Below are 56,439 nucleotides of genomic sequence, written 5' to 3'. Positions count from 1 at the left end.
GGACGGCGGCCGCGATGCTGGTTGCGATCGGATCTGTCCCGGACACTCGGCTCGCCGAGGCTGCCGGACTGGCGGTGGGTGACGGAATCCGGGTGGACGAGCACTATCGGACGTCCGCGCCCGGGGTCTACGCGGCCGGTGACGCGGTGACCCGATTCGATCCCGTGTCGGGTGGGTATCGGCGCGAGGAGCATTGGAACAGCGCCCAGTCCCAGGGTGCCGCGGCGGCCCGATCGATGCTCGGATTGCCCGCCGCGGCCGCCCAGGTCCCCTGGGGCTGGTCGATGCAATATGGCCGGAACGTGCAGTTCGCGGGCGTAATCCGCGCCGGTGACGAGCTGGTGGTGCGGGGTCGGGTCGAGGCCGGGGACGCTACGGTGCTCGCGCTGCGCGCGGGCCGCGCGACCGGTGCGGTGGCCATTGCCCGTCCGGCGGAGTTCCGGGCGGCAAAGGAACTGATCGGCCGGGGCGCGGTGCTGGATCCCGGTGTCTGCATGGACGAATCCCGGCCGCTGGCCGAGGCGGTCGAACTGTCCGGACAGTCGTGAGGGCATGCGCCCGCAGTTGAGCTAACCGCCCGCAAAATCCGAATGCCGCTGGACCAGTCGAATGGTTCAGCGGCATTTCGGATTTGCCGACTCATTGCTGAAATATGCTGGTAGGGCACGCTATTCGCGCGGCGCGCGCATCATTCCCCGGCCGGTGGGCCCCTGTCAAGCCCGCGAATATTTCCGTGAAGACTGACACGTCAGTCCGAAATCTGTATTACTGTCTCGGTCAGTTCGAACCGGTCAGCAGAGGGATCGGTCGGCATCGACCAACAGTGGGGCTGTGGGGTGGTGAACATTGGTCGACAAAGCTGTTCGGGGGCCGGAACCGTTGGTACGGCAGGCAATCGAATTCGTTCTCTCGGGGTTGCGGACATTCGGACGCACCATTCAGCTGGCGATCGCGGCGTTCCGATTCCTGGTCGTCGACATCGTCACACTGCGCCATCCGTGGCGTGACACGCTACAGCAGGGCTGGTTCATCGTCAGCGTGACCGCGATTCCCGCTGTGCTGGTGTCGGTTCCGTTCGGCGTCATCGTGGCGGTGCAGGTGGGGAGCCTGACCCAGCAGGTGGGCGCGAGTTCGGTGTCCGGCGCGGCCGGCGGGCTGGGCGTGATCAGGCAGGGCGCGCCCATGGTGACCGCGCTGCTGCTGGGCGGCGCGGCCGGGTCGGCCATCGCCTCGGATCTGGGTGCGCGCACCATTCGCGACGAAGTGGATGCCTTGCGCGTCATGGGAATCGACCCGGTGCGCCGGCTGGTCGCGCCGCGGCTGGCGGCCATGATCGCGCTCACGCCGCTGCTGTGCATGCTGATCATCTTCATGGGCGTGTTCACCGGCTATGTGATCGCGGTCGGCTTCCAGGGCGTGACGCCCGGCTCCTACCTGTCCGCGTTCGCGGCCTTCGCCAAGCTGACCGACCTGTGGGTGGCCATCGCGAAGTCGATCGTCTTCGGGGTGATCGTGCTGGTGGTGTCCTGCCAGCGCGGACTCGAGGCCACGGCCGGCCCGCGCGGGGTGGCCAATGCCGTGAACGCCGCGGTGGTGATCGGCGTGATCGCCGCCTTCGGCGTGAATCTGGTGATCACCCAGCTGGTTTCGATGTTCATCCCGACGCAGGTGGGCTGATGACGCAGGTACCAGCCAGATACGCGCCGCTCGGGACGGCGGGCCGGGTCATCGGCGCGACCGCGCAGGCGCCCGTGTCCGTCTTCGAATCCCTGGGCCACCAGGCGACTTTCGTTTACGAGGTGCTCGCCGCCATCCCGCACACGCTGCGGATCTACCGGCGCCAGACCATGCTCATCCTCTCCGATATCACCTGGGGCTCCGGGGCGATCATCGTCGGCGGCGGCACCGTCGCGGTGCTGGCGTTCCTGGGCATCGCGGTCGGCGGCTCCATCGGCGTGGAGGGTTTCACCGCGCTGAACATGGTCGGCATGGGCCCGCTCACCGGGTTCGTCTCGGCCTACGCCAATACCCGCGAGATGGCGCCCATGGTGGCAGCCATCGGCTTTGCGGCCCAGGCGGGTTGCCGCATGACGGCCGAGATCGGGGCCATGCGTATCTCCGAGGAGATCGACGCGCTGGAGGCCATCGGCATCCGGCCCATGCCCTTCGTGGTGACCACCCGCGTGATCGCGGGCGTGATCACCATCGTGCCGCTGCACCTGCTCACACTGATCCTGTCGTACCTGTCGTGCGCGACCGTGGTGAACGTGCTGCACGGGCAGTCCTCGGGCACCTACTACCACTATTTCGACGCCTTCCTGCAGCCCGGCGATGTACTGGCCTCGCTGGTCAAGGCGACGATCTTCGTGGTCGTCATCATTCTCATCCACGGCTACCAGGGCTTCTACGCCTCGGGCGGCCCGGAGGGCGTGGGCCGGGCCTCGGGCCGCGCGATTCGGGCCAGCCTGGTGCTGGTGGTCATCCTGGACATGATCCTCACGATCGTGATCTGGGGCCTGGATGTCGGCATCCGGATCTCGGGGTGAAACATGGCCGTGTTCAAGGACTATTCCGGCCGCAGCGCCGGTCCCTGGATGTTGCGGGCGCGCGGCCTGGCGGTCGCCATCGTGCTCGTCACTGTGACGATTGTCGTGAGTTCCTATGCACGGGGCGGCTTCTCGGACCGGTTCGAGGTCACCGTCGATGCCGCGACGCTGGGTGAGGGCCTGGCCCCGGGCGCGGAGGTGAAGTTCCGCGGCTACGCCATCGGCACCGTCGAGAAGGTCGAGACCGTCGGCTACGGGCATCAGCGCATCGATCTCGCGATCGAGCGCCGCCAGGCCGGCGCCCTCACCGACGACGTCAGCGCACGCTTCACCTCCTCGAACGTGTTCGGGTCCAGCGCAATCGAATTGGTGCCGGGCACCGACGGCAGGAAGCTGCGTGAGCATACGGTGCTCCAGATCGGGACGAACGCCACCAATGCCACCGTGGCCGGGGTCTTCCGGCGCGCCGCGCGCCTGACCCAGGTGCTGGATTCGGCGGCGGTGCACCGGCTGTTCGACCTGCTGCTCGACAATGCCTCGAGCATGGGCCCGATACTGCAGTCGTTCTTCGCGACCGCGAAGCTGCTGGCCGACGGGCAGCAGAGCACCCTGGCCCACTACCTGCGCATCGGCGGGGACATGACCGGGGCGTTCCGGGACCTGACCCCCTCGGCCGGGCACGCCATCCTGGCCGTGCTCGAGCAGAGCGCCTACTTCGGCGATCCGGAGAACCGGGCGCGCACCAACAAATCCACCAATGGCGTGAACGACGCCGTGCTGGTGGGGCTTTCGAACCTGCTGCAGCAGAACAACCCGGATCTGGAGAAGATCCTCGACAGCATTCTGGACCTGGCGGTGCCGATCAGCGTGTCGGTGGGGTCGGTGGCCCCGGCCTACAACCGAGTGTCGAATCTGCTGCAGGCCATGGACGGCGCCTTCCCGGTGGTGGACGGCCGGGTCCGGCTGCAACTCGAGCTGATCGCGAAAACCATGCCGTACCTGGCCGATTCGCTGGCGGGAGGGGCAAAGTGAGCGACACCACCAAATCCGCCCTCAAGCTCATCGTCTTCCTGGTGATCGTGGCCGCCTGCACCACCTTCATCGTGACGGCGCTGCGCACTCCGATTCCCGGGGACAAGGTCACCTACGATGCCGTGTTCACCGATGTCTCCGGGCTTTTCGCCGGCGACTCGGTGCGCATGTCCGGCGTCGCCGTCGGCAAGGTGGAGTCGGTGTCGCTGGACGGCACTCGGGCGCGAGTGCATTTCACGGTGGATCGGACGCGCCCGGTGTACGACAACACCAAGGCCGCGGTGCGCTACCAGAACCTCATCGGACAGCGGTACGTCGAATTGCTCACCGAGGGGCAGCCTGGCGTGAAACTCGCTGCCGGAGCCACGATTCCGGTGGAGCGGACGATCCCGAGCTTCGATGTGTCCAAGCTGTTCAACGGCTTCAAGCCGATGTTCGACACCTTGGATCCGGCGCAGCTCAACCAGTTCGGAACCAACCTGCTGCGGGTCATCCAGGGCGACGGCTCGGGCATCGGGCCGGTACTGGCGGATCTGGACACGCTCACCGAGCACGCCCGCAACAGCGAGGCCGTGATCGTGCTGCTCATCCGGAATCTGGGTGTGGTCGCCGATTCCCTCGGCGGCAAATCCAAGGCGGTCGGTGATCTGGTGCAGCAACTCTCGGGCATCCTGCACCAGTTCACGGCCAAGACCCAGACCATGCTGAGCGCGGTCGACACCGCGAAAGGCGTATTGGGGCCGATGATTCCGATCCTGGAGGAGGGCCGCGCCGCCTACGACACCGCCTACGGCCCGGTCGACGGGCTGCTGCGGCGGCTGGTGCCGCAGACCGATCAGCTCACCCGAATCCTGGCCCTCACACCGCAATTGGTGACCGGGCTCAATCAGTCGGTGCCGGGTCAGGGGTACCAGCCGCGCATCACCTGCTCGCACGGTGAAGCCGCGCTCCCGGCCGTGGTCGGCGTCATCCTATCCAACCAGAAACTGGTGGTGTGCAACTGATGAGAGCACTGATCGCCTATGCGGGTGAGCTGATTCGGGACGTGCTCACCGGTCGCGGGGACGAGAACACCCAATTGCGCTGGGGGATGGCCGGTGTCGTGGTATGCGTGATCGCGCTCGCCATCGCCGGGGCGCTGTATGTGATCCCGTTCGGGCAGCGCACCTACGTGGCCGACTTCAAGATCTCCGGTGGTGCGCGCTCGGGTGACGAGGTGCGAGTCGCCGGCATCAATGTCGGCAAGATCCGCGCGGTGGACCTCGTCGGCGACCACGTCGAGGTCAGCTTCACGGTGAATCACGCTGTGCGTGTGGGGGATCGGTCCGCGGTCGAGGTCAAGATGCTGACCCCGATCGGCGGCCACTACCTGGCGCTGTCCCCGGCCGGGGACAAGGAACTCGCCGCGAAGCACATTCCGCCGGAGCGGACCGCCACCCCGTTCGAGCTGAGCGACATCCTCGACAAGGGCACCCCGATCTTCGGCAAGGTCGACGCCGCCACCATGCGCGGCACCATCGGGCAGCTGAATTCGGCGCTGGCGCAACAGCCCGACGCGCTGCGCGGGGTCATCGGCAATGCCGACGAACTGACCGGGCTGCTCGCCGAGCGCACCGACCAGCTGAACAGCGCGCTGAACGTCTCCGACGAGTACATCGCCGCCATCGCCGACGACAAGGCGCTGCTCGCGGATTTCGTGAAACAGCTGGGCGCCGTCGCCGACCAGCTGGGCAATCGCAAGGACGACATCGTGGGCATGTTCAACCTGCTCAAAAGGCTGCTGGTCATCCTGCACCGGCCGATCATGGCCTACGGCGACAGCATCGAGCCGTCCGTGACGCAATTCGAGCAGCTGGTCTCCAAGGTGACCGCGGACCCGGATCGGATCGACACCGTCATCAACGGGATGCGCGATGTCATCAACCGGCTCAACGGGATGCTGGGCACTCAGCTGAAAGTGGATCAGCCGGCCGCCGGAGTCCAGCTGTGCATTCCCTACGAAGGCAAGGCGTGCTGAATGAAATGGGGCAGAGCAGCACTCGCCGCCGGGGTCGCCGTCGCGGTCGTGGCCGCCGGGGTGACCGGGGTGTCGTGGGCGAACTCGAAACGCGATCCGAGACAGAGCGTATGCGCGGAATTCACCGATACCGTCGGCCTGTATCAGGGCAACAGTGTGACCATGCTCGGTGTCGAGGTCGGCACCGTCTCCAAGATCGAGGTCTTGGGCGACCGCATGCGGGTCACCATGAGCGTCGAGGATTCGGTGAAACTCCCGGCCGATATCCAGGCCGTCACCATGTCGAGTTCCATTGTGACGGACCGGCATGTGGAACTCACCAAGCCGTACACCGGCGGCACCCGATTCGACACCTCGCAATGCATTCCGCTGGAGCGGACCAGGACGCCGATCGGCATCAGCGAGGCGCTCGACGCCATGGGCAAACTGGCCGGTGATCTGACCGGAGGCGGCAGCACCGGCGGCAAACCCGACACGCTGCTCGACGACACCCTCACCGCGGCGAACAATGCCATCGACGGCACCGGGCGGCAGTGGAATCAATTGCTGCAGCGGCTGTCCGCGGTGATCGGCGATCCCACCCAGAAGGATGCCGTCTTCCGGCGGCTGGTCGACAATCTGGACCAGCTCACCACCATGTTCGTGACCAACTGGCCGGATATGGCCGAGGTGCTGAACAATCTGCGCGCCGGGCTCCAGCTGATCGGGCAGTTCTCGGCCGAATTCTCCGGCGCGGTGGATATCGCGGTGGAATTCCTGCCGGTGATCGCCCGCAATGTGGGCAAATACGATCAGCAGATCTACGGGCTGCTGGATACGGTACTGCCGCAGGCACACACCTTCGTCCAGCAGCACGAGGGCGACATCAATTCGCTGCTGGCCGCCCTGCCGCCACTGGCGGCCCAGCTCCCGCAGGTGGGTGCGAAATGAGGCGCGCACCGGTTCTGAGACACACCGCGATCCGGCTGGCGCCGGTCATCATGGCGGCCACGCTCGTCCTGACCGGCTGCGGGGTGAAAGCCACCGACATCCCGATTCCGGGCACCTATCCCTCCGGCGACACCTACACCGTCCGAATCGAATTCGGCTCGGTGCTGAACCTGCCGGACCGCGCCAAGGTGATCGCCGACGGTGTCGAGGTCGGCATGCTCGACCACATCGATCTGATCGGTACGACCGCGGTGGCGACGGTGAAACTACACACCGACGCCAAACTGCCGAAGAACACGACCGCGGAATTGCGGCAGTCCACGATTCTGGGCGATATCCACATCGCGCTGGAAGCGCCCCAGCACGCGGACACCACGTTCCTCGCCAACGGTGATGTGATCCCGATGTCGCAGACGATTCCCGCCACGAATGTGGAGGACATTCTGCGGGCACTATCCAACATCATCACCGGTGGACGCTGGTCCGATATCCAGAAGCTGGTCACCGACGTGAACGCGGCGTTCCCGTCGGATCCGGCCGAGCTGGACCGGATCAATGCGGCGGGCCGCGCGGCGCTGCACGACATCGCCTCGCACACCGACGATCTGAATCGCATCCTCACCTCGGCTCAGCAGATCACCGCCAAGCTGGAATCCGGTCGCGGCGCGGTGGATCAGATCCTCACGCTCGGGCCCGACCGGGCCGCCGGTCTGTCGGATGTGCTGCTGGCGGTGGTCAACCTGATCATCAGCGGCGGCCCGCTGGCCAAGAACGCCGGCGACCTGCTGCTGCCGCACGTCGGCGATTTCCGGTCGATCGTGTCGGTCCTCGCGCCTACCGCGGTCACGGCCGGATACGCCGACCTGACCCTGGCGGCCGACCTCGACACCTTCCATACCCTGCTGAAGGAGAAGATCATTCCCTTCCTCAGCGCCCCGGACGTGAAGGTGCAGCAGGTGTCCGCCGATGCGCAGGCCGACCAGCTGATCACCACACTGCGCTCGATCGGGATGGTGCCCTAGATGAAACTCTCACTCTCCGGGCCGGTTTCGCTGGTCATGCTGCTGGTGCTCACCCTGGTCTGCGGCAGCTACATGGCCGTCGGCGTGCTGAATCTGGACCCGCGCCGCCAGAACAACACCGTCACCGTGCTGCTGGACAGTTCCGGCGGCTTGATGAAGACCTCCGAGGTGACGCTGCGCGGCCTGCCCATCGGCAAGGTCCGTGATATCGGGGCCACCGGGCGTGGACTGGCCGTCACCCTCGAATACGACTCGAAATACCGGATTCCCGTGGACAGCGTGGTGCAGATCGCCAACCTGTCGGCGGCGGGGGAACAGTTCCTCGACTTCCGGCCGAGCGGCACCCAGGGGCCGTTCCTGCACGACGGCAGCGTGGTGCCGAACCGGCAGGTCGAGATCGCTACCACGGTCGGTGACGCGCTCGCCAAGCTGGACGCGCTGACCGCGCAACTGGATCCGGCCAAGCTGCAGAGCCTGGCCACCACGGTGGCATCCGGATTCGAGGGCCGCGACGCCGATGTCGCCAACCTGACCAAGGCGCTGGCCGGCACCGCGAACCTGTTGCGGGACAAGCGCGATGCCATCGCACGGCTGTACGCGAACGTCCAGAACCTCGGTGACAAATTCGACGGGCGCGCCCCCACCCTGAGTGCGGCGGCCGGGGACATCGACACCGCGCTGCCGGAGCTGCTGCACATTATCGCCGCCTTCCAGAACTACTCCTACATCGGCGAGAAGATCTATGACGATCCGATCGGGCCGCTGGTCACCAAGATCAATGACTATCTGCAGCTGATCGGGCCCGACCTGAGTCATCTCGCCACCGTCCTGAAACCCGCGACCAGCGCGATCAAACCGCTGCGCGTCGCCGCCGGCTCGATCGTGGACCTGCTGTCCACGGTGTTCCCCGGCGACGGCGCCGCCCATGTGGCCATCGACATTCCTCGGTAGAGAGAAGGCAATTCGTGAGTGAGAACGAGAACACCGCGCACAACGACGAGACCGAGCAGACCGGCGAGACCGAGCAGACCGGCACACCCGAGCAGACCGGCGAGGTGGAACCGATTTCGATTCCGGTCCCGGAGCCATCGAAAGCCGTGCCCGCCAAGAGTTTCGGCGAACGCGCCTACCCGGTGGTCACCGTCGCCGCCGCCGTGCTCGCGGTGGTGGCCGTGGTCCTCGGCGTGCTCTGGCACAACTCGTCCGGCGACTACCACGCGCTGAAGAACGGCCAGGCCGATCGCGACCGCGCCGCGCAGGTGGCCAAGGACTACACCCTGCGCTCGCTGACCTACGACTACCGCAACCTGCCCGCCTTCTTCGACGGCGTGGAGCGCGGCACCTCGGATGCGCTGCGCGACAGGTACACCCAGGTTCACGACACCTTGGCGAAGATCATGACCGACGCCCAGGTGGTGGCGACCGGCGACGTGGTCGGCAGTTCGGTGGAGGCCAGGGGTAACGACCAGTACACCGTCACCGTCTACGCCACCCAGAAGACCCAGAACGTACAGCAGACCGACCCGGCGACCGTGCCGAACCTGCTGGTGCTGACCGTGGCCAAGAGCGGTGGCGACTGGCTGGTCACCGATTACGGCCCCAAGGACCTCGGCCAGAAGGGCGGGGCCGCGAAATAGCCGCGCGACACATCGGGCGGCCGCCGCAGCCCGAACTCCCGTCGCGGCGCCGCCGGCAGATCGTCGAGGCCGCCTTCGAGGTCTTCACCGCCGACGGCTACGAGGCCACCGCCATCTCCGAGGTCGCCGCCCGCGCCGGCATCGGGCAGGGCACTGTCTACCGCTACTTCGGCAGTAAGCGCGAAATCCTGGACCACGTCATCGATCTCGGCGTCGAGAAGGTGACCGACGCCATGGAACTAGACACCGTCCTGGGCGCCGCCGGCGAGGTCGGCGAGCTGGTGGCGGCGGTGCGGGCGGCCCTGGACCGGCTCTGGGATCTGCTCGAACGGGAACCACAGATGCTGCGGCTGCTGGTGGTGGAGGCCGGGGCCATCGATCCGGAGCTGGCGCACCGGCTGCTCGGGCTGGAGGCGCTGACCGCCTCGCTCATCGCCGGGGAACTGACACGCGGCAGGGAGGAAGGGTGGATTCGTCCCGATATCGACCCGGACGTGCTGGGGCACACCATCCTCACCATGGTCGGGCCGTGGATCATGCGGGAACTGCTGGGCGCGGGCAATCCGGGCATCCGCGAGCGCAGCATGACCGCGGTGTTCGACGTCCTCGACAAGACCCTGCGCCCCCGGAGCGCCCCGCCGTGACAGCCGGCCGGGCAGAGCGCGCCCACCACCCGCGCGCCGCGCAGCGCCGGGCCGAATTGGTCGGCGCGGCCTACGAATTGGTGGTTATGCGCGGCTTCCGCGGCATCGGCGTGGACGACATCGCCACGGCCGCCGGGGTCAGCCACGGCACCTTCTACAACTACTTCGCCAACAAGCGCGACATCCTCGACGCCGTCATCGACCACTGCTTCACTCTCATCCGCGCCCGCCTGCTGGGGCCCGAGGGGGACGACATCCCCGCCACCCTCGACGCCTTCTGCGCGCGCTACGCCCGCGTCGTCGACCGCTGCTACGACCTGGTCGAGACCGAACCTGGGCTGGTGAATTTCTTTCTGCTGGAGGCCTCTTCGATCGACGATCGAGTCCTGGACCGCTGCCTGCGCCATGCCCGCGCCTATGGGGCGCAATCGGTGGAGGTCGTTCAGCGCGGGATCGCCCACGGGTACCTGGACCCGTCGCTCGATCCGGAGATCGCGGGGGAGGTCCTGCTCTCGATCCTGGTCTCGGCGCTGCTGTCGGCCCTACGCGCCGGATCCGACGGGCTCACCCAGGACCGCGTTCGCAACCAACTGGTCTCCTTCCTCCGGATTGCACTCGCCGGCGACCCGGAATGACCTCGCCCGCACCGGCCCAACCCGCCGCCCTCGGTCCGATCGCACTGTGCCGAACCGACCACCTCCAGGCCAGGCGGCCCGTCGTGCGCGGCTGCCCAGGGCCGTCCGGGGGCGATGCTATGTTCGCCGGGTGGGGAGGAGACCAACTGTGGGCTTCGAGGCGACCGAGCTGTTCCACGATCCGAAGCTGCTGGCGGAACTCGGCTTTCGATACCGAGTCGGGTGGGCGCGGGCCGGGGACGTGCGGGGGAGACGGCCCGCGCCGGTGCGGGAGCTGCTCACGGCGGAGCGAGTCGCGTGAAGGCCCGGCTCGAACGGGCGGCGGAGGAGCGGGCGGCGCGCATCGCCGAGCGGATCGCACCGTACCTGCCTGCGGCCGGACGGGTGCTCGATGTCGGCTCCGGGACCGGGCACAATGCAGACCTCCTGCGCAAGATCACCGGGCTCGACGTGATCGAAACCGATGTCGTGGACATGCATGTCGTGGGGCACGGGCCGGTGCTGTGCGCGGACGGCGTGCTGCCGTTTCCCAGTGATGCCTTCGAGACAGCGCTGGTCCTGCACGTCCTGCAGTTCCCCGCCGATCCCGCGGCCGTGCTCGGTGAGACGGCCCGAGTAGCGGCGCGCGTGATCGTGCTCCAGTCCACCTCCGGCGGCCGGCTGGGCCGCGCGTCGCTGCTGGTGCGCGGATTCCTCTTCGGCCGCTTGGCCTTTCAGCTCTCCCGGCTGGTCGGCTTCGTGGATTCCGGCATGGCGGCCGGTATCGCCCTCCAGGTACGGCGCGTGCTGTCCCGCGACGACGTCCGGACCGCGGCGCGAGCGGGCGGGCTACGCGAGATCGCCTTCGAACCGGACCGCCGGCCGGTGCCCTTCGGCGGGTGCGACCTATTCGTCTTCGACAGGGCCCGATGAGGCTGTCGGTCATCGCTACCGGCTGAGCTACGTTGGAGGCCGCTCGAGCGGGTGGCGGTTTCGTGGCTGCCCGGGGATGGAATGGAGACGGTATGGCGGGCAATGGTGCCGGGCGGTTCGAGGGCCGGGTCGCGGTGGTGACGGGGGCATCCTCCGGATTGGGGCGGGCCGTGGCGCAGTCGCTGCGTGACGGCGGAGCCCGGGTGTTCGGTGTGGGGCGCGACGAGGAACGGTTGAAGGCGGCGCTCGACGGAGGTGAAACGGCCTGGCTGGCAGCGGATCTCACTGATCCGGGCGCGTCCGCGGAGGTGGTGCGGGCGTGTGTGGAACGGTTCGGCGGGATCGACATTCTGGTCAATGCGGCAGGGGCGCACGCCATGCGGCATACCGCTGAGGTCAGTGACGAGGAGTGGCAGTACGACCTGGCCGTCAACCTGAGTGCGCCGTTCTTCCTCTCCCGCGCCGCGCTCCCGCAGCTGCTCGAGCGCGGCGGCTGCATCGTCAACGTCGCCTCGATCGCGGGCCTCGAGGGCCAGGCCTACTCGGCCGGCTACTGTGCCGCCAAACACGGCCTCATCGGCCTCACCCGGGCCATGGCCCTCGAATTCGACAGCAGCGCAATCCGGATCAACGCCGTCTGCCCGGGCGGCATGACCACGCCCCTCCTGGAGAACTTCACCTTCCCGGCGGACCCCGACTACACCCTCATCATGAAAACCGCGTCCGCCCGCGGCCTCATGGACCCGGCCCAGGTGTCCAACGTCATCACCTTCCTCTGCTCCGAGGAAGCCTCCGCGGTCCACGGCGCCATCTACACCGTCGACAACGGCAAGATGTCCCTCTGACCCCACCCCGCCGCCGAGGAATCACCGCCGCAAGCCGTCCTCGAGCGAAACGAGTACGGCCGCGGCGGGTGACGCCGCGGCCGCACACCGGCTCGAGTGGCTCAGATTCCGTTGGGGAAGGTGAGGGTCATCAGGCTCGGCCAAACCTGGGACCAGGGCTGCAGGGGGTCGTGGCAGACGTAGACGGTGACCAGGCGTTCCAGGCCGGGGAGGCCGTTGGGGTCGTCGAGGCGGGTGACCTGGGTGGTGGAGGCGAACTTGGAGAGGAACTCCTTGTCGCCCACGCCGTCCACGGCGAGGTAGACGATGGTGCGGGCCGAGTCCGGCGGCGGGCCGAAGTAGCCGAAGCCGCGGTTGGGGCTGTACACCGGCGGCAGGTTGTACGGGCGGCCGAATTCCTCCAGCGCGCTGGCCTGGACGTACGCTGTCGCCACCACTGCGGTGTCGCGGCGCTCGGATTCGGGCAGTCCGGCCACCGCGTCGGCGACCACCTTGGTGAACGTTTTGTAGCCGGCCGGGCCGGTCAGCGACTCGCGCTGCCAGTACTGGGCCTGGTCGGTGATCGGGCGATCGATCCCGGTGAAGTCCCGGGCCCACGCCCAGCTGTACGGCACCGGGATCGTGCACATCCACGCCGTGAACAGGACGGCCGACACCACCGCCACGGCGTTCACCACCTTGCGCACCTGACGCCGCGCCTCGACCGTGCTCAGCGTGAACGCGCCCGCACCGATCAGTGCAGGCCAGAAGCCCGCGACATAGTAGGAGCGGCCGTTCTCGACCAGGACGATCACCAGCAGTCCCATGCCCGCTATCAGGGCGAAACGGTAGGGCCGCAACGACTCCAGCCGCACCAGGCCCCACAGGCCCAGGATGCTCAGCAGGCCGCCGAGCAGGCCGCACTGGAGGGCGATCTCCACCGCGCAGATCAGCGGTCCGGTGTGGGCGGCGTACTGCTCCTGGGCGATGATCTCGGTCATCTGCGATTCCACCCAGCCGTGCTGCACCTGCCACACGATGCCGGGAATCATCGAGACCGCGAGGATCAGCGTGCCGACGTACAGCGCCGGGCGGCGCAGCAACTCGCGCGGTCCGGCGATCAGCACGCCGAGACCCAGCAGCGCCCACACACCCGGCATCATCCATTTGGCCTGGAACGCCACCGCCGCGAGCACGCCCGCGACGATCAGCAGTCGGTCCTGCCGGGTCCGCACCCAGCGAATCAGCAGCCAGACGATCGCCGCCTGCAGGGGAATGTCGAAGGTCAGCGTGATCAGCTGCATCTGATTGAACGCGAGCGGCGAGACCGCGTAGGCCGCTGCGGCGAGCACCTGATACCGCGCCCCCGCCCCCAGTTCGCGCGCGGTAGCAGCCGCGACCACCGCGGCGGCCGCCATCAGCAACAGCGCAGGAATCCGCAGCGCCAGCACCGAACCCGGCGCGATCACATCCATGATGTGCGCGACGAACGGCGCCAGCGGCCCCTGATCCGGATAGGCCCACGCCAGCCGCCGGCCGGCCGCCACGAAGTACAGCTCATCGCCGAAGTAGTTGATGCGCGCCGCGGGCACGCCGAGCACAATGGCGAAGCCCACGGACACGGCGAGCACGCCGCGCCAGGCAAACGGCACCGGCTCGGCGGCCGGCTCGGCGGCACCCACCTCGGGCGCCGCGTCGATCGTTGACATCCATCCCTCCCGGGCCACGAAAAGACGCCCGGCAAAAACCGAATTTCGGCGATGCCGGGCGTCGATCAGGCTGCAGAATAACTGGTCTCGGGCCGATCGTCGCCCCGGTCTTTTCCGGGGCTTGTCCGAGGGCAGCCGGTCGCCGACGATGTGCACGCCGAAACCCAGGGTCAGGGCCTCGGGCATCACCCACTCCGGGCCCCGGGAATCAGGTCGGCGCGGGTGCCGTCGCCAGCCGTTGCCGGGGAGGAGACTGAGGAGATGGCGACGATGAGAGCCTGGCGGGTCGAGCGCCCGGGGCCGATCGATGAACGGCCCGTGATCTTCGATGAGCTCCCGGTGCCCGAACCGGCAGCGGGAGAGTTGCTCGTGCGGGTGCTGGCGTGCGGTGTGTGCCGCACCGACCTGCACGTCGCGGAGGGCGATCTGGCGGTGCACCGGCGGGGTGTGGTCCCCGGGCACGAGGTCGTCGGTGAGGTCGTCGAGGCGGGGGAAGGGGTGGACGGCGAGATCCTGGTGGGCGACCGGGTCGGGATCGCCTGGCTGCGCCACACCTGCGGCGTGTGCCGATTCTGCCGCCGGGGTGCCGAGAATCTGTGCCCCGAGTCGCGCTACACCGGCTGGGACGCCGACGGCGGATACGCCGAATTCGCCACTGTACCAGCGGATTACGCGCTACCCCTGCCCGGCGGGTACGCCGATGCCGAGCTCGCACCGCTACTGTGTGCGGGCATCATCGGGTACCGAGCGTTGCGACGGGCGGCGGTACCACAGGGTGGACGTCTCGGTATCTACGGCTTCGGCGGGAGCGCCCATCTGGCTGCGCAGGTGGCGCTGGCGCAGGGTGCGGAAGTCCATGTGATGACCCGTGACAAGGAGGCCCAGGAGCTCGCGCTGGAGCTGGGCGCGGCCTCGGCGCAGGGTGCCGCCGACGCACCCCCCGAACCGCTCGATTCGGCGATTCTCTTTGCGCCCGTGGGCGATCTGGTGCTGCCCGCCCTGGCGGCGCTGGATCGCGGTGGGGTGCTGTCGATCGCCGGAATCCACCTCAGCGACATTCCGCCGCTGAGTTACCAGCGACATCTGTTCCAGGAGCGGGAGATTCGATCGGTCACCGCCAATACTCGGCAGGACGCGTGGGATTTCCTCGCTTTCGCGGGCGAGCATCGCCTCGAGGTGACCGTTCATCCCTACCCGCTCGAGGCCGCCGACCGGGCCCTCGGGGATCTGGCCCACGGGCGATTCGCGGGCGCAGCGGTCCTGGTGCCTACTTCTGGAGGGTGAACTGCATGACGTCCAGGTGGCCCGCCCGGAAGTAGTGCGCACTCCCGGTCAGGTACCGGATATACCGCTGGTAGACCTCCTCGGAGGTGATCCGGGCCGCCTCGTCGTGGTGCGACTCCAGCGCCGCTGCCCACAGGTCGAGGGTCTTGGCATAGTGCGGCCGCAGCGACTGGATCCGCGAGGTCCGGAAGCCTACCGCCTCCGCCTCCCGTGGGACCGTATCGGGTTGCGGCAGTTGGCCTCCGGGGAAGATCTCCCGCTTGACGAAGATGTGGAACAGCGCATCCTCGCGGGTGACCGGAATCTCGGCGGACCGCAGCTCGGCCACGGTACGTCCGATGATGGTGTGCAGCAGCATGCGTCCGTCCGCGGGCAGCATCCGATGGCACCGCGTGAAGAATTCCGCATACCGCTCCTTGCGGAAGTGCTCGAAGGCACCGATGCTGACGATCCGATCGGCGGTGCCCTCGTATTCCTCCCAGCCCTGCAGCCGCACTTCGGCTTCGGAGATGCCGAGTTCCCGCAGCTGGGCCTGGACCGACTCGAATTGGTTGCGGCTCAGGGTCAATCCGATCACCCGCACCCCGTAGGTCAGCACCGCACGGATCATGGTCGACCCCCACCCGCAGCCGACGTCGAGCAGTGTCATGCCGGGCTCGAGTCCCAGCTTCCCCAGGGTCAGATCGATCTTGGCCAGTTGGGCCTCCTCCAGGCTCATGCCCGCGCGGTCGAAGTAGGCGCAGCTGTAGGTCATGGTCGGGTCGAGGAACAGTGCGTAGAAGGCGTCCGATAGGTCGTAGTGGGACTGGACCTGCCGGTAGAAGGGCGCGAGCTCGGCCATGGCGGCGGTCTCCTGAGGCGATCGGGCATCCGGAGATGCGGGATACACGGACATACGAAGCGCCCTGGACTGCGGTTCTAACTCCAGGACACACCGGCAACACGCCGCCTATTTCACTCTGACTTTCCGATTCGAGCCCGGTGAAACGGCGTTGGCTGCTTTCCTGGGGAGGAGTGCAGCATCGATTCAGCAAATATAATACGGAGGGTTGGGGATCGGCCATGCACCGCACCGGAAACGAACAGGTTCATTCTGGCAGGCCATGGTTGTGGACAATTCTGGTGGGATCGGTGGTGGTAGGTCTGGCCACGTGGTGGATAAGACCGCAGTCGCTCAGTTGTACGACGGCCTTGCCCGCCACAACCGACATCACGCTTCCCGCCGCTGCTGCGCTGAGTTCGGTTACTCCCCAGCAGATTCAAATCCAGGAGTCGCAACCGGCCCCGGAACGGGGCGAGGCCCTGTTTTACGCCTTCGATCAGGGCGTGGCATGCTCGCTGCCCGATCTGCCGCTGGACGGCTACTACGTCGGGGTCCCGACCGGTCAGTACGACGGTTCCGCCCCCTGCGGCTCCTACGTCGATATCGACGGCCCGCTCGGCAGCGTCCGCGCCCAGGTCGTGGACCGCTGTCCCGGTTGCGGCCCGGATCAATATGATTTGAGCCGTTCGGCTTTCGAGGCCATCGCCAAGGCCGACGACGGTGTCGCGCAGATCCGGGTCAGCCAGGTGCGCGACCCCGATCCGGCTCCCGAACTCTTCTACCGCGTGCAGCCGGGCTCCTCGCCCAGCTGGATCGGAATCCTGTTCTCCGGCACCGGAAATCCCATCCAGCAGGTCGCGCTGCGTCCCGCCTCGAGCGGTGACTACCGGCCCCTGCGGCGTGGCAGCGATAACTACTGGAACCTCTCCGGTCTGGGTCCGGGCCCCTTCACGGCCGAGGTGACCGATATCTACGGTCACGCCGCCTTCGTCTCGGGCGTCGCCCTGGATCCGGGGCAGGTGCGCCGTACCGGAATTCACCTCTACGAGATCCCCGCCGACCCGCCCGTCACCGCGCCCCCGTCGACCGCTCCGGTGGTCGTGACCACAGTCGTCGCCCCGGACGCCTGCAAACCGTAACCCGCAGGTCCGGCCCCGGTATGGCATCATCAAGTGAAACGTGTTCCATTTCGACCGCCGAAGCGGTGCGCCGGGAGGCCTTCGATGACGAACCCCAGCTCGGACCTGACCATGCCCGCCGCCGCGCCCCGCCGTGGCCGGCGGCTCTCGCCGCGCATCTCCCGGCTGACCGAGGTGCCGCAGGGTGCGATGGTGGAGCTGCCCGGCCGCGGCTCGACCTACGTGGTCGACCTGCCGGGTCCGGCCGCGGACTCGCCGACCGTGCTGCTGCTGCACGGCATGGCCACCACCGCCATGCTCAACTGGTTCCCGTGCCTGCGTGAACTCAACGAGCGCTACCGCGTGGTTCTGTTCGATCAGCGCTGGCACGGTCACGGAATCCGTTCCGAGCGTTTCGATCTCGACGATCTGGCCGATGACGTCGTCGCCGTCGCCGATGCGGTCGGCGTCGAACGCCCTGTTCTCGCAGGCTATTCCATGGGCGGCGTGATCGCCCAGCTGACCGCGCACCGGCACCCGGATCGCGTGGGCGGGCTGGTGCTGGCCGCCACCACGTACCGTTTCCAAGAGAAGTGGCGCGAGCGCGCCTTCCATCGCGGCTGGTCGGCCACTGCCACGCTGTTCTCCGAATGGTCCTTCCGCCGCGCCGAACTGCGCCGCGACAAACTGCCCACGCTGCCGGAATCCTCGTGGCCGGTGGGCCGGATGGATCGCTGGGCCATGACGGAACTGCGGGCCACCAGCGGCTGGGCGCTCGCACAGGCGCTCGCGGTGCTGGGGCGTTTCGATGCATCGGACTGGCTACCGACCCTGAAAGTGCCGACGGCGGTGGTGATCACCACGCGGGATCGGGCGCTGCCCGTCTTCCGTCAGCTGGAGATGGCGAAGGCGATTCCGGGGGCGGAGATCTTCCTCGCCAAGGCCGGTCACGCGGCCTGCGCACTCGAGGCGGACGTCTTTGTCCCGGTGTTCCTCGAGGCCGTTCAATCGGTGGTGGATCGGGTGTAGCGGATTCGGGCCCGGGTCAGGCCTTTTCGCGCGCGGCCTTGAGCAGCGCGGTGATCACCTCGGGGACGGCGTCGGCGATGGTGCCCACATCCGGCACCAGTTCCTTGCAGGCGATGAACCCGAAATCCAGGTGCCCGTTGTTGGAGATCACGGTGGCGGTGAGTCCCGCGCCGTGGAACACCGGCCCGAAGGGATACATCGACGCCACCCGGACCCCCAGGAAGTACATGGGGAAGTTGGGCCCGGGCACATTCGACACCACCAGGTTGTACACCACCGGGTGATGCTCGGCCAGCTTGAGCGAGGAGTACGCCCGCGCGGCCAGCTGGAAGGTGTTGGGCGGCGCGTACTTCGCCCAGTCCTGGAGGAAGTCTGCGCCGATCAGATTGTGCTCCTCCTTGGCCCCGCGGTTGTCCTCGGCGATGGCCAGCACCCGCGCCACTGGATCCTCGATCTCGGTGTAGAGCCGCGCGAAGATGGTCGACACCTTGTTGGTGCCCTCCTCGTGGCGTGAGGTCTCGTGCGTGGACACCGGAACCGAGGCCATGAGCGAGGTTTCGGGCAGTTCGTCGTGCACCTCGAGGTAGCTGCGCAGCGCGCCGCCGACCACCGCCAGCACCACGTCGTTGACCTTCACCCCGAAGGCGGTCTTTATCTCCTTGATATCCGACAGCTCGGTCTGCACGAAGGAGATGGCGCGATGCGGGGTGATTGCCCGATTGAACGGCGTGCGCGGCGCGGTGAAGGGCAAGGGCATGCCGCGGCTGCCGTTGCCTCGCCGCCGCTGCACCAGACCACCCAGAATGCCGACGGTCCTGGGCACCATGCCGACCATCCCGAGCCGGCCGGGGAGCTTCAGCAGCGCCTCCCCGGCCAGCTGCAGATCATTGGGTTCCGTTTCGGCCGGGGCGATCTCGGCGGGCGGGGTGTAGGACACACCCGGCTGCACATCGCACAGGTGCATCATCATGTTGGTGCCGGTGATGCCGTCCACGATGGCGTGGTGGTACTTCGAGATGACCGCCACCTTGCCGTGCGGCAGGCCCTCGACCACCCACATCTCCCACAGCGGCCGGCCGCGGTCTAGGGGCCGTCCGGCGATGTCGGCGGCCAGTTCGGCCAGTCCCCGGTCCCCGGCACCGGCCGGCAGCGCGAGCCGGCGCACGTGGTAGTCCAGGTCGAAGTTCGAATCCCGCACCCAGACCGGATGATCGAGGTTGAGCGGCACCGCGTGCAGCCGCCGGGTCATGGCCGGGATGAGGTGCAGCCGCCGTCCGAGTTCGGCCTTGAAGGCCTCGTGCTCGTAGCTCGCCCCGTCGGCGGCGGGGTCGAGTATCAGCATTGCGCAGACGTGCAGGAGTTGGGTGTCCGTTTCGAGATAGAGGAAGCTCGCGTCGAGTCCGGTAAGTCGTTCCATACCAACACACTATGAGAACTAGTTTCATTTTGCGTGTGGTTCGCGGTGTGGTTCGGATTCCGTACGTGGCCGATTCGTAGCCCCAAAGTAGCACGTAGATAACAAGTTTCATGATGAAACGTTTGGGTACCAATCAGGTGTCTCTCCAGTAGAATTCGTTGCCGCCCTCCTGGACCCTTCCTACCTTGGGTCACATGGCCCGGTGATCGGTCTCTAGTCAATGACAAGAGTCACTGGGCTTCTCACAACGACGTGAGAGGTGAGGACAATGGGCGACCGGAAGGTATTGCTGCCTGGAAAATGGCGTACGGCTCGGGGTCTCGCGATCATGCTGACGATCGCGACCGTGTTCGTTCCACCAGCGAGAGCCCATGCGGACGAGGGATGCGCCGCCGTGGACGTCGTAGTGGCAAGGGGCACAGGCGAACCCGGTTGGCTCGGCGTCGAGATCGGCGATCCGCTCTACGGCATGCTGCAGGATCGGTTGCCCGTTTCGACAAGTTCCTATCGCGTGAACTACCCCGCCGACTATTCGTTCGATGTGGGCGCGGGGAGCGCGGATCTGGTGGGGCACTTGGCCGCTGCGGCCGCGGCCTGCCCGGGCCAGGAGTTCGTCCTGATCGGCTACTCGCAGGGTGCGGCGGTCGTGCACGCGGCACTGGGCACCGGCGTGGTGTCCTGGTATCCGGGCCGCGTGCAGCTGCCGGACTACCTCGGCGAGCGCGTCGCCGCGGTGCTGCTGTTCGGTGACCCCATGCGCGGCCTGGGCTGGAATGTGCCCGGCGCGTACCAGTTCCGCACCGGGGACTGGTGCACCCGCGGCGATCCCATCTGCGGCTCCGGCGTCGACGCCAACGCGCACGTCGCCTACGGCAGCGATCTGGTGGACGCGGCGAACTTCGCCGCGGACCGCATCTGACCCCGGGGAGGGGAAAGGGCCCGGCTCCCGGGCGGTCTCGTGGACTTGCTGACGAGACCCCGGAGCGGGTCCGGGTATCCGCGGTTCCGGGGGGCGTCAGGTGTCACGGCACTTGGGGCCTCGACCACCACCGGACCGCGGATACCGAACAACGGCCGGCCCGGTGTGCTGTTCCACACCGGGGCCGAACCGTGTCGGCGGACGGGCTGATTACCAGTTCAGACCCGGAATGCGGTTGGTGATGCGTGCGGCCGGGGCGGGCAGGCCCATGAGCGGCTGCACGATCGGCGCCAGCGCCAGCAGCGGGCTGCGCGATTCCGGCTTCTCCGTGGCGGTTTCGGCGTTCTCCGTGCCGGTTTCGGTACTCGCCGGGGCGAGCGGCGCCGGCGTGCGCGCGGCCTTGGACTCGCCGAACATCCGGAAGCCCTGGTGCAGAATGGCGCGCTTCACCGAGGGCATGACCGTGTCGACGAACTGGGCGAAGGTGCCGATGGGGGTGTCGATGCGGCTGGGCCGGTGCTCGAGCGCGCGCACCACGATGTCGGCCGCCTGATCCGGGCTGTGCACCGGGATGGACTTGTACAGGTCGGTCGGCGCGATCATGGCCGTGCGCACCAACGGCATGCGCACCGAGGTGAAGGTGATTCCGGCGTCGGCGTTCTCGACCGCCGCGATCTCGCTGAAGTTGTCCAGCGCCGACTTGCTGGCCACGTACGCCGCGAACCGCGGCACCTTGGTCTGCACCGCGATCGAGGAGATGTTCACGAAGTGCCCGAAGCGGCGTTCCCGCATGGACGGCAGCAGCGCCAGGATGAGCCGCACCGCGCCGAAGTAGTTGACCGCCATGGTCCGCTCGAAGTCGTGCATGCGATCGGTGGAGTTGAGCACCGAGCGGCGGATCGAGCGGCCCGCGTTGTTCACCACGTAGTCGACGTGCCCGTGATCGGCCAGCACCTGCTTGACCAGCAGCTCCACCGACTTCTCGTCGGTGATGTCGCAGATGTACGCCTGCGCCGCACCGCTTTCCGCCCGCACCTCGGCGGCCGCGGCGTTCAGGTCCTCCTCGGTGCGCGCCACCATGAGCACGGTCGCGCCGCGCTTGGCCACCGCGTGCGCGGTCGCCAGGCCGATGCCGGTGGACGCGCCGGTGATCAGCACGATGCGGCCCGCGAGGCGATCGCCCTCGATGCGGCGGGCACGATCCGGATCCAGGTTGGCGCGCCAGTACTTCCACAGGGTGGCGGCATAGTCCTCGAACGCCGGCACCTCGATGCCGCTGCCACGCAGCTGCGCCCGGGTGGATTCGGAGACGAAGGTCGACTCGAAGGAGGTGTGCGGGGCCACCTCGGCGGGAATGCCGAAGCGCTCCAGCAGGAAGTCCCGCACCGCGGGGACGCCCGGCAACCCGCCGAGGGCGTTGAGCGCGGTGTGCGAGCCCGGCACGGTGCCGATGGCGGTCGGCGCGCCGGCCGCGCGGGCGAGCGCGTTGTAGATCTCGGTGAACGGCTGCGGTTCCGGATTGGTGAGGTGGAAGGTGCGGCCGATGAGCCCGGGCTTGCCGATCAGCTCGACCATGGCGTCGACCACGTAGTCCACCGGAACGATATTGGTGGCGCCCAGGTCGGGGATCGGCAGGGGCAGCTCCGAGGGCAGCGCCGCCAGCCCCGCGATGGCGGGGAAGAAGTAGTACGGCCCGTCGATCTTGTCCATCTCGCCGGTGCGGGAGTCGCCGGCCACGATGGCCGGGCGGTACACCCGCCAGCGCAGGCCCGCGGCCTCCCGGACCATCTTCTCGGCCTCGAACTTGGTGCGGTGATAGGGGGAGTGCAGGCCCTGACCGAGGTCGAAATCGTCCTCGAAGAACTTGCCCTTGTGATCGCCCGCGACCGCGACCGACGAGACGTGGTGCAGGACCGCGCCGAGTTCCAGGGCCAGGTCGATGACCGAGCGGGTGCCCTGCACATTGGCGGCGTAGGTGACCTCGGCGTCGGCGGTCATGTCGTAGACCGCGCCGAGATGGATGATGTGATCGGCCCGGGGGGCCTCCGCGAAACGGCCGCCGGCGCCCGCCGGCAGGCCCAGTCCCGGCGCGGCCAGGTCTCCGACCAGTGGGAACACCCGATCCTCGGCGCCCCAGCCGGCCGCCAGCTCGCGCAGTTTGGCCACCGAGGCCTCACGCGTCAGTGCGTGGACCACGGCCTCCGGGTCGCGCTCCAGCAGCGCGGCGACAACGCGCCGGCCCAGGAATCCGGTTCCGCCCGTGACGATGTAGGAAACCATCGTCCCCTCCTTAAATACGAACCTGTTGGTATCCAACGGTGTTCGTCCGACATGCGTCGGTGGATGCGGACGGTATGTGATTGGCCCCCTAGCAGAATGTCGGGCCGAGGTAGGAACACCTTCGTGCCTAACTAGTGAGTAACTTTACGGATTCCAGGTTGGGCGTTCAACCGGAATCGCCGTTTCGGTGCTGTGGGGATGGTCACCTCGGAGCTATTCGAGTTGATATGTGTAACAAAGGGTTTGATGTAACGTATCGGCCCTCTTGGCAATTCATAGGCAACTGGTCAAATGTCCTGAGCGTGCGCTCACTTGTTGGATCTCCAGGAGTTTGCCCGATCAGCGCCCGGTTTCGGCGGTCGGAATTGCCCGCTGTCGCCACCTCACGCGCCAAACCGTCGATGCCCAGCTCGCGGTGCAATTCACGGGCGGCACCCTGCTCGCACCTGCGCCCACCGAGTGGGCGGATTCGCCGGGTATTCCCCGAAATGTGCGGGCCTGGAATGCCGCGTGGTCGGAATGATCGGGACGATGTGGTGCGGTGGGAGAGCGGTGGCGGATGCAGGTCGATCGGGCGGTCGATATCGAGGTGATCTCCGCCCTCGTCACCGGCGTCCCGGGCGATGACATCGTGCTGGTGCTCAACGGTGAGGCCGGGGTCGGCAAGACCGTGCTGCTGGACGCGGCCGCCGAGATCGCGGCCTGGAACGGTACCCGGGTGCTGCCTGCGGCCGCCCTGGAATTCGAGGCGGGCCTACGGTTCGGCGCCTCGAGCCAACTACTGCAACCGATGGCCGGATACCTCGACCGGCTCGAGGTGTCGCACCGGGATGCCATGCGCGTGATCATGAGGCCGGAGCCGGGCAGTCTGCCCACGACCCTGCTCGCCGGCTCGGCAACCCTTGCGCTGCTGCGGGTCTGGGCCGGCACCGAGGGCGGTCCGGTGCTGCTGATGGTCGACGACGTGCAATGGCTGGGTCTGGCCGGCAGCATGGTGCTGATCTACGCCCTGCGCCGCCTGGGAGACATATCCGGCTGCTGGCGGCGGTGCGCTCCGATGCCGGTGATGCGTTCACGCGCAGCGGGTTTCGGATCCGGGAGGTCGAGCCGCTGGACGATCACAGCTCGGGATCACCCGCCGCGGTGCGCTGCGTGATGCCCTGCAACGGCATACGTACGTCATCTGACGGATTCCCGGCGCTCGCCCGGCTCCTGGTTTCGGTCCTGTCCGATCAGTGTCGAAGAGAAGGCGACCGGCGCCCAGCTCTCGACGGCCGAGCGCACGGGCGCGAAGAAGATCCACGAAACACCCGGCAGTCACGCCATCCACCAGTCCGGCCCGGCCGTAGTCACCGAGATCATCAGCGCCGCAGCACAATAGCGGCGTACCGCCCCCGCCCGGCACGGCGGCGGGGCCTTGCCAGTCGAATGCCAGTGTCGTCGTACAGGCTCGATGGTCGGAACGACGACGAGAGGACTATCGAGCAGTGAGCACCATCGTGGTCTCGCACGGACTGCAAGCCCGCGCGGACAGCGTCTGGTTTCCCCCCTTCCGCGCCGAACTGACCGGCCGGGGGCATCGGGTAGTCATCCCCGACCTGCCGGATACGGATGCGCCGCAGCGTGATCCGTGGCGCGAGGCGTTGGCGTCGGCCGCTGCCGCGAGCCGGCCCGAGGACACCGTGCTGGTCGGTCACAGCATCGGTGCGGTCAATGTGTTGCGCGTGCTCGAGGCGTACGATCCGGCCGCGGGGGTCTTCGCCGGTGTCGTCCTGGTCTCGGCCTCGGTCCACGAGGTCGGCTACGACCTGCTCGCGAGCTTCTTCGCGGGTGACTTCGACTGGACGCGAATCCGTGCCGCCGCCAAGCAGTTCCGGGTGCTCCAGGCCATCGACGACCCGGTCAACGCGCCCGACCCGCTCGAACACGTGGCCGTTCTGATCCGCGAGCTGGGCTCGGTCGCCACCATCCTCCCCGACGGCGGCCATCTCGGGGCCTACCCGGAAGACCACATCGAGCTGCCCGACGCGGTCCGGCTCGTCGAGGAATGCCTGGCCGCGCCCCGGGTGGTCCCCGCCGGCTAGCGCCCGTCAGGTGTGCGCGGGGCCGGAGACCGATCCCCAGAACCTGTGTGCCGCAGGCGCGAACGTCACTCGTTCACGCAGCGGATGTCGCCGTCCACGGTCTGATCGACGATCGTGAACGGCGGGCACCGCCGCACATTGCCCCACTCGCCCGCGATGCACGAGTCGTATTCGTGGGGGTCCGAGGTGGGAACCCGGGTACCGCTATGGCACCCCTCGGCCACCGGCGCCGCCCCGGCCGAGCCGGCGCCCCCGGCCACGGCGGGAGCACTCAATGCGAGACCGGTGACAACAATCCCGATTGCCACTCGACGGCGATCCATCAACCCTCCTGATCTCCAGAACTGCCGGGAACCCCTAACCGCACCCCTGGGCGGTCCCAGCATCCGACTGCGACGGCGAGCAACAACCGCTCGCCACGAAAACAGCATCAAGTATGACGATCGGTCTACCGCCGAGGGAATCCGACAAGCATCACACTTGCCGCGACCGGGGACTCGGCCCCGCGCCGGCATGAGCCTGGTCACACCGCGGCCGCCAACGACTTCCGGATCGACGAACGCTCGCTGCCTCGGTCCGTGCGTTCCTGATCTTCGGGACCCGTTCTCGATCGGTTACACGCCGCTCCGCAGGAGGGCGGGGGCGATCTCCCTGGCCACGCAATGGCGGACCAGCCGTGTGCCGCGTCTCGGAGAGCCGGGACGCGGCACGCGGCCGCGTGGATCAGCTGGTCAGGTCGGAGATGGTGGGGGATTCGTTGTGGGTGAGGGTGATTCCGAGATTGGTGGCGGCGCGGTCGAAGTCGTCGTCGGGTTGCTGGAGTTCGATGGCGGAGCCTGCGGAGAGGACTTCGACATTGAGACAGAGAGATTGGAGTTCTTTGAGCAGGACCTTGAAGGATTCGGGAACGCCCGGTTCGGGGATGTTCTCGCCCTTGACGATCGCCTCGTACACCTTCACGCGGCCGACCACGTCGTCCGACTTGATGGTGAGCAGTTCCTGCAGGGTGTAGGCCGCGCCGTACGCCTGCATGGCCCAACATTCCATTTCACCGAAGCGCTGACCACCGAACTGCGCCTTACCGCCCAGCGGCTGCTGCGTGATCATCGAGTACGGACCGGTCGAACGCGCGTGGATCTTGTCGTCGACCAGGTGGTGCAGCTTCAGGATGTACATGTAGCCGACGGCGATGGGGTAGGGGAACGGCTCGCCGGTGCGACCGTCGAAGAGGGTGGCCTTGCCGTCCTCGCCGACCATGACCTCGCCGTCGCGGTTGGGGAGGGTCGAGCCGAGCAGACCGGTCAGCTCCTCCGTGCGGGCGCCGTCGAAGACCGGGGTGGCGAGGTTGGTATCCGGTTGTGCGGAAAGCAGTTCCGCGGGCAGACGCTGCGCCCAGTCGGGGCGGATGCCGTCGGTGAGCCGAATGTTCCAGCCCGCCTTGCCGATCCAGCCGAGGTGGGTTTCGAGGATCTGGCCGATGTTCATACGACGCGGCACACCGTGGGTGTTCAGGATGATGTCGACCGGCGTGCCGTCCGGCAGGAACGGCATGTCCTCCTGCGGCAGGATCTTGCCGATGACACCCTTGTTGCCGTGACGGCCGGCCAGCTTGTCGCCGTCCTGGATCTTGCGCTTCTGCGCAACGTAAACGCGCACCAGCTCGTTCACACCCGGGGGCAGATCGTCATCGTCGTCACGCGAGAACACGCGCACGCCGATGACCTTGCCCGACTCACCGTGGGGCACCTTCAGCGAGGTGTCACGCACCTCACGCGCCTTCTCACCGAAGATCGCGCGCAGCAACCGCTCCTCCGGCGTCAGCTCGGTCTCACCCTTCGGGGTGACCTTGCCGACCAGGATGTCGCCGTCACGAACCTCCGCACCGATACGCACGATGCCACGCTCGTCGAGGTCGGCCAGGACCTCATCGGAGACATTCGGGATGTCGCGGGTGATCTCCTCGGCACCGAGCTTGGTGTCACGAGCATCGATCTCGTGCTCCTCGATGTGGATCGAGGTCAGCACGTCGTCCTCCACGAGGCGCTGCGACAGGATGATCGCGTCCTCGTAGTTGTGGCCCTCCCACGGCATGATCGCCACGAGCAGGTTCTTACCCAGCGCCATCTCACCGTTCTCGGTGCACGGACCGTCGGCGAGCACATGCCCGGCCTCCACCCGCATGCCCTCGTCCACGATCGGACGCTGGTTGGCGCAGGTGCCCTGGTTCGAACGCTCGAACTTACGCAGGCGGTACGAACGGCGGGTGCCATCGTCGTGCATGACGGTGATGAAGTCGGCCGAAACCTCCTCCACCACACCGGGTTTCTCGTTCAGTACGACATCGCCGGAATCGATCGCCACCCGCATTTCCATGCCGGTGCCCACCAGTGGCGCCTCCGAGCGGATCAGCGGCACCGACTGCTTCTGCATGTTCGCGCCCATGAGGGCACGGTTGGCGTCGTCGTGCTCGAGGAACGGGATCATGGCGGTGGCCACCGACACCATCTGGCGCGGCGACACGTCCATGTAGTCGACGGCGGCGGCATGAACCAGTTCGACTTCGGAGTTCTTGCGCCGCACCGCGATTCGATCGGACACGAAGCGCCCCGCCGCATCCAGCGGTTCGTTGGCCTGCGCCACCACGTGCAGGTCCTCTTCGTCGGCGGACAGGTAGTCGATCTCGTCGGTCACCCGGCCCTCGGTCACCCGCCGGTACGGAGTCTCGATGAACCCGAACGGATTGACCCGCGCGTACACCGACAGATACCCCATCAGGCCGATATTCGGCCCCTCCGGCGTCTCGATCGGGCACATCCGGCCGTAGTGGCTGTAGTGCACATCGCGGACCTCGAGGCTGGCGCGTTCCCGGTTGAGCCCGCCGGGCCCGAGCGCCGAGAGCCGCCGCTTGTGGGTGAGGCTCGCCAGCGGATTGCGGTGATCCATGAACTGCGAGAACTGGGAGGTGCCGAAGAACTCCCGCAGCGCCGCCACGACCGGCCGGATGTTCAGCAGCGACTGCGGGGTCACGGCCTCGATGTCCTGGGTCGTCATGCGTTCGCGCACCACGCGTTCCATGCGTGACAGGCCCAGCCGCAGCTGGTTCTGGATGAGTTCGCCGACGGTGCGGACCCGGCGATTGCCGAAGTGGTCGATATCGTCGACCTCGACCGGGACCTCGATGCCGCCGGGCGCGGTCATCACCTTCTCGCCCGCGTGCAGGCGCAGCAGGTAGTCGATGATCGTGACGAGGTCCTCCTCGGTGAGTACCGGGGAGCCGACCGCCTCGGTCGTGTGGATGCCGAGTTTCTTGTTCACCTTGTAGCGGCCGACGCGGGCCAGGTCGTAGCGCTTCTCCTTGAAGAACAGATTCTCCAGCAGCATCTGCGCGGACTCCTTGGTCGGCGGCTCGCCGGGGCGCAGCTTGCGGTGGATGTCCAGCAACGCCTCGTCGGCGCCGGGCGTGTTGTCCTTCTCCAGCGAGGTCAGCATGATGCCGGAGTGGCCGAAGCGCTCGGCGATCTGCTCGCTGGTCCAGCCGAGCGCCTTGAGCAGGACCGTCACCGGCTGCCGGCGCTTGCGATCGATGCGGACGCCGACGGTGTCGCGCTTGTCCACGTCGAACTCGAGCCACGCACCACGGGAGGGGATGACGCGCGCGGAATACAGCGTCTTCTCGGTGGATTTGTCGATGCTCTCGTCGAAATAGACGCCGGGAGAGCGGATCAGCTGCGAGATGACCACGCGTTCGGTGCCATTGATGACGAAGGTGCCCGTGCCGGTCATCATCGGGAAATCGCCCAGGAATACCGTCTGGGATTTGATCTCTCCGGTGTTGTGGTTGATGAACTCCGCCGTCACGAAAAGTGGTGCCGCGTAGGTCAGATCCCGGTCCTTGCACTCCTCGATCGAGGTCTTGACGTCCTCGAAGCGGGGTTCGGACAGGGTCAGCGACATGGTTCCCGCGAAGTCCTCGATGGGGCTGATCTCGTCGAGAACCTCCTCCAGCCCGCTGGCACGCGCGCTGCCGTGCGCGGCCACCCGTGCGCGCCAATCGGCCGCGCCGGTCAGCCAGCCGAACGAATCGGTCTGCACCTGCAGGAGATCCGGAACTGACAGGGGTTCGGTCAGCGTGGCGAACGAAACCCGCTCGGTCTGATTCGAGACTGCCAAAATGCGTCCTTCCAGCACCTCGCGCCGCCCGCGCAGGCGGTCGGTCGCGGTATCTGCTTGTCCTGTGGGCGTAATTCACGCGCACCGGCGCCGGCTGCCCGAACATGGCTCGACAACAACGGGTGGATGAAGCCGCACGCAGATAGCGCGACCTTCCACGGTCATTTCACAGTTCGAGAGTCGGACAGCACCCGCCCAGGCGCGAAATCTCAAATTACACCCGCGGTCAACAGATGTCGAGAGGCGCAAAGAAATCGACACCGATATTCCGGTGTCTTCCCATTTCAATAATGACACCGCGGAACGCAATTCGTCAAGTCGATTGTCGCCTCCCGTTTGCCACCCGCTGACCAGCGTGAAAGCGACTGGGCGGCAGCATGTTCGGTCCTGCGCGTCAGGGGTGTAGTCGTACGGGAATTGGTATCTCGCGAGTACCATGACCGGGCGCGGGTCGAGTGCGAAGCACTATCGGCCACCGCGCTGATGATCGCCGAGTTCACGGATCTGACATCGAGCAATGCCGCTGTTTCCGGCTCGTATTCACTGATGTTCTCGCTGCACCGGCCCGGTGGACTGTTCCTGGTCGAACTGTGGGTCATGATCCGTGGCTACGCCGACCCGGCGACCTGCGAGCGTTCGCGGAAGCAATTGTGGCCGAGACGGATTCGGGCCGGGACTTCGAGACCTCTTTCCACACACCGCCGTATCGCGGCGACCGGGTGTGGGGCCACCTCACCGCCTATCGGGGCTCGACGCCTCGAGGTGGCCGGTCGGTGATTCAGGCCGAACCGGGTAGGTGCATCGCGGCGAGGCGGTGGGGGTCGGCGAGCAGGGTGATGGCGGTGACGCGGTGGCCGGCGACGGCGAGGGACATGACGGATAGCGGGGTGCCGTCCTCGCGCCAGGAGATGTACCCGGGCAGATTGTCGACCAGGACCGGCTGGTGGCGGGTGACCGCGCCGGAGAAACTGCGTGCGCGCGTGGCTACTTCGGTGGCGCCGAGGGTGACGAATACGCCGCCAGGGGTGTGGACGGTGAGCCGCACATCGGGGTCGAGGACGCGAAGGAGCGCCTCGAAGTCGCCGCCCACCGCGGCCCGGCGGAACGCCTCGGTTACGGCACGTTGTTCACGGCCGGAGGCGGAGGGATGGTCGCCGGCGCCCTGGACCTTCCGGCGGGCGCGGCTGGTGAGCATCTTGGTGGCGTCGGCGGATTTGCCGAGGATGCGGCCGATGTCGGCGAACGGCACCGCGAACATGTCGTGGAGGACGAAGGCCAGGCGCTCGCTGGGGCCGAGGGAGTCCAGAACCACCAGCAGCGCCAGGCCCACCGAATCGGCCAGGGCGACATACTCTTCCGGTTCGGCGGTCCAGTCTTCGGCGGTGACCACGAACTCGGGCAGACCGTCATAGGACGACTCGTGCCGGGCCTGGCGCGAGCGCAGGACATCGAGGCTGATCCGGCCGACGACCGTGGTGAGCCAGCCCGCGAGGTTGTCGATGGCGGCAGCGTCCTGCCGGGCCAGCCGCATCCACGCCTCCTGGACCACGTCCTCGGCATCGGCATGCGAGCCCAGGACGCGGTAGGCGACCGCCCGCAGCCGATCGCGTTGCGCCTCGAAGGCCGTGGCCACCGGGTCCGTCGAGCCGGATTCGGTCATCGCTACCGTCCCCGCCGCTGCTGCCGCAGTGAGATCCGGTTCCCGTCCGGGTCCATGGCCTCGATGCGCACCCCGAACGGATAGTCCACCGGTTCTGGATCGATGAATGTCACGCCCCGCTCCCGCATCGCCTCGAAGTCCTTCCACAGATTGTCCGATTCGAGAATGAGCGGCCCGGGCGCGACCAGCTCCGGCCCACCGGACGGCTGCCCGGCCGCCTCCGGAAGCTGCCACAGAATGATCTCCACGGGGCTCCTGGATGCCTTGACCGTCAGAAACCGCCCATCGGGCCCGGCGTAGTCCACCTGTTTCACCAGACCGAGCGCTTCGGTGTAGAACTGCAGCGCGCGGTCCTGATCGGCCACATAGACGGTGACATACAAGATGTTCGACAGCACCCTGTCCTCCATTCGTCGGTTCGGCGACCCGGTCGTTGTCCGTCGCCAACCCTTATGACGCGGGCCGCCGCGAGAAGGTAACCGCGGTTTGGATAACGAAACGGGCGAATCGCGGCAAAGTTGCAGCAAACGTCCGATGGGGGCGATTAGCGTCGGAGGCCTGGTCTGCCGCGTCGCCCGCGGCGCCCATCAGGAGGAGGACCCGGTGACCGAAACATCCAAACCCTCACCGCTGTCGAAGATCTCGATGAAGCAGTGGATCGCGATCATCCTCACCGTGCTGGCGGTGATCTTCATCGCCGAGAACCGGCACCGGGTGGACATCGAATTCCTGCTGATGACCATCCGTTCGCCCATGTGGCTGGTGCTGCTGGTGACGTTCGCCATCGGCTGGGTGGTGGGCGCCCTGAGCAGGCGATCCCGCCGCTGAGATGATCTTCGGCACCCGGTGGTGCCGGAAAATACATTGCGTCGACCGGGGTTCGGTCTGTTAACCTGCTGCCTACCGTGACATCACGCAAGGAGGTGAGACCCATGTGCACAGTACCGATGTGGGTGCTCCCTCTCGTCGTCACGGATGGGCGAACGCTGTAGTTGTCGCCGGGAGCGCCTGCCTGACAAGGCAATCCCGAAAGGTGACGACGATGAATACTTCAGATATCTCTTCGCGTGCTGATGACTCCGCCGCGATCACCCGGGTCACGCTGACCCAGTGGCAAGCCGTGGACAACGACCTGGTGGTCGGGTACGGCGATGTCTCGACCCGGCCCGATGGACGGCTGTTCGTCAGCATCGACGTCTGGCAGGACGCGATGTTCGATCGACTCGCCGCCGCCATGCTCGCCACCCTGCGCAGGCCGCTGTACACCGTGGTCGACGAAAACGACTCCGAACTGCTGTCCCGTTGGGCGCGAGCCGGTTTCACGACCGGCCGCCGGGAATGGGAGTACCTGATTCCCACCGATCCCGGCAGCACCGGTCTGCACAGGGTGGCCCCGCCGCCCGATATCACGATCGTGCCGGCCGGGCACGCGGCGGACGAACCGCTGCGTGCCGTGGACCGGGTCATCCGCGACGAGGTGGCGGCGACGGTCGGCTGGCAGGACATGCCGGTCGAGATTCTGCGCGGACCCGACGGTGACACCATCGTGGACCGGTCGAAATACGTGGCAGCAGCACAATCCGACCGCTACGCCGGTCTGCTCCGCGTGGTGCAGGTGACCCGTCTGCCCCGGATCGGACTGATCGCCGTGCGATCGGATCAGCACCGCCGCGGCATCGCCCGGGCCATGCTCGCCCACACCCTGGGCGCGCTGCACGCTCGCGGCATCACCACCGCCTCGGCCGAGGTGAAGGAATCCAACGCCGCGGCCACCGCCCTCTTCGAGGGCATCGGCGCCCGCCGCGTGAACAGCAACCTGGAACTGGTGCTGCGATGACCAAGACCAGCAAAGGAATCGAAATCGAAGGCACCGTGGTCGAGTGCCTGCGCAACGCCACCTTCACCGTGGAACTCGCCAACGGCCACCAGGTCCTCGCGCACATCAGCGGCAAGATCCGGAAGAACTACATCAAGATCCTCCCGGAAGACCGCGTACTCGTGGAACTGAGCCCCTACGACCTCAACCGAGGCCGAATCCTGTTCCGGTACAGGACATAACGGGCTGGGCGGCGCCGCAGCGTCACTCACAGGGGCCGACCGTCGGCCACGAGTGATCTTGTGAACGTCGGCGATGCGACTGCCGTCCCGAGCTCTGCGAACGGCCCAGCTGCAGGTGTGGCAGCTGGGCCGTTCGGCGTTGGCTCAGGCGTTGCGAAGGAATTCGTAGGCGTAGTAGACCAGTCCGTCGCCGACTTGCCGGGTTTCGATGAGGCGCATGGGTTTTGCGGTGTTGGTCCGGTCGAAGAGCCGGTTCCCATCGCCGAGGACGCGCTGCAGGAAACCCTGCTGAGCGCCTGGTGCCAATGGTCAGCCCGCATTCGGCGCCTATCTTCGAAGTCCGGACGGCATGAGCCACGCCACCGGCCTCTACGTCCTCACCCTCACCGACGGGCGGATCAGCGGGATGACCCGATTCGACGCCGGCGTGCTCCCGCGCTTCGGCCTGCCGCGCTCACTGCCGAGCCGATAGCTGGATGACCCTGTTGGCGTGCCGCGTGTTCCGGACTCGTCAGGCGGGTGTGCCGGTGGTGCGCCGGGCGAGGCCGGTGCGTTTGGCGGTGGCCAGGATCGGGGTGGTGTCGATGGCGGTGATTCCGCTCAGCGCCCCGAGCGTGGTGGTGAGGAAGGTGTAGATACCGGCCAGGTCGGTGGTGGCCAGCGCGACCAGGAGGTTGGCCGGACCGGTTGTCGCGGCGACGAATCGGACGTGCGGATGATCGGCGAGGGTTTCGGCGGTCGTCTCGAGAGCGCTGGGCCGCACGCTGATCCACAGCAGCGCTTCGGCGTGTGCGCCGAGCAGTGCCAGGTCGATCTCGGTCGCCAGGCGAATGACGTTGCCCCGCACCAGCGCATCGAGGCGCCGGCGGGCGGCGAGCGCGCTGATGCCGACGTGACCGGCGAGATCGGTATAGGTGATCCGGCCGTCCTCGGTGAGCGCCGCGATGAGGGCGTCGTCGATGTCGAGTGGCGCCGGTCGCTCCGTCCGTGGAACGGGGCCGAGGTGGGCTGCTTCCTCGGGGGTGAGCAGGCCGGCGTTCCAGCGGAAGGTGGTGTGGAAGACGCGCAGCAGGGTGTACGCGGTCCAGGAGTCCACGGCGTCGGTGGCGGGCAGGTCTCTGAGGAGGAGATTGTTCCGGCTCTCGGGATCGGCGAGGAAGAAGACCGCAGAGATCTCGTCCCCGCCGCCGAGGATGTCGACCCAGATCGTGTCCCGGCGCCGGGCGAGCGCGGCGGCGACCTGGCGAATCCTGTTGGGGCGGCATCGGATACGCAACGTCGCCGGCACTACTCCGGGGAAGTGGGCCGGGTTGCGGACGATGGTGGCCCGGAGCGTCCCGTCGGCATAGAGCGGAGCGGCCCGACGGACAACGGTTCGTTCCGACAAGCCCAGGCAGCGGGCGACCTCGCGCCAGGACGCGCGCGGGGAGGCCATGAGCACGGCTGCGATTCGACGATCCGTTTCCTCGAGTTCGCGTCGCATATTCCGCATCATAAGCATTATCCATGTCGCGTTTTCTGCCCGAATGCCCATTTCATGGTGGTGTATCCGTCTTCCGGGCGTACCACTGTGTGGTCAGGGCGGTGCGGGCGACGAGGCGCTGGTCGCGTCCCGAGTCCTCGTGCCGCCGTTCACGGACGAACGTCGAGTCGAACTGGGAGAGAACCATGGCTGATCACGGTGCCGACCTGCTGATCCGGGCCGCGGCGGTGCACACACTGGTGCCCGGCCGAGCCCCGCAGCGCGCGGTGGCGGTGCTCGGTGACCGTATCGTCGCCGTGTCCGGGGACCCGAAGGGACTCGACAGTGTCGTCGGCGACCGCACCAAGGTCCTGGACCTGCCCGGGTCCACGGTGCTGCCTTCCTTCGACGACACCCATACCCACCTGATCTTCGCCGCGCACGGTGCGCACGACGTCCCGGTCCACCGAGCTCGCACCATCCCCGAGTTCCTGGAGCTGATCCGGCAGCGGGCCGCGGTGACTCCTCCCGGCCAGTGGATCCGCACGACAACCAACTGGCAGGAGCTCAATCTGGCGGAACGCCGGATGCCGACCGCGGACGAACTCGACCAGGCCACCGACCGGCACCCGGTGCTGGTGAAGCGTGGCGGCCACAACGATGTCGTCAACAACGTCGCGCTGCGTCTGGCCGGGATCACCGAGGACACCCCGGTCCCGCACGGTGGCGTGATCGGCCGTGGTCCCGATGGGCGACTCAACGGCCGGCTGATCGACAGTGCCATGCCCCTGGTGGAACGGTTCGTTCCCGAGGAGGATCGGGCGCGGCGGATCGACGGACTGCGCCTGGCCAGCGGTCGGTACGCGGCCACGGGCATCGGCACCGTCCGCGATTGCGCGGTGTCCTTCGCCGACTACGACCTGCTGAAGGCCACCCATGACAAGGGCATGCTCAATACCCGGGTGCGCGCGCTGATCGCCGGTTTCGGGCTGACCACCGCGGCAGCGCTGAACGACGCGCTCGATCGTATGGAGGAGTTCCGCTACGAGGCCGACCCTCGGCTTCAGCTGTGGGGCATGAAGTTCGGCATCGACGGCGGCCTGGAAGCGGGCGCCACCGAGGAGCCCTATGCCTGCGACCACAGCTTCTCCGGTGTGCTGATGTGGGAGCCCGACGCCTTGGTAGAGGCCGTGAACACGGTGGTCCGTCGTGGCTGGCGGGTCGGCACCCACGCCTACGGTGACCGTGCCGTGCGGGTGCTGCTGGACGTGTACGAGTGTGTGCTGCAGGACAATCCGGGTCTCGCGCCGGGCAGCCTCGTCATCGAGCACGGTGGTCTGGCCGGGCCCGAGCAGCGCGCGCGGGCGGTCGCCCTGGGCGTCCCCGTCACGATCCAGCAGCCGCTGCTACACGACACCGCCGAGGTCGAGCGCGAATACTGGGGGCCGGAACGGGTGGCCGAACTGTTCCCCGCGCGTGGCTGGCTCGATCAGGGCGCGTTGGTGACCGGCGGATCCGACTTCCCCGTCGGCCAATTCGGCGCCATGCGCTCGGTCTGGGGCATGATGACTCGCGAGACGGTCATCGGTGTTCAGGGTCCGCAGTACGCGATCAGCTACGACGAGGCGGTCAGTCTGCACACCACGAACGCAGCCCGCCTGATGCGCGAGGAAAACCTGCGCGGCACGGTCACTCCCGGCCGCCTCGCCGACCTCACCGTCTGGGACCGCGACCCTGCCGCCGGTCCGACCGAAGCCTTGCGCGACCTCGAGCCCACGCACACGATCCTCGGCGGACATCTGGTCCACAGTCCCGAAGGCAGCGACTGATCGGTTGTCTGCCCCGGCCGCGAACTGCTCAGCGGCACAACGCAGCCCGTGCACTGCGCGGCGGGCACCGGGTGGCCCGCCGCGTCGCGTCGCCTATTTCAGGCGATAGGTGTCGAGCGCGTTGGCCCGGTAGAAGAACTCCGCCTCCTGATCGGTGGCGTCGGTGGTGACGATGTGGTCGATCGCCGAGACCAGCTCGCTGTAGCTCCCGGCCAGCGAATCCACCGGCATGTTGGACGCGAACATCAGCCGCCGCCACCCCCACAGCGCCACACTCGATTCCAGCCAGTACTCGAGCGACGCCCACGTCAGGTCCCGGCAGATGAGCCCGAATCCCGACAGCTTGCACAGCCACTGAGTCTCCTTGGCCGCCAGGGAGATCGCATTGTGCCAGGCGGAGCGGGCCTCGGAGGAATGCCCCTGCGGGAACCCCAGATGTTCGAGCACCACCCGCAGCTCCGGGTACCCGGCCAGGAAGTCGATCCAGTCGAGAATCTCGCCGGGCTCGGTCACCAGATCGAAGACCGCGTCGTGCTCCTGCAGCCAGCTCGCGAGGGCGTCCGCCGCAGGCGTATTCGGCGACAGTCCTTCGAAAACCCGTACCCCGCGGAATCGTTCGGTCCGGGCCTGCTGGTCGAGGTGCGCGATCAGCTCGGTCGTCGGCAGTGCTGGATCGACCGCCCCGACGATCGCGAACGGCCGCGAACCCGCCGCGGCAATGCCGTCCACCCACCGGGTTTCGTCCAGATAGGCATGCGGCGCGGTGGTGGCCGACACGTGCACCAGCCCGGCCACCTCGATCCCTCCCAGCCCCCGATCGAAGTCGGCCGGTAGAAAGTTCTGCGCGATGTCGGGTCGTCCGGCGTCGGCGAATCTCGCGAGGCCCGGATACCACGCATGCGCACCGGTGTCCCACAGGTGCATGTGGGCGTCGACGAGGGGGAGAGAGGGCATGTGGGCAACTCCTACTGCATGGTGATGCCGCCGCTGACGCTGATCAGCTGGCCGGTGACGTAGCTGGCTTCCGGGCTTGCCAGCCATGCGATGAGGGAGGCTACTTCGTCCGGTCGGCCCAGGCGTTTGAGGGGGATGGATTTTTCGAGGGCGGTGAGGGTTTCGGGGTGATCGGCCATGGTGTGGGCGACCATGCGGCCCTCCAGCGGTCCGGGGCAGACCACGTTGACGGTGACGCCGTCGCGGGCCACCTCCCGGGCGAGGGACTTGGCGAAACCGAACAGGCCGGATTTGGTTGCGGCGTAGACGGTTTCACCGAAGGCGCCGGCTCGCGCGCCGTCGGAGGAGACGAACACGATCCGGGCGGCCTCGGTGTCGAGCATGCCGGGCAGCAGCAGCTGGGTCAGGCGCATGGGCCCGCGTAGATTCACCTGGAACATGAGGTCCCAGGCGAGGGTCCCGCTGTCCAGGAACCGTCCCACGACGGCGACCCCGGCACAGTGCACGATCGCCGAGACCCGCCCGCCGACCGTCCGGACGGCCGCTTCGATGCTCTCCGTGCTCGTCAGATCCAGTTCCAGCGCAGTGGCTTCCGGCCCCAGCTCCGCCGCACACGCACGCGCACCCTCGGCATCGACATCCGCGACCCACACGGGCCGCCCGGCGTCCACCAGTCGCCGTGCCACCGCGCGCCCGACATCCCCCGCCCCACCGGTCACCAGCGCGCCGGATACCGCTCCGACACCACCCACTGCCTCACCCTGTTCCGCTGTTCTCGAATCCGTTCGGATTCAATGAATAGTCGGTCAGCGGGAATTGCGCGACACAACGTCCGCGATTCGGCTGCGGAATGCCTCGGGGGAGAAGGTGATGGCGTGCTTGCGGACGGTTTCGGGGGGATAGGCGGTCGGGTCGAAATCGCGCATCACCCGGGCGAATCCGGCCACCACCGAATCATCGGAACCGGTCGGGATGTGTTCGCCGGAGATGCCGGGCACGACGGTGTCCAGGGCCCCGCCCTCGCCGACCGCGAGCACCGGCGCGCCACAGGCCATGGCCTCCACCGGGACGATGCCGAAGTCCTCCACGCCGGGCATGAGCAGGGCCCGGCAGCGGCGGTACATGTCCTGCAGCACGTCGTCGGAGGCCGCGCCCAGGAAGGTGGTCTCCGTGCCCGCCAGCGCCTCCAGCTGACGGCGATAGCGGCCGTCGCCGAGGATCACCAGGCGCACCCCGGCCTCGCGGGCGGCGCGAATGGCGAGATCGGGTCGCTTGTAGGGCACCAGCCGGCCCGCGAAGAGGAAGAAATCCTCCCGGTCGATGCGCGGGTCGGGGGAGAAACGGTCCACGCGCACAGGCGGATTCACCACCGACGCGGGCAATCCCCACCAGTCCCGCACCCGATCGGCCACCGCCTGCGAGTTCGCCACCACGTGGGCGAGCCGCGGTGCGGCCCGCAGTTCGTTGCGCCGTGCCAGCGCACCCAAGGCCATCAGAATGGCCTGGCCCGCCCGTCCTCCGGCCTCACGCGCCCGGAACGCGCTGTCCCAGGCCCACCGGGCCGGGCTGTGCACATAGGCGATCACCGGTGCGGTGGTGGCGAAGACCGCCTGGGTCGCGAAGGCGTGATGGCTCACCACCACCGCGTCGTAGTCGCCGTCGAGCGGAAGATTGCGCAGCGTCCCCGGCACGAAGGGCAGCAGCGGCGCATGCGACCGCCGCCCACTCGCCGAGTAGGCGCGCGACAGCCAGGTGTCGTACACGAGTCCGGTTGCCGCCGATCCCGTTCGGATCGAGGGGCCTGCCGCCGTCAAGAGTGCGCGCGTGCACTCCGCGTCGGCGATGGGCGCGAAAACGGGTGCGCCGGGCCAGGTTTTCATGAACTCGGCGACCACGGCCTCGGAGCCGCCGTATTCGGTGAATCGCTCGTGGACGAGGGCGATCCGGGGTGCGGACATCACAGCTCCTGTGTTACTGCGCGACACTGGGTTACGGCGCGAGACTGGGTTACGGCGCGAGACGACGCGGTGCCGCCGTGCGCCGCAGCGCCGGAGCCACCGGCCGTCCGGCGAGCAGGCCGTCCACTGTGCCCTGTTCGAGGGCCTTGCGGTAGGTCTTGGCCGCCGACTGGCAGGCGTCGATGGTGTGGTCGATATCGGCGTCGGTGTGCGCGGCCGAGTTCACGAACGACTGCCCCAGCACACCCCGATCCAGCAGCTCCTGCAGGAACAGCGTCCGATACGGCTGGGAGGGAACGCCTTCCGGGTCCCGGGTGAGGAACACCAGGCACGAGGGCCGGCCCGCCACCTCGAGATGATCACCGATACCGAGGTCCGCGGCGATGGCGTTGACGCCGGCGGCGAGGCGGCGGCCGGATTCCTCCATGCGCGCCACCGGATCGGTGTCGCGGTAGGTCTGCACGACGGCCCGGAAGGCGGCCAGGGACGCGGTTTCCGGCCCGTGGGTGGTCGACAGCAGGAAGACCCGGTCCTCGTCGGTGCGCAGCCCGCCCAGCTCCATGTACTCGCGTTTGCCGGCCAGCGCCGAGAGCGGGAACCCGTTGGCCATGGCCTTGCCCCAGCACGACAGATCGGGCGTCACGCCGTAGATCCGCTGCGCCCCACCGGCGGACCAGCGGAACCCGGTGATGATCTCGTCGAAGATGAGCAGCGCGCCGTGCCGGTCGCACAGCGCGCGTACGCCTTCCAGGAAGCCCGGCGTGGGCTCGGCCAGGGCCGTGGCCTGTTCGAGGATCACGCACGCGATCGCGGTGCCGCGTAGGGCCTTTTCCAGCGACGCCAGGTCGTTGTACTGGAATCCCACCGTTGGAACCGCCGGTATCCCCGCGTTCATCTCGGTGGTGCCGATGAACCAGTCGTCGACCGAGAAGAACGGCTGCGCGCAGATCGCCACCGCCTCTCGCCCGGTCACCGCGCGCGCCAGCCGCACCGCGGCCGTGGTGGTGTCGGAGCCGTTCTTGGCGAACTTCACCATGTCCGCGCCCGGCACCAGGCTGAGGAAGTCCTGGGCCGCCAACAGTTCCAGCTCGGTCGGCCTGGAGAAGTTGACCCCGTCGGCGATGGTGCGCGCGACCGCCTCGACCACCGGCGCGAACCCGTGGCCGAGGGTCACCGAGCGCAGCCCCATGCCGTACTCGACGTACTCGTTGCCGTCCGCGTCCCATACCCGGGCGCCCTTGCCGCGCACCAGGATCGGGGCCATGGCCTCCGGATACTGGTCCGCGCCGCGCGCGTAGGTGTGCGCCCCGCCCGGGACCAGATCGTGCAGGCGCGCCTGCAGGGCGGCACTGCGCAGGTAGTCACGCATGATCGGCACCCCCGGCTGTGATGGCCCACAGTTCGTGGTCGCCGCGGTGCCCGTCGAGTCCGGTGTAGCTGCGCATGGTTCCCTCCTTGTGCAGTCCCGCCGAGGCGGCGACCGCGGCCGATGCGGTATCCCCGGCCGCGACGGCCGTGTATACGCGGAACAGTCCGAGCCGGTCGAAGGCGTGTGCCAGCAGGGCCCGGGTTGCCGCCAGGCGGACTCCGTCGTCGGCGTGGGCGGGATCGGCCCAGATGTGCATCCGGGCATTGCGATCGAACATGTCGAGGTCGAACAGCCGGGCCTCCCCGGCGTAGGCGCCCGCGGCGTCGAGGACGAGCAGCAGACCGGCGGGGGAGCGCACTCCCGCTGTGCTGCGGGCGAATTCGCGCCACCAGGACGGACCGGTGCTATCGGTTCCGTCGATCGCCGAGGGTGCACCGTTACGCCGGGCGATCGCGCGGGCCGGGCCGTCCGAGGGCCGCGGGCTGCGCAGCGTCACCCGGTCGTACCCGGTCAGCCGGAGCGTGACGGGCCGGGCGGGCAGCGCCTGCCGGGCGGCCCGCCACAGCTGGCCCGCACGATAGCGGGCCAGGACCACGAAAATGGTTGCGGTATCGGGTATTCCGTTCGTATCGGGTGCGCCGGCCGGTTCGTCCGGCGGCGCGGTCCGATGCTCGAGGGTGCGCTCGGTCCACATCTCGGTGAATCCCTTGGGCGGGATCTCGGCCCGCGTCATCGACCACAGATCGTGATCGGCCCGCGCCCCGCCCACATCGAAGTGCAGCCGCATGCGCCCCTCGCGCACGAACCCGATCTGCACCGCGCCACTGGTGGCCGCCGCGTTCCCCGGCGAGATGGGCGCATTGATACGCTCCAGCCCCAGCACCTCGAAGCTGAAGTCGAGAATCAATCCCGCCGCGATCCCGCCGAATCCGTGCCGCCCCATCCGCGCGTCGATCCAGATTCCCATCTCGCCCTGCCGGGCCTGCGGATCGATATTGCCGATCTCCACCTGCCCCGCGAAGCGGCCGTCGATCTCGATGACGGTGGCGATCCGCCGCCCCGTGCGGGCATTGGTCGCCGCCTCCAGACACTCACGCACCCAGGCCTTCTCGCTGTGCCGGGTGTCCCAGTCCAGCGGTGAGGTGTGCCAGAACGGTTCCAGGAAGGCGCGATCGCGCACCCGCAGCCGTCGCCACTCCTGGTAGTCGGCGAAGCGCGGCAGCCGCAGCAGCAGGGTGCTGCCGTGCAGCCGCGCCGGGCCCAGTCGAAGTCGAGCAGGTGCGCCCCTCACGAGTGCGGTCGCTGCTTGCCCAGCGACGAGGTCTTGACCGCACCGTCCGTGCCCACCGACAGCCGCCAGTACGTGCCCGCCGAATCCTTCAACACGATGCCCCCTTCGCTGCGATCGGAAAGATAAGCCCCACTGTTCAATACGGCCGACAATACGGTCCCGTCCCGGTCCTGGACCTGGAAAATGTCGCCATCGGGCTGACTCGCCTGCGCCACCGTGGTCCCGGCGAAGCGAGCGCCGTGGATGGCTCCGCGCCCGATGACGTGCCAGCCGTCCGGGAACGATCTGGGATCCACGTCCTCGAAGGACCCGGAGATGAGGTTGACGGCCGTGCCCTCCGCCACGCCCTTGGGATCCACTCGCACCTCGATGGGCGGCGCGTCCAGATCGGGGTCGAACTGCACATTGGCCAGGTACGGCTGGCGGCAGTGGACCAGGTCCAGGCACACCTTGCGCGCGGCCACCTTGCAGTTGACCAGACCGAACTGGGCGGGCCCGCCGGCCGGTCCGCCGATGGACAGCGCGGTATCGGCCCCTTCGAACCACACGTTGGTCAGCCACCAGTCGTTCGCGGGGCCGTCCACCACCAGATGCTTGTCGGTGGTCTTGGGATCGTTGTCGGACACGAATTCCACGTTGGCCAAAGCCAATCCGGCATTGTGGTCGCCGCCGGTGCCGAGCACCCCGATGTGATTGTTGGTGAGTTTCGAGGACGTCACATAGTTCTGGATGCACGAGGTGACGATCCCGTACCCGAAATTGTTGATATCGGAATTGATGACGGTCGTGCCGCCGGTGTTCTGATCCAGCACCAGCCCCCGCTGGTCCTGGAATCGGGGCGCGTTGTCGCTGAGATGGTTGCCGCGCAGCACCACCGAATCGAAGGTGCAGCGGAAGCACTCCGACAGCCGCACCGCGGTGGCCTTGGGGCCGGAGAAGTAGAAACCCAGGCGGGAGAAGCGAACCCGCTGCTTGCGCTGCAGTGCGATGAAGGTGTCATCGCCCTCGTAGTTGATGGTGGTGACATCGGCCCCGTCGCCCAGCACGGTCGCATAGTCGGCGAGCGCCGGGAACTTCTTCAGTGTGTACTGCCCGGCGGGGATGTAGAGCACCAGCGGCTTGTCGCTGACCCCGGCGGCCTTGGCGAAGGCGTCGGTGTCGTCGGCCTTCCCGTCCCCGACCGCGCCGAAGTCCTTCACATTCCGGGCCGACGGCTGATCGGTGACATGCGGCGAACGGAATTCCGTTGCGCCGGAATCGGTTTTCGCGCACGCCGCCGCGACCGGCAGGATGGCCGCCGCCCCCAGTCCGGCGGCCAGCAGCCGCCGGCGGCGCACGGCGGCCTCCGGCCGGTTGTCCGTTGTCCCCCCGTCCTCCTCGATCACCGTTTCACCAGATCGAGCGGATGCTTGACGAGTTCGCCGACGCTGCGGTGCGGCCGTGAGAAGACGACCGTGCCGATCATTCGCTTGTTGTCGTGGCCGAAGGTGGCCAGCGCCCCGCGCACCTGATTGGAGGTGGTCTGCCCGAGCTCGATGACGCCGATGGCGGCGTCGACGCGCCGCGCCAGCGCGATGGCGTCGGCCGCCGCGGTGACGGGTGCGGCCTCCACCACGATGTGGTCGAATTCGCTGCGCAGCTTGGACATGATGTCGCTGAACCGCTCGGAGTCCAGCAGGTCGGGGGTGCGGAAATCCACGCCGCCCAGCGGCAGCACGCTGATCCCCACCTCCGGCCAGGCCATCACGGTGCCCGCGGGAGTCGCGTTGTTGCGCAACAGCTCCGAGAGTCCCGCGGCCGCGGCCGCCGGACTGCGCCGGGACGAGCCGTGCCCGGTGGTGTCGGCGTCCACCAGCACCACCCGCGCGCCGGTATCGGCGAAGGTGCGGGCCAGCCCGATCGCCACATCCGGTTCGGAGTGCGGCGACAGCGAGGTCAGCAGCAGGCTGACCAGCTCGGGATCCTCGGTGAGCCGGGTACGCAGCCGGCGCAGCTCACCCGCCGCGCCGGGCCGCCCGTCGTCGACGATGCCCAGAATCGGCACGGGCAGAAAGGCTTCCAGCTCGGTGGAGGTGCGCACCCGCTTGTCGAGTTTGTCGCGCACGATCGCCGCGCCCAGGCCGACCATCAGTCCGGCCAGCACGCCGAGGATGTAGTAGCGCTTCTTCTGCGGTCCGCTGGGCTGGCTGGGCGTCTGGGCCTTGTCGATGACCTCCGCGCGGGCGGCGGGCGCGGCGTCGCTCTGGGTGACCTCGAGCCGGGACACCAGCGCCCGGAACTGGGAGACCACCTCGTCGGCCAGGGTGCGTGCCCCGGCCGCGGTGGAGTCCTTCACCGTGATGATGATGATCGTGCTGGCCGGCGGCGAGACCGCGGTGATCCGGCCGCGCAGGTCGTTCACCGAACTCTTCAGGCCCAGCTGATCGTGCACGTAGGTGGCGACGGTGACGCTGGAGGCCAGATCGACATACGAGCGCACGCGCTGCTGCGCGGCCAGTCCGCCCTGATAGGAGTCGTTGACCGACGTCCCGGTGGCCATGGACACGTACACCGAACTGGACGCCGTGTACTCGGTCGGCAGCGTGCTCGCGTATCCGTACGCCGCCCCCGTACAGATCACCACCGCGACAACGATTATCGGCCAGCGCCGCCGCAGCAGCCGCCAGTAGTCGATCAAATCCATTGCGCTGTCCTCGTTTTCCCGGATGGAATCGGTGCCCCCCGCAGCTGTTCCATCCGTCTTCGGAATTCACCAACAACCAGATACGCCAGCCATGCCAGCACCACGGCCTGCAGATATTTACCGAGCATCTCGACGGTGCCGAGGATGCCGCGCTCGAACAGGACCGGGACCTCGATCACCGACAGGCCCAGGATCGCCATGGCCAGGTACCTGCTGTAGAGGGCCCGGATCCAGATCATCAGCAGCACGAACGTGATCGTGACCCCCACCGCGACACCGATATAGCCGCCCAGCACGTAGCCCTCGTTGATATTGCCCTCGGCGAGGGACACCTCCACGGTCGACATGTCCACCGAGCGCCCGCGCACCTGCTCGGCCCAGGCCGCGCCGGACCGGAACTTCTCCGCGCCCAGTAGCTGGGTGGGAATCAGGCTCTGCACGGTGTGCTGCGCCACCTGACTCGGCGTCAGCCAGGAACTCGGCCCGGCGAACCAGGAGTCGGTGGCCGCCTCGAGCAGGTCGAAGCGGCGCAGCATGCTCAGGAACGGGTGCACCACCGTCGGATACTGTGCATCCACCTGGGCCGCCTCGGCTTTGGCGGCGGCATCGGTCTTGAGCGACTGCAGCCAGCCGAAGCCGCCGATGGCGAGGCCGGTGATGCTCAGCACGCCGACCACCTTGACGCGCGTCCAGCCGGTCATGGCAAAGCGCACGGCGATGGCCAGCGCCGCGCCCATGATCGGGGTCTTGGACTGCACGGTGGCGGTCCACACCAGTTCGCCGCAGGTGAGCGCGCCGACCACCAGCGCGGTGGTGCGGCCGGACTCGTTGCGGTAGAACACGATCAGGCCGACCGCGCCGAGCGTGGCGAGAATGGTGACCAGGTTGATGAGCGGGTTCGGGCTCTCCAGTTCGCCCGCCTTGCCGGTGGTGCCGGTGGCATAGGCCGCCAGCCGGCCCAGGGTGCCGACGCCGTAGAGCAGGAACAGGGTCTGGGTGAAGATGGGCTCGCCCGCGAAAGGCGCTACGCGCGGCCTGGTGTCGCGTGGGCGCAGTCGCACCCACAGCACGTAGCCGACGATCAGCGCGGTGTAGACCCAGAGTCCGAAGATGACCGGTTGCAGCACCGCGGCGATGCCGCCGTCGTAGCCGTACTCGTAGAGCCGCGGATCGGGCACATTGTCGCCGTAACTGGGGACGGGCTGCACCCACAGCAGTACCACCGGCCGCGCAATATACGACAGCGACCAGTGCGCGGTCTGCGCGATGAGGAACACCCGGGCCACACCGGGCAGGAACATCGCGGCCACGACGATCGTCACCAGCGCGGCGGCGACGAGGACTACAGCGAAGTGTGCGGAGGCCATCACTCTCCCATCACCCGTATGTTCGCGCCGCGGGCCGGGGCGTTACCCGTTTGCGTGGCCGTTCTTTTCGCCGTCGGCGCGGCAAATCCGTTGCGCCGTTTCGGGCGTGGGCAGCGTTTCGCGCGGCTACACTGTGCGACCTGGTGCGCGCGCGACTGCTCATGCCAGTGCGTCGATGATCTCGCGGGCGCGGTCCACATACCGATGGTCGCCGTTCACGATGCGGCGATGACCGGCCTCGGCGACCTTGGCGACCTGATCGGGGTACTTGGTGCAGCGGCGCAGGATCTCGCGCAGCTCGGTCGGGCCGGAGAACAGGTAGCACTCCTCCTCGTCCTGGAGCAGTTCGGCGTGCTCGTCGGTGCGTTCGCCGACGAAGAGGCCACCGGCGGCCGGGACTTCGAAGGTGCGACAGGTGTGGGTGTCGCGATTGTCGGAATTGAGCAGCACCAGGTTCGCGGTGACCGCGGCTACCGCCGTGGAGAAGTTCTCGCCGTAGACCGCGCCGCCGACATCGGCGCCGGTCTGCCACAGCGCGCGCACGCGCCGCCAGCCGGGGCCGCGTAACAACATGTCCCCGTGGTGTTCCCGGGCCAGCGAGATCAAGAGGTCTTGACGGTCGGGGCGCACCGCACCGATGAAACCGACCAGATAGTTGCGGACGGTGCGGCGGGCGGTGAGGTGGTGCAGGGCCGGATCGTACGCGCTGCGGACGAATTTCACGTGCCGGGCGCCGCGCGCGGCCAGCTCGGGAACGTTGTGCCACTTGGTGGTGACGATGAGGTCCCATTCGGCTTCGTGTGCCAAGTATTCCGGGCTGGTGTTGTACGGATTGGACACGTCATCCGGGCTGTAGTGCACATGCAGACCAGCCGGGGCGCTCAGCAGCCGCTGCTGGTCCAGGTGCACCGATTTGAAGGCGAGCAGCACATCGGGCGCGAATTCGGTAGCAGCACTATCGATCTCGCGATGCAGTGCCTCGACGTCCCAGGGCGCTCGCCGATGGGCGATCTTCGAGTACACCCACGGTGGCGACAGCCGTGCGGGCAGCGTGACCGGGGTCGTGTCGACCACCACCACCTCGTGCCCGGCCTGCTGGAATCCGTCGGCGAGTGAGCGTGCGTTACTGCCCACCCAGTCATCCCCGACGAAAAGTACTTTCACGCCAAATCCCCCTTGGTCAGCAGCGCGGTGGCAGGTTCGACCGGCCCGCCGCGGCCGGCCCGTTCCCTGACCATGAGCCACCGCACTCGGATGATGTACCACAGCGCGACACTGATTTCCGCGGAAACGGTGCCGTAGACCAGGGTCCAGACCGATCCGGTCCGGGCGGCGACCGCCAGCGCCACCGCGGCGACGCAGGTGCCGATGATCGCGCCGATCAGCACGCCGATGGTGTCCTGCTTGACCGGCAGCACGGCGGTGGTCACGTACGAGGTGATGGTGGTGGCGGGCAGGATGAGAATCTCGACGCGCAGCATGGGGATCGCGCCGTCGAAATCGTGGGTGTAGATGAGGTGGATGAGCATCGGGGTCATCACCCAGACACTCGCCACGGCCAGGCAGGCCAGGGTCACACAGCCGATCAGCATCTGGATCTGATTGCGCCAGAACTGATCATGAGCGCTGCGGCGGGCCATGCGGGGGAGCAGGGCGAAGCCGATCGGGTCCAGGGTGGACTGGATCGCGCGGACCAGCCGGTCGCCCGCGGAATACAGGCCCAGCGAGGCCGCCTCCAGCACCGCGCCGTACACCGCCGCCGAGCCCTGGCCGTAGCCGGTGACCAGCAACCGGGAGGTGAAAATCGGCGCGGCCATGCGCAGGACGGCCCGCACGCCGTAGGGCCGGGCGGGCGGGCCGAACTTGCGGAAGGAGTCCCACCAGGTCAGCGCGACCGTGGCGATGGAGGAGACCAGCAGGCACAGCACGGCCATGGAGGCGCTGGGGAATCGGGGTAGCAGTCCGACGAGCAGGCCGAGATATCCGATGCGGCCCACGCCCTGATACATGGTGGAGCTGCCGAACCTGCCCTGGCCGATGAGCAGCCAGTCCTCCGAGATCGACCAGAAGCCACCGGCGAACAGGCCCAGGAGCACCATGTGCAGTTTGGGGGACACCCCGATCGCGAGGCTGGCCAGCAGCGCTACGCCGATGAGGCTCAGGGTGGTTGCGCGAATGGCGAGGTAGGTGCCGCGCAGGCGGTTCACCTCCAGGTGGCCCGGATCGTCCTCGGGCACTTTGGCGGCCAGGAACGAGGTGACGCCCAGATCCACGAGCAGCGAGCCGATGAAGTAGGACGACATGCCGATGGCCAGCAGGCCGGTGCCGTGCGGGCCCAGCATGCGGGCCAGCAGCGGGACGGTGACCAGGGTGATGACGTACTGGCCGTACTTGCCGAACGTCACCAGTCCGATATCCCGGATGATACTGCCGATACCGCCCAGGCCGGAGGACGATTCCTTGCGATGCTTACCGTTGGCCTCGGAATGATCTGTGGCGGTGTGGGATTCGCCGTCGGGAGCGGCCTGTCGGTAGGCGCCGGTGGCATCGCGCGCCGGGCGGGTGACCGGGAGTCGCACGGTGGGTGGTTCGACCGGATCGCCGTAGAAGGTGGGGAGTACCGGACCGCGGGAGGGCGCGGCATAGCGGGCGGCCCGGGTCTCGTCGAACGACACTGTGCCACGGCCGTTCTCGTGGCCGTTCGGTCCGGCGCGGCCCTGCCGTGGACCGGCCGGACCGGAATCGCTGCGGGCGTCGTGCTCGAAGGCGGAGGGCTGCTGGTCGACCTCCGGAATCCCGTGCCGCATGTGGCGGCGCTGCCGCAACCGGCCCAGCGTGTCGAGGGCCTCCATCCGCTCGGTGGGCGGGTCATAGGCCGGCAGCGGATCGGTCGGATCATCCACGCCGCCACCGCTTTCCGGGTAGACCGGTCAGGAAGTCGGTCACGATCCGGCCCGACTCGGCCACGTCGAAATCGCGGGATCGCACCCACGCGGCATCGGCGAGCTTGACACGCAGTTCTCGATCGGCGATCAGAGTGTCCAGGGCACGGGTGAGCTCGGCGCGATCGCCGGCCGTCACCAGCAGGCCGTTCACCCCCGGCTCCACGATCTCCTCCGGTCCGCCCGGGCGGGTCGCGATGACCGCGCAGCCCGCCCGCATGCCCTCCACCACCACCTGGCCGAAGGGCTCGGGCAGCACCGAGCAGTGCACGAGGATATCGGCGTGGCGCAGATAGGATTCCGGGTCGTCCACGTGGCCGGTGAAGGTGACCGGGAGGTCGAGGGCAGTGGCGTGCACCTCGAGTTCGGCGCGGTAGGGCTCCTCGTCGAAGAAGGTGCCGCCGACCAGGAAGACCTCGCGGGGGAGGGTTTTCACATCGGCCAGGGCGCGCAGGAACAGATCCTGGCCCTTCCAGGGGGCGAGGCGGCCGACGACGGCGATGATGGTCTCGCCGGCGGGGCGTTGTTCCTGGGGGCGCGATTCGCGGGAGAGCGCGGATTCGTCTGCCGCGGTCTCGTTGTCGGGTGGGAACTCGACGCCCGGATAGGCGACGACGGCCGCTCGCCGCCAGGTGTACAGCGAGGCCAGGGTGCCGCGGCTGTTGGCGATCACGCCGCGGGCCACCACCCAGCCCAGCACTCGGATGACGAGGGCGAGCACGCGGCCGAAGTAGTCGCGCGAAACCCGGTCGTGCACATGCCAGACCAGCGGGACCCGGGCTCGGCGGGCGGCGACCGCGCCCATGAGCATTGCTTTGGTGCTGCCCGCGACCAGGACGGTGGCGTCCAGGTCGCGGACTGTCGCGCCCAGTGTCCAGCCGAGACGCAGTAGGCCCGTCGCGCCCATGAGCAGGCTGCGGATTCCGGCCTTGTCGATGGTCATGGCGCGGGAGTCGAAACTATTGGTGACAACGCGGGTCTCGATCCCGCGCGCGGCCATCAGGCGCAGCATCGGGCCGTCCTCGGTGTAGAGCACGGCGGTCCGCCCGGTGGGCATGGCCGAGAGCAGACGCAGTGTCGCGAGTTCGGCTCCGGAGGGGGCGGCGGTGTGCGCCAGGAATACGGCCTTCAGCGGTGCCATCAGCCGACGAGCCCCGCGTAGAGATCCCGGTGCCGCCGGGCCGCGACGGCCCAGGAGAATTTCTCCGCGTGGGCGCGGCATTGTTTCGCGGCGGGCCGGGAGCCGTCCAGGGCCGCGGCGATGCGGGCCGCGAGGGCCTCGGCATTGCCCGGCGGGACGAGAAGCGTGGCGTCCAAATCCCGGACAGAATCGGGCAATCCACCACAATCGGACACGATCGGCGGGCGTCCGGCGGCGAGGGATTCCAAGGCGATGAGGCCGAATCCCTCCAGTGCGAGGGAGGGGACCACGGTCAGGTCGGATCGGGTGTACAGGTCGGTGAGCTCCGCGTCGGACACCGACCCGGTGAATCGGATCGACGGCTGGTCGGCGGCGAGCGACCGCAATTCGGCCTCGGCGGTCCCGGTTCCGACGATGACCAGCCGGGCGTCCGGATGCCGGGCCGACACGTCGGACCAGGCGCGGATGAGCACGTCGATGCCCATCCGCTTCTCCAATCGCCGCACGCACAGCACGATTCCGGTGTCGGCCTCGGGCTCCGAGGTGGTGAAACGCTCCAGGTCCACACCTGGCGGAATTACCCGAACCCGGTCCGGCCGCACTCTGTAGTCGCCGACCAGCAACCTTTCGAAATGTTGCGAGAGCACGACGAACCGATCCGCTCTGGCATACCGCAGCCGCTCGACCAGATACTTGGCGCGCACGGCCCGCTGGCCATCTCCGGCCAGCCGGCTCTCGGCCGCCCACGGTCCGTGAAAGTGCACTACCAGCGGATTTCGTACCGCCGCAGGCCCGTACAAGCAGAAATGCCGATCGATCACGGTGTCGCGAGTGAGCGTGTCCCGGTCCAGAAACGCGGTGCGCGCTCGATGGAGCGTCGACCCGCCGGTGGGTCCCCATGACCCCGCGCCGAGCGGTCCATCTCCGAAAGCCCTTGCGCCGACACTCATTCGAGTGTCGCGCGTCAGTGCATCGTATAGATCCGTGAAGTATCGGTTGAGACCCCCATGAGCGGCCGTGAACCACTCCGACCCTGTCATCAGCACCCGAATGGGCCGTGTCAAAACCCTCACCCCCGGGTCCGTCACCCACATTCGGACCGAGATAACGATCCGAACGCCCTTGCAGCGCAAGTGTATGCCAATCCGCGCTGCTGGGCGGGCTATCGGTCCGCAATCAACCCACTGACCAGTATTTTCCGCACCGCCGATTTTCAGACACCGAATCGGCAGGACTATCGAGGCGCCGGAGCGACCCGGCCATCCACGCACCGAATCGGCCGGACGCTGTGTCAGCGCGCGTGTCAGGCCGGTATCAGTTCGACGTCAGCGGCCCCGGCGAAAGTAATTCACGTCAACAACACCGCAACTCGAACCGAGGAGCCCACCATGACCGCCACCCTGACCGCCCAGGACAAGCAGACCCTCCGCACTGCCGCTTACGGCGCCGTCTCCCTGATCTCGGCCGCCGACGCCGCCGGCGGCTCGCCCCACAAGGCCGCCACCGCCGGCAGCATCGCACTCGGCTCGGCCACCGGCCTGGTCGGCCACGTCCTCGCCGAAAAGTCCACCGGCGTCCGCCTCGAGTCCAAGTCCGTTGCCGCCCTCGCCGACCAGGTCTTCCCCGCCCTGACCGCCGCAATGACCCTGCTGGCCAACCACTCCCCGGCCGAGGCCGCCAACTTCCGCACCACCGTCCTCGTCGCCATCGAAGCCGCCACCCACAAGACCGGATCCACCCCCACCGTCACCGACATGGCCCGCAAGATCACCGCAGCCCTCGACGCCGCCTGACGGAATGCGCCCGGGGCCACCCTCCTCGGCGCCGACCCCAATCCCGACCAGGAACTCGAAGCCCGGACAGAACAAGCGCTCTGTCCGGGCTTCTTCACCGTGTCGTGCCCGTGTCTTACGAACATTCGTCAGTTGTGACCGGGGTCGGCAACGCAACGGTTTTCGCCGCGGCCAGTCGTGCCAGCCTGCCGCAACTCATGCATGACGTCAGCCGAAGAATTCGGACAATGCCGCAGCCACCGCGGCGGGATCATCGGGGTGGTGCCCCTGTCCGGCCAGCATCACCAGGTCCGCGTTCGGAAGCGTTGCGCGCAGCAGGTCGATGCTCTTCCTGCCGTAGGAGTCCGTGTTGTCGCCGGCGAGTAGCAGGGTTTGTATGTCGAGGTTCGACCAGCGGCTCAGGTCGGGCTCCATTGCCGTCAAACATTCGAGGTCGGCGACCAGACCGGTGGCGCGGTGAGCGAGTATCCGGGCGATCGGCTCGAGCGCGGTGGGCGGACGAGCCGAATCACTGATTGCGGTGAAGAATTCGACGATCGCTTCCTCGGGGCGATCGCGTTTCATCAGCTCCTCGATCTCGGCGAGTGCCGGTGGGCGGGATCGCGCGGATCTTCGAAAGCAACCTGCGATCCGACGCCGCCACGTTGTTGGGTCCGGATGGCGACATCGTGATCGGTCTCCGAATGTTGCGGGAGGCCGCCGCGTTCGGCAACATCTTGCCGCCGGCCGCTCGGGCGAGGATCTCGGCGGAGCAGGCACAGGGCTATGCGGTGCTGGAGCTGGCCCGTGAATGCCGAAATGCCCTGGCGATGGCTCATCGCGCGGTGGACGAAATCGGCGAGGTAGACCGAACCGGGTTGTTCAGCGACTGGAACGCGGCGCGCTTACATGTGTACGAGGGAACTTGTTGGCTGTTTCTCAACGAGCCACGAAAGGCGATAGCCGCGCTCGAAGCCGCATTGCGGGCGACCGGGCAGGAAGACCGAAATGTCGCGCTGGCTGCCCGAGTCGACCTCGCCAGTGCCTACGTTCTCGATGGCGAACTCGGAGAGGGGTGCCGATTGATCGGCGAGACTTACGAGAGCCTGATGGCGATGGGCAATCAGCGCGGCATCGAGCGTGCTCAGCGGGCTATCGAGCGCTTGACGCCCTGGAGGGCGGAGCGGCAGGTTCGCGAACTCGAGCGGCGTGTCGCGGCGATGACCGCTCAATGACCCCGGTGGCCGGTGGTTCCAGCGACCAACGCTTGCGCGGTGGCAACAACCGACGCTGGTTGCAGCGCATCGAGGATCGCGTCCGGCGCGTGCTGAGTGAGGTCGTCACGGGTTGCTCGATGGGTCACGACTATGACATGAAATCCCGCGTGCCGCGCGCAGGCGATGTCGTTGGGGGCATCACCGATGACAACGGTTCGTGCGGGGTTGAACTCATTGCCGTACTTGGTCGGAAATCGCTTGGCGATCACGTCAGGTAGATCGAATCGGTCCCTCGCGTCGGACCCGAATGCTCCGATGTCCAAGTCGAGATGCAGGTTCAGCCCCGTGACTCGGAGCTTGACTTCGGCCGCGGACCGCAGGTTGCCGGTCAGCACAGTCTGGACGAACCCGCGCGCGTTCAGGGCCTCGATCGTTGCGGCCGCGCCCGGATACGCGGGTTGATCCCGAGCCAGCTCTTCCTCGCCCTCCGCCATCACGTGGGCCAGTTCCTGATGGAAGCCTCGGACCCCATTTTCCGCGATCTCCGGCGAAATACCTGATGCGAGAGCGGTGTCCACCACGATGGACTCATCGGTGTAGCCGTGTACGCGTGCCGTCGGGAAAACGACAGTGTCCTCCGCGATGGCGTAGGTGCGCGCGACAGCTCTCCGGAGCCATCGCAGGTCGGCTGGAATCAGAGTGCCGTCGACATCCCAGACGATGAGTCCTGCGTACCCCGCGCTCATAACCTGCATTCTGGCAGAGTCGGCAGTGGCACGTTGGGACGACCTTGCCGCTTATTGCGCTGTCTGATCCGGCTGGTTCTGGGTGATCACGCGGAATCACGTCCAGGGATGAGACACCTATCCGGTTGTGTGACGCGGTATTCCGTGCCCTCGACCAGGGAGAACGACCCACCGTAGACGCTGTGACCTGCGGTTGGGCGCGTTTGATGGCCGGCGGGTGCCGATCGAGGCGGAGATTCGACGGATCGTTGGTGACGTTTATGGGGTCGGCCGCCCGCCATGCGTCGGTAGGGTCGGGCATATGGAGTGGAGTTTTCGTGCGGCGGAAGAGCTTTCAGCGGCAATGCGGGGCGGTGAGGTTACCTCGGTCGAATTGACCGAGGAGGCTATCGCGCGGATCGAGCGGGACGACAAGGCGATCAATGCGATCTGTGTGCCGGACTTCGATCGGGCACGAGCCGCTGCGCGCCGGGCCGACGAGGCGCGGGCGCGAGGGGAGGATCGGCCGCTGCTCGGGATTCCGGTGACGGTCAAAGAGTCCTACAACATGGCTGGGCTGCCCACGACGTGGGGTATGCCCGCTTTCCGGGATTATGTGCCGGCCGAGGACGCGGTCCAGGTGTCGCGGCTCGAGGCTGCCGGTGCGGTGATGCTCGGTAAGACCAATGTGCCGTTCATGTTGCAGGATCTGCAGAGCTTCAACGAGATCTACGGCACCACCAACAATCCGTGGGATCTCGGGCGTTCGCCGGGTGGTTCTTCCGGTGGATCGGCGGCGGCCCTGGCTGCCGGGTTCGGCGCGCTGTCCATCGGGTCCGATATCGGTGGTTCGCTGCGTAATCCCGCGCATTTCTGCGGCGTGTACGCGCACAAGCCGACCCTCGGGTTGGCGGCGACGCGCGGTATGGTGCCGCCGCCCGCACCGGCACTGCCGGCCGAGATCGATCTCGCCGTGGTCGGTCCGATGGCGCGCACTGCACGGGACCTCTCGCTGCTGCTCGACGTCATGGCCGGACCGGACCCGCTGACCCTCGGTGTCGCATACGAATTGGCTCTGCCGGCCGCCCGCCACGAGAAGCTGTCGGACTTCCGCATCCTGATCATCGACGAGCACCCGGTGATCCCGACCGGCTCGGCCGTGCGGGCCGGGCTGAACCGGGTCGCCGACGCGCTCATCGCCGAGGGCGCTCGCGTCGAACGGCACAGTCCGCTGCTGCCCGATCTCACCGAAGCCGCGACCCTCTATACACAGCTGCTGGTTTCGAACCTCGCGGCACGCATGCAGGCAGAGCAATACGAGCAGGTGCGGACGGTCGCCGCCGGACTGCCCGCGGACGCACAGGGTTCCGAGGTGGCCTGGGTGCGCGGCGCCGTCTTCAGCCACCGCGAATGGATCGAGGCGAACACCCGCCGCGAATTCCACCGCCAGAGCTGGCGGCAGCTCTTCGGCGAGTTCGATGTCGTCGTGTGTCCGATCACGCCGACTCCCGCGTTCCCGCACGACCACGACGCCGACCTGCGCGAACGGCACATCGACATCGACGGCGTCGCACACCCGTTCGGCGACCAGCTTGTCTGGGCCGGGGTGGCAACCATGCCCGGCCTGCCCGCCACCGCCATCCCGACGGGACTCTCAGCCGAGGGGCTGCCGGTGGGCGTTCAGCTCATCGGCCCGATGTACGAGGACCGCACCCCGCTGCGGCTGGCCGAACTGCTCGAAGAGAAGATCGGCGGCTTCCAGCAACCGCAGTAGGGCCGCATTCGGTGCGGCGCACAACCAAATGTTGTGGGCGGCAGGTGGATCGGTTGTTTGATGTCCGGTGCAGGGCCTGATTGCATCTTCATGATCGATGCGAGGGTGTTCGGGTGCGGCGATGTGCCGCTGACATTCACGCGGTACACGGCTGTGAACAGGAGGAACGTGGAGATCGGACTCACGCGGCTGATCGATGAGGAACTCGGCATTCACATCGCGGAAAGCCGACAGCTCAACGCAGCCTCGAAACCTGTCGCGGGCCCGGCCACTTTCGAGGAGCTCCGGCAGGTGCGGGACGGACAGGCCATGTCCCTGCCGCAAGTGAGCACCAGGGCTACCGAGCACATCGCCGAAACGGGCGCCCGTCGAGTCCCGGTGCGGATCACGGTCCCTCGGGAAACCGAGATCCGAGCCGCCTATCTCGACATCCACGCCGGTGGCTTCTATCTCGGCTCGGCGGCAGGCGGGGATGAACGTAATGCTCGCCTCGCCGACGCCCTCGGCGTAGCAGTGGTGAGCGTTGACTACCGCCTGGCGCCGGAGCATCCCTGGCCCGCCGCCCCCGACGACTGCGAAACCGCCGCGCTCTGGCTCCTGGACCAGGCGGAATCATTGTTCGGGACAACGGATCTGGCGATCGGTGGCGCATCCGCGGGATCCACTCTGGTCATGACCACCCTGCTGCGACTGCGTGACCGACGCCTGGCCGATCGGTTCGCCGGTGCCGTCCTGCAGTTCGGCGCCTACGACCTCAGCGGGCAATCTCCCGGCGGCAAGCTCTACGCCGACGAGTACTTCATCCAGGCCTACGCCGGCCACATCTCCGACCGAACCAACCCGGACATATCGCCGCTCTACGGCAATCTCACCGGCCTGCCACCCACCCTACTGATGGTCGGCTCTCTCGATCTTCTCCTCGAAGACAACCTGGTTATGGCGGCCCGTCTCTCCGCAGCGGGAAACGATGTGGACATCCGCGTCTACCCCGAGTCCACTCACGCCTTCACCTCCCGCCCGACCGGCATGGCCACCGCCGCTCTCCGCAACGCAGAGTCATGGCTTGCCCAGCGCCTCACGAGGAAATAACTGGTCGTCGCCCTACGCCGGGGGACTGTAAAAACAACGGTGTAACTCCGAATCAAGGAGTGGCACTTGATGTCTGACACGACAACGATCGATGTGACCGATACTGCTGCGGTGGG

55 protein-coding genes and 1 pseudogene (1 of these 56 only partly in view) are annotated in these 56,439 nt (G+C 67.7%); 31 read left to right on the top strand and 25 right to left on the bottom strand.

Annotation, left to right across the window (positions count from 1 at the left end):
* The 16 genes and pseudogenes from ACIRRA_RS36510 to ACIRRA_RS36435 form a co-directional block, all read left to right on the top strand.
* Positions 1–548: the final stretch of an NAD(P)/FAD-dependent oxidoreductase gene (locus ACIRRA_RS36510; RefSeq protein WP_402777835.1), read on the top strand. 742 nt of this gene lie to the left of the window's left edge; only the last 548 of its 1,290 coding nucleotides appear in the window; its start codon lies beyond the left edge, outside the window; the stop codon is at positions 546–548.
* Positions 549–846: 298 nt separating this feature from the next.
* Positions 847–1,677 (top strand): MlaE family ABC transporter permease, encoded by an 831-nt coding sequence (locus tag ACIRRA_RS36505; protein WP_379384824.1) that lies wholly within the window; start codon positions 847–849, stop codon positions 1,675–1,677.
* Positions 1,677–2,546: an MlaE family ABC transporter permease gene (locus ACIRRA_RS36500; protein ID WP_402777830.1), complete on the top strand. Its 870-nt coding sequence runs from the start codon at positions 1,677–1,679 to the stop codon at positions 2,544–2,546. Before ACIRRA_RS36505 ends, ACIRRA_RS36500 begins: the two co-directional genes overlap by 1 nt.
* 3 nt (positions 2,547–2,549) lie before the next feature.
* Positions 2,550–3,578 carry an MlaD family protein gene (locus ACIRRA_RS36495; protein WP_402777827.1) on the top strand — a complete coding sequence of 343 codons (1,029 nt, stop codon included), beginning with the start codon at positions 2,550–2,552 and terminating at the stop codon, positions 3,576–3,578.
* Positions 3,575–4,582 (top strand): MCE family protein, encoded by a 1,008-nt coding sequence (locus ACIRRA_RS36490; RefSeq protein ID WP_402777824.1) that lies wholly within the window; start codon positions 3,575–3,577, stop codon positions 4,580–4,582. Before ACIRRA_RS36495 ends, ACIRRA_RS36490 begins: the two co-directional genes overlap by 4 nt.
* Entirely contained in the window at positions 4,582–5,595 is a 1,014-nt protein-coding gene (locus ACIRRA_RS36485; RefSeq protein WP_402777821.1) for an MlaD family protein, read from the top strand. Before ACIRRA_RS36490 ends, ACIRRA_RS36485 begins: the two co-directional genes overlap by 1 nt.
* Complete coding sequence (locus tag ACIRRA_RS36480) at positions 5,596–6,525, top strand: MCE family protein (protein ID WP_402777818.1); 930 nt, start codon at positions 5,596–5,598, stop codon at positions 6,523–6,525.
* Positions 6,522–7,547 carry an MlaD family protein gene (locus ACIRRA_RS36475; RefSeq protein WP_402777815.1) on the top strand — a complete coding sequence of 342 codons (1,026 nt, stop codon included), beginning with the start codon at positions 6,522–6,524 and terminating at the stop codon, positions 7,545–7,547. Before ACIRRA_RS36480 ends, ACIRRA_RS36475 begins: the two co-directional genes overlap by 4 nt.
* Positions 7,548–8,498, top strand: a complete 951-nt coding sequence (locus ACIRRA_RS36470; protein WP_402777812.1) for an MlaD family protein — start codon at positions 7,548–7,550, stop codon at positions 8,496–8,498.
* A gap of 14 nt (positions 8,499–8,512) precedes the next feature.
* The gene (locus ACIRRA_RS36465; RefSeq protein WP_402777810.1) at positions 8,513–9,184 is read left to right on the top strand and encodes a hypothetical protein; all 672 of its coding nucleotides are present in this window, start codon (positions 8,513–8,515) and stop codon (positions 9,182–9,184) included.
* A pseudogene (locus ACIRRA_RS36460) lies at positions 9,124–9,369 on the top strand (helix-turn-helix domain-containing protein); the annotation flags it as partial. The gene ACIRRA_RS36465 and the pseudogene ACIRRA_RS36460, both read left to right, overlap by 61 nt.
* A 48-nt stretch (positions 9,370–9,417) precedes the next feature.
* On the top strand, positions 9,418–9,828 hold the full coding sequence (locus tag ACIRRA_RS36455; RefSeq protein WP_402777807.1) for a hypothetical protein: 411 nt from the start codon (positions 9,418–9,420) through the stop codon (positions 9,826–9,828).
* Positions 9,825–10,463, top strand: coding sequence for a TetR/AcrR family transcriptional regulator (locus tag ACIRRA_RS36450; RefSeq protein ID WP_402777804.1), 639 nt, complete (start codon positions 9,825–9,827; stop codon positions 10,461–10,463). Before ACIRRA_RS36455 ends, ACIRRA_RS36450 begins: the two co-directional genes overlap by 4 nt.
* 148 nt (positions 10,464–10,611) lie before the next feature.
* Positions 10,612–10,764 (top strand): hypothetical protein, encoded by a 153-nt coding sequence (locus ACIRRA_RS36445; protein ID WP_402777802.1) that lies wholly within the window; start codon positions 10,612–10,614, stop codon positions 10,762–10,764.
* Entirely contained in the window at positions 10,761–11,375 is a 615-nt protein-coding gene (locus ACIRRA_RS36440; RefSeq protein ID WP_402777799.1) for a class I SAM-dependent methyltransferase, read from the top strand. The genes ACIRRA_RS36445 and ACIRRA_RS36440 overlap by 4 nt, the downstream gene beginning before the upstream one ends.
* Positions 11,376–11,467: 92 nt before the next feature.
* Entirely contained in the window at positions 11,468–12,220 is a 753-nt protein-coding gene (locus ACIRRA_RS36435) for an SDR family NAD(P)-dependent oxidoreductase (RefSeq protein WP_402777796.1), read from the top strand.
* 101 nt (positions 12,221–12,321) lie between these two features.
* Here ACIRRA_RS36435 and ACIRRA_RS36430 read toward each other — a convergent pair whose 3' ends face one another.
* Positions 12,322–13,908, bottom strand: coding sequence for an ArnT family glycosyltransferase (locus tag ACIRRA_RS36430; protein ID WP_402777794.1), 1,587 nt, complete (start codon positions 13,906–13,908; stop codon positions 12,322–12,324).
* Positions 13,909–14,178: 270 nt separating this feature from the next.
* On the opposite strand from ACIRRA_RS36430, the gene ACIRRA_RS36425 reads away from it, so the two are divergent.
* The gene (locus ACIRRA_RS36425; RefSeq protein WP_402778001.1) at positions 14,179–15,192 is read left to right on the top strand and encodes a zinc-binding alcohol dehydrogenase family protein; all 1,014 of its coding nucleotides are present in this window, start codon (positions 14,179–14,181) and stop codon (positions 15,190–15,192) included.
* Here the strand turns inward: ACIRRA_RS36425 and ACIRRA_RS36420 are convergent.
* The gene (locus tag ACIRRA_RS36420; protein WP_402777792.1) at positions 15,176–16,033 is read right to left on the bottom strand and encodes a cyclopropane mycolic acid synthase family methyltransferase; all 858 of its coding nucleotides are present in this window, start codon (positions 16,031–16,033) and stop codon (positions 15,176–15,178) included. The genes ACIRRA_RS36425 and ACIRRA_RS36420 overlap by 17 nt on opposite strands.
* Positions 16,034–16,383: 350 nt before the next feature.
* On the opposite strand from ACIRRA_RS36420, the gene ACIRRA_RS36415 reads away from it, so the two are divergent.
* Both ACIRRA_RS36415 and ACIRRA_RS36410 read left to right on the top strand, forming a co-directional pair.
* A complete protein-coding gene (locus ACIRRA_RS36415; protein ID WP_402777789.1) occupies positions 16,384–17,154 on the top strand; it encodes an expansin EXLX1 family cellulose-binding protein in 771 nt (256 codons plus the stop codon).
* An 84-nt stretch (positions 17,155–17,238) separates the two neighbouring features.
* A complete protein-coding gene (locus ACIRRA_RS36410; RefSeq protein ID WP_402777786.1) occupies positions 17,239–18,162 on the top strand; it encodes an alpha/beta fold hydrolase in 924 nt (307 codons plus the stop codon).
* Between the two features lie 16 nt (positions 18,163–18,178).
* Here ACIRRA_RS36410 and ACIRRA_RS36405 read toward each other — a convergent pair whose 3' ends face one another.
* Positions 18,179–19,579, bottom strand: coding sequence for a wax ester/triacylglycerol synthase family O-acyltransferase (locus tag ACIRRA_RS36405; protein ID WP_402777783.1), 1,401 nt, complete (start codon positions 19,577–19,579; stop codon positions 18,179–18,181).
* Positions 19,580–19,847: 268 nt separating this feature from the next.
* On the opposite strand from ACIRRA_RS36405, the gene ACIRRA_RS36400 reads away from it, so the two are divergent.
* The gene (locus tag ACIRRA_RS36400) at positions 19,848–20,498 is read left to right on the top strand and encodes a cutinase family protein (RefSeq protein ID WP_402777780.1); all 651 of its coding nucleotides are present in this window, start codon (positions 19,848–19,850) and stop codon (positions 20,496–20,498) included.
* A 210-nt stretch (positions 20,499–20,708) separates the two neighbouring features.
* Here the strand turns inward: ACIRRA_RS36400 and ACIRRA_RS36395 are convergent, their stop codons facing one another.
* A complete protein-coding gene (locus ACIRRA_RS36395; RefSeq protein ID WP_402777777.1) occupies positions 20,709–22,778 on the bottom strand; it encodes an SDR family oxidoreductase in 2,070 nt (689 codons plus the stop codon).
* Positions 22,779–23,337: 559 nt separating this feature from the next.
* Between ACIRRA_RS36395 and ACIRRA_RS36390 the strand changes: the two genes are divergently transcribed.
* Positions 23,338–23,934, top strand: coding sequence for an ATP-binding protein (locus ACIRRA_RS36390; protein WP_402777774.1), 597 nt, complete (start codon positions 23,338–23,340; stop codon positions 23,932–23,934).
* 331 nt (positions 23,935–24,265) lie between these two features.
* Positions 24,266–24,862 (top strand): alpha/beta fold hydrolase, encoded by a 597-nt coding sequence (locus tag ACIRRA_RS36385; RefSeq protein ID WP_402777771.1) that lies wholly within the window; start codon positions 24,266–24,268, stop codon positions 24,860–24,862.
* A gap of 65 nt (positions 24,863–24,927) precedes the next feature.
* On the opposite strand, the gene ACIRRA_RS36380 is transcribed toward ACIRRA_RS36385, so the two are convergent.
* From ACIRRA_RS36380 to ACIRRA_RS36365, 4 genes are all read right to left on the bottom strand, one after another.
* Positions 24,928–25,185, bottom strand: a complete 258-nt coding sequence (locus tag ACIRRA_RS36380; RefSeq protein ID WP_402777768.1) for a hypothetical protein — start codon at positions 25,183–25,185, stop codon at positions 24,928–24,930.
* 400 nt (positions 25,186–25,585) lie between these two features.
* Positions 25,586–29,050 (bottom strand): DNA-directed RNA polymerase subunit beta, encoded by a 3,465-nt coding sequence (locus tag ACIRRA_RS36375; protein ID WP_402777766.1) that lies wholly within the window; start codon positions 29,048–29,050, stop codon positions 25,586–25,588.
* 760 nt (positions 29,051–29,810) lie between these two features.
* Complete coding sequence (locus ACIRRA_RS36370; protein ID WP_402777763.1) at positions 29,811–30,692, bottom strand: sigma-70 family RNA polymerase sigma factor; 882 nt, start codon at positions 30,690–30,692, stop codon at positions 29,811–29,813.
* 2 nt (positions 30,693–30,694) lie between these two features.
* A complete protein-coding gene (locus ACIRRA_RS36365; protein ID WP_402777760.1) occupies positions 30,695–31,090 on the bottom strand; it encodes a VOC family protein in 396 nt (131 codons plus the stop codon).
* 205 nt (positions 31,091–31,295) lie between these two features.
* On the opposite strand from ACIRRA_RS36365, the gene ACIRRA_RS36360 reads away from it, so the two are divergent.
* From ACIRRA_RS36360 to infA, 3 genes are all read left to right on the top strand, one after another.
* Positions 31,296–31,520 (top strand): hypothetical protein, encoded by a 225-nt coding sequence (locus tag ACIRRA_RS36360; protein WP_402777757.1) that lies wholly within the window; start codon positions 31,296–31,298, stop codon positions 31,518–31,520.
* Positions 31,521–31,734: 214 nt separating this feature from the next.
* Complete coding sequence (locus ACIRRA_RS36355) at positions 31,735–32,529, top strand: GNAT family N-acetyltransferase (RefSeq protein WP_402777755.1); 795 nt, start codon at positions 31,735–31,737, stop codon at positions 32,527–32,529.
* Positions 32,526–32,750 (top strand): translation initiation factor IF-1, encoded by a 225-nt coding sequence (infA, locus tag ACIRRA_RS36350; protein ID WP_040862769.1) that lies wholly within the window; start codon positions 32,526–32,528, stop codon positions 32,748–32,750. The genes ACIRRA_RS36355 and infA overlap by 4 nt, the downstream gene beginning before the upstream one ends.
* Before the next feature lie 144 nt (positions 32,751–32,894).
* On the opposite strand, the gene ACIRRA_RS36345 is transcribed toward infA, so the two are convergent.
* Positions 32,895–33,056, bottom strand: a complete 162-nt coding sequence (locus ACIRRA_RS36345) for a hypothetical protein (protein WP_402777752.1) — start codon at positions 33,054–33,056, stop codon at positions 32,895–32,897.
* A gap of 43 nt (positions 33,057–33,099) precedes the next feature.
* On the opposite strand from ACIRRA_RS36345, the gene ACIRRA_RS36340 reads away from it, so the two are divergent.
* Positions 33,100–33,222, top strand: a complete 123-nt coding sequence (locus ACIRRA_RS36340) for a hypothetical protein (RefSeq protein WP_402777749.1) — start codon at positions 33,100–33,102, stop codon at positions 33,220–33,222.
* A 39-nt stretch (positions 33,223–33,261) separates the two neighbouring features.
* Here the strand turns inward: ACIRRA_RS36340 and ACIRRA_RS36335 are convergent, their stop codons facing one another.
* Positions 33,262–34,233, bottom strand: coding sequence for an Lrp/AsnC family transcriptional regulator (locus ACIRRA_RS36335; RefSeq protein ID WP_402777746.1), 972 nt, complete (start codon positions 34,231–34,233; stop codon positions 33,262–33,264).
* 52 nt (positions 34,234–34,285) lie between these two features.
* Complete coding sequence (locus tag ACIRRA_RS36330; RefSeq protein ID WP_402777743.1) at positions 34,286–34,420, bottom strand: hypothetical protein; 135 nt, start codon at positions 34,418–34,420, stop codon at positions 34,286–34,288.
* Between ACIRRA_RS36330 and ACIRRA_RS36325 the strand changes: the two genes are divergently transcribed.
* Positions 34,419–36,041, top strand: a complete 1,623-nt coding sequence (locus tag ACIRRA_RS36325; protein ID WP_402777740.1) for an amidohydrolase — start codon at positions 34,419–34,421, stop codon at positions 36,039–36,041. The genes ACIRRA_RS36330 and ACIRRA_RS36325 overlap by 2 nt on opposite strands.
* 93 nt (positions 36,042–36,134) lie before the next feature.
* Here ACIRRA_RS36325 and ACIRRA_RS36320 read toward each other — a convergent pair whose 3' ends face one another.
* From ACIRRA_RS36320 to ACIRRA_RS36265, 12 genes are all read right to left on the bottom strand, one after another.
* Positions 36,135–36,995: an amidohydrolase family protein gene (locus ACIRRA_RS36320; RefSeq protein WP_402777737.1), complete on the bottom strand. Its 861-nt coding sequence runs from the start codon at positions 36,993–36,995 to the stop codon at positions 36,135–36,137.
* Between the two features lie 11 nt (positions 36,996–37,006).
* Complete coding sequence (locus ACIRRA_RS36315; RefSeq protein WP_402777734.1) at positions 37,007–37,747, bottom strand: SDR family NAD(P)-dependent oxidoreductase; 741 nt, start codon at positions 37,745–37,747, stop codon at positions 37,007–37,009.
* Positions 37,748–37,801: 54 nt separating this feature from the next.
* Complete coding sequence (locus ACIRRA_RS36310; RefSeq protein WP_402777731.1) at positions 37,802–38,953, bottom strand: glycosyltransferase; 1,152 nt, start codon at positions 38,951–38,953, stop codon at positions 37,802–37,804.
* Between the two features lie 49 nt (positions 38,954–39,002).
* Positions 39,003–40,322, bottom strand: a complete 1,320-nt coding sequence (locus tag ACIRRA_RS36305) for a glutamate-1-semialdehyde 2,1-aminomutase (RefSeq protein WP_402777728.1) — start codon at positions 40,320–40,322, stop codon at positions 39,003–39,005.
* Positions 40,315–41,613 carry a GNAT family N-acetyltransferase gene (locus ACIRRA_RS36300; protein WP_402777725.1) on the bottom strand — a complete coding sequence of 433 codons (1,299 nt, stop codon included), beginning with the start codon at positions 41,611–41,613 and terminating at the stop codon, positions 40,315–40,317. The genes ACIRRA_RS36305 and ACIRRA_RS36300 overlap by 8 nt, the downstream gene beginning before the upstream one ends.
* On the bottom strand, positions 41,610–42,995 hold the full coding sequence (locus ACIRRA_RS36295; protein ID WP_402777998.1) for a glycosyl hydrolase family 28-related protein: 1,386 nt from the start codon (positions 42,993–42,995) through the stop codon (positions 41,610–41,612). Before ACIRRA_RS36295 ends, ACIRRA_RS36300 begins: the two co-directional genes overlap by 4 nt.
* Positions 42,995–44,296, bottom strand: coding sequence for a Wzz/FepE/Etk N-terminal domain-containing protein (locus tag ACIRRA_RS36290; protein ID WP_402777722.1), 1,302 nt, complete (start codon positions 44,294–44,296; stop codon positions 42,995–42,997). Before ACIRRA_RS36290 ends, ACIRRA_RS36295 begins: the two co-directional genes overlap by 1 nt.
* A complete protein-coding gene (locus tag ACIRRA_RS36285; RefSeq protein WP_402777719.1) occupies positions 44,287–45,663 on the bottom strand; it encodes a hypothetical protein in 1,377 nt (458 codons plus the stop codon). The genes ACIRRA_RS36290 and ACIRRA_RS36285 overlap by 10 nt, the downstream gene beginning before the upstream one ends.
* Before the next feature lie 159 nt (positions 45,664–45,822).
* Positions 45,823–46,827 (bottom strand): glycosyltransferase, encoded by a 1,005-nt coding sequence (locus ACIRRA_RS36280; protein ID WP_402777716.1) that lies wholly within the window; start codon positions 46,825–46,827, stop codon positions 45,823–45,825.
* The gene (locus ACIRRA_RS36275) at positions 46,824–48,107 is read right to left on the bottom strand and encodes an oligosaccharide flippase family protein (protein ID WP_402777996.1); all 1,284 of its coding nucleotides are present in this window, start codon (positions 48,105–48,107) and stop codon (positions 46,824–46,826) included. The genes ACIRRA_RS36280 and ACIRRA_RS36275 overlap by 4 nt, the downstream gene beginning before the upstream one ends.
* A gap of 451 nt (positions 48,108–48,558) precedes the next feature.
* Entirely contained in the window at positions 48,559–49,746 is a 1,188-nt protein-coding gene (locus ACIRRA_RS36270) for a glycosyltransferase family 4 protein (protein ID WP_402777713.1), read from the bottom strand.
* On the bottom strand, positions 49,746–50,786 hold the full coding sequence (locus ACIRRA_RS36265) for a glycosyltransferase family 4 protein (RefSeq protein WP_402777993.1): 1,041 nt from the start codon (positions 50,784–50,786) through the stop codon (positions 49,746–49,748). Before ACIRRA_RS36265 ends, ACIRRA_RS36270 begins: the two co-directional genes overlap by 1 nt.
* 348 nt (positions 50,787–51,134) lie before the next feature.
* Between ACIRRA_RS36265 and ACIRRA_RS36260 the strand changes: the two genes are divergently transcribed.
* Positions 51,135–51,539, top strand: a complete 405-nt coding sequence (locus ACIRRA_RS36260) for a hypothetical protein (protein WP_402777710.1) — start codon at positions 51,135–51,137, stop codon at positions 51,537–51,539.
* A 207-nt stretch (positions 51,540–51,746) separates the two neighbouring features.
* On the opposite strand, the gene ACIRRA_RS36255 is transcribed toward ACIRRA_RS36260, so the two are convergent.
* A complete protein-coding gene (locus tag ACIRRA_RS36255) occupies positions 51,747–52,103 on the bottom strand; it encodes an alpha/beta fold hydrolase (RefSeq protein WP_402777707.1) in 357 nt (118 codons plus the stop codon).
* 26 nt (positions 52,104–52,129) lie between these two features.
* Here ACIRRA_RS36255 and ACIRRA_RS36250 point away from each other — a divergent pair, with 26 nt between their 5' ends.
* Positions 52,130–52,753: a hypothetical protein gene (locus ACIRRA_RS36250; RefSeq protein WP_402777705.1), complete on the top strand. Its 624-nt coding sequence runs from the start codon at positions 52,130–52,132 to the stop codon at positions 52,751–52,753.
* Here the strand turns inward: ACIRRA_RS36250 and ACIRRA_RS36245 are convergent.
* Positions 52,747–53,481, bottom strand: coding sequence for an HAD family hydrolase (locus ACIRRA_RS36245; RefSeq protein ID WP_402777702.1), 735 nt, complete (start codon positions 53,479–53,481; stop codon positions 52,747–52,749). The genes ACIRRA_RS36250 and ACIRRA_RS36245 overlap by 7 nt on opposite strands.
* Before the next feature lie 301 nt (positions 53,482–53,782).
* Here ACIRRA_RS36245 and ACIRRA_RS36240 point away from each other — a divergent pair, with 301 nt between their 5' ends.
* Both ACIRRA_RS36240 and ACIRRA_RS36235 read left to right on the top strand, forming a co-directional pair.
* Entirely contained in the window at positions 53,783–55,234 is a 1,452-nt protein-coding gene (locus tag ACIRRA_RS36240; RefSeq protein WP_402777699.1) for an amidase, read from the top strand.
* 168 nt (positions 55,235–55,402) lie between these two features.
* Complete coding sequence (locus ACIRRA_RS36235; RefSeq protein ID WP_402777696.1) at positions 55,403–56,323, top strand: alpha/beta hydrolase; 921 nt, start codon at positions 55,403–55,405, stop codon at positions 56,321–56,323.
* The last annotated feature ends 116 nt before the right edge of the window (positions 56,324–56,439 follow it).

It is taken from the genome of Nocardia sp. NPDC101769 (genome assembly GCF_044766925.1).
In the GTDB taxonomy this organism is placed as follows: Bacteria; Actinomycetota; Actinomycetes; order Mycobacteriales; family Mycobacteriaceae; genus Nocardia.
The sequence above is the reverse complement of the archived record's forward strand: the minus strand, read 5'-3'. Positions and strand labels throughout refer to the sequence as shown.

Excerpts from the sequence above, each read along its gene's own strand:
- ACIRRA_RS36500 (WP_402777830.1), top strand. The coding sequence starts at position 1,677 with ATGACGCAGGTACCAGCCAGATACGCGCCGCTCGGGACGGCGGGCCGG.
- ACIRRA_RS36495 (WP_402777827.1), top strand. The coding sequence starts at position 2,550 with ATGGCCGTGTTCAAGGACTATTCCGGCCGCAGCGCCGGTCCCTGGATG.
- ACIRRA_RS36485 (WP_402777821.1), top strand. The coding sequence starts at position 4,582 with ATGAGAGCACTGATCGCCTATGCGGGTGAGCTGATTCGGGACGTGCTC.
- ACIRRA_RS36480 (WP_402777818.1), top strand. The coding sequence starts at position 5,596 with ATGAAATGGGGCAGAGCAGCACTCGCCGCCGGGGTCGCCGTCGCGGTC.
- ACIRRA_RS36475 (WP_402777815.1), top strand. The coding sequence starts at position 6,522 with ATGAGGCGCGCACCGGTTCTGAGACACACCGCGATCCGGCTGGCGCCG.
- ACIRRA_RS36470 (WP_402777812.1), top strand. The coding sequence starts at position 7,548 with ATGAAACTCTCACTCTCCGGGCCGGTTTCGCTGGTCATGCTGCTGGTG.
- ACIRRA_RS36455 (WP_402777807.1), top strand. The coding sequence starts at position 9,418 with ATGGAACTAGACACCGTCCTGGGCGCCGCCGGCGAGGTCGGCGAGCTG.
- ACIRRA_RS36435 (WP_402777796.1), top strand. The coding sequence starts at position 11,468 with ATGGCGGGCAATGGTGCCGGGCGGTTCGAGGGCCGGGTCGCGGTGGTG.
- ACIRRA_RS36430 (WP_402777794.1), bottom strand. The coding sequence starts at position 13,908 with ATGTCAACGATCGACGCGGCGCCCGAGGTGGGTGCCGCCGAGCCGGCC.
- ACIRRA_RS36425 (WP_402778001.1), top strand. The coding sequence starts at position 14,179 with ATGAGAGCCTGGCGGGTCGAGCGCCCGGGGCCGATCGATGAACGGCCC.
- ACIRRA_RS36420 (WP_402777792.1), bottom strand. The coding sequence starts at position 16,033 with ATGGCCGAGCTCGCGCCCTTCTACCGGCAGGTCCAGTCCCACTACGAC.
- ACIRRA_RS36410 (WP_402777786.1), top strand. The coding sequence starts at position 17,239 with ATGACGAACCCCAGCTCGGACCTGACCATGCCCGCCGCCGCGCCCCGC.
- ACIRRA_RS36405 (WP_402777783.1), bottom strand. The coding sequence starts at position 19,579 with ATGGAACGACTTACCGGACTCGACGCGAGCTTCCTCTATCTCGAAACG.
- ACIRRA_RS36400 (WP_402777780.1), top strand. The coding sequence starts at position 19,848 with ATGGGCGACCGGAAGGTATTGCTGCCTGGAAAATGGCGTACGGCTCGG.
- ACIRRA_RS36395 (WP_402777777.1), bottom strand. The coding sequence starts at position 22,778 with ATGGTTTCCTACATCGTCACGGGCGGAACCGGATTCCTGGGCCGGCGC.
- ACIRRA_RS36390 (WP_402777774.1), top strand. The coding sequence starts at position 23,338 with ATGCAGGTCGATCGGGCGGTCGATATCGAGGTGATCTCCGCCCTCGTC.
- ACIRRA_RS36380 (WP_402777768.1), bottom strand. The coding sequence starts at position 25,185 with ATGGATCGCCGTCGAGTGGCAATCGGGATTGTTGTCACCGGTCTCGCA.
- ACIRRA_RS36370 (WP_402777763.1), bottom strand. The coding sequence starts at position 30,692 with ATGACCGAATCCGGCTCGACGGACCCGGTGGCCACGGCCTTCGAGGCG.
- ACIRRA_RS36355 (WP_402777755.1), top strand. The coding sequence starts at position 31,735 with ATGAATACTTCAGATATCTCTTCGCGTGCTGATGACTCCGCCGCGATC.
- infA (WP_040862769.1), top strand. The coding sequence starts at position 32,526 with ATGACCAAGACCAGCAAAGGAATCGAAATCGAAGGCACCGTGGTCGAG.
- ACIRRA_RS36340 (WP_402777749.1), top strand. The coding sequence starts at position 33,100 with ATGAGCCACGCCACCGGCCTCTACGTCCTCACCCTCACCGACGGGCGG.
- ACIRRA_RS36335 (WP_402777746.1), bottom strand. The coding sequence starts at position 34,233 with ATGCGACGCGAACTCGAGGAAACGGATCGTCGAATCGCAGCCGTGCTC.
- ACIRRA_RS36325 (WP_402777740.1), top strand. The coding sequence starts at position 34,419 with ATGGCTGATCACGGTGCCGACCTGCTGATCCGGGCCGCGGCGGTGCAC.
- ACIRRA_RS36330 (WP_402777743.1), bottom strand. The coding sequence starts at position 34,420 with ATGGTTCTCTCCCAGTTCGACTCGACGTTCGTCCGTGAACGGCGGCAC.
- ACIRRA_RS36320 (WP_402777737.1), bottom strand. The coding sequence starts at position 36,995 with ATGCCCTCTCTCCCCCTCGTCGACGCCCACATGCACCTGTGGGACACC.
- ACIRRA_RS36310 (WP_402777731.1), bottom strand. The coding sequence starts at position 38,953 with ATGTCCGCACCCCGGATCGCCCTCGTCCACGAGCGATTCACCGAATAC.
- ACIRRA_RS36305 (WP_402777728.1), bottom strand. The coding sequence starts at position 40,322 with ATGCGTGACTACCTGCGCAGTGCCGCCCTGCAGGCGCGCCTGCACGAT.
- ACIRRA_RS36290 (WP_402777722.1), bottom strand. The coding sequence starts at position 44,296 with ATGGATTTGATCGACTACTGGCGGCTGCTGCGGCGGCGCTGGCCGATA.
- ACIRRA_RS36285 (WP_402777719.1), bottom strand. The coding sequence starts at position 45,663 with ATGGCCTCCGCACACTTCGCTGTAGTCCTCGTCGCCGCCGCGCTGGTG.
- ACIRRA_RS36270 (WP_402777713.1), bottom strand. The coding sequence starts at position 49,746 with ATGGCACCGCTGAAGGCCGTATTCCTGGCGCACACCGCCGCCCCCTCC.
- ACIRRA_RS36265 (WP_402777993.1), bottom strand. The coding sequence starts at position 50,786 with ATGACAGGGTCGGAGTGGTTCACGGCCGCTCATGGGGGTCTCAACCGA.
- ACIRRA_RS36260 (WP_402777710.1), top strand. The coding sequence starts at position 51,135 with ATGACCGCCACCCTGACCGCCCAGGACAAGCAGACCCTCCGCACTGCC.
- ACIRRA_RS36255 (WP_402777707.1), bottom strand. The coding sequence starts at position 52,103 with ATGAAACGCGATCGCCCCGAGGAAGCGATCGTCGAATTCTTCACCGCA.
- ACIRRA_RS36245 (WP_402777702.1), bottom strand. The coding sequence starts at position 53,481 with ATGAGCGCGGGGTACGCAGGACTCATCGTCTGGGATGTCGACGGCACT.
- ACIRRA_RS36240 (WP_402777699.1), top strand. The coding sequence starts at position 53,783 with ATGGAGTGGAGTTTTCGTGCGGCGGAAGAGCTTTCAGCGGCAATGCGG.